General features: G+C 57.9%; 46 protein-coding genes and 1 tRNA gene. 36 read left to right on the top strand and 11 right to left on the bottom strand.

Annotated elements, in window-relative coordinates; genetic code table 11:
• From AAA138_RS08565 to AAA138_RS08535, 7 genes are all read left to right on the top strand, one after another.
• Positions 1-761: UDP-N-acetylglucosamine 2-epimerase (locus AAA138_RS08565; protein WP_349090462.1), on the top strand; the 761-nt coding region annotated here is incomplete at its 5' end.
• Positions 762-764: 3 nt separating this feature from the next.
• Entirely contained in the window at positions 765-1916 is a 1152-nt protein-coding gene (locus AAA138_RS08560) for a glycosyltransferase family 4 protein (RefSeq protein ID WP_349090461.1), read from the top strand.
• A gap of 2 nt (positions 1917-1918) precedes the next feature.
• Positions 1919-3172: a glycosyltransferase gene (locus tag AAA138_RS08555; protein WP_349090460.1), complete on the top strand. Its 1254-nt coding sequence runs from the start codon at positions 1919-1921 to the stop codon at positions 3170-3172.
• Complete coding sequence (locus AAA138_RS08550; protein ID WP_349090459.1) at positions 3169-3699, top strand: DapH/DapD/GlmU-related protein; 531 nt, start codon at positions 3169-3171, stop codon at positions 3697-3699. Before AAA138_RS08555 ends, AAA138_RS08550 begins: the two co-directional genes overlap by 4 nt.
• The gene (locus tag AAA138_RS08545; RefSeq protein ID WP_349090457.1) at positions 3687-4874 is read left to right on the top strand and encodes an acyltransferase family protein; all 1188 of its coding nucleotides are present in this window, start codon (positions 3687-3689) and stop codon (positions 4872-4874) included. The genes AAA138_RS08550 and AAA138_RS08545 overlap by 13 nt, the downstream gene beginning before the upstream one ends.
• A gap of 31 nt (positions 4875-4905) precedes the next feature.
• Positions 4906-5064, top strand: a complete 159-nt coding sequence (locus AAA138_RS08540) for a hypothetical protein (protein ID WP_349090465.1) — start codon at positions 4906-4908, stop codon at positions 5062-5064.
• Positions 5043-5960 (top strand): acyltransferase family protein, encoded by a 918-nt coding sequence (locus AAA138_RS08535; RefSeq protein WP_349090456.1) that lies wholly within the window; start codon positions 5043-5045, stop codon positions 5958-5960. Before AAA138_RS08540 ends, AAA138_RS08535 begins: the two co-directional genes overlap by 22 nt.
• A 459-nt stretch (positions 5961-6419) precedes the next feature.
• On the opposite strand, the gene AAA138_RS08530 is transcribed toward AAA138_RS08535, so the two are convergent.
• The gene (locus AAA138_RS08530) at positions 6420-6599 is read right to left on the bottom strand and encodes a hypothetical protein (protein ID WP_349090454.1); all 180 of its coding nucleotides are present in this window, start codon (positions 6597-6599) and stop codon (positions 6420-6422) included.
• Between the two features lie 160 nt (positions 6600-6759).
• Here AAA138_RS08530 and AAA138_RS08525 point away from each other — a divergent pair, with 160 nt between their 5' ends.
• Complete coding sequence (locus tag AAA138_RS08525; RefSeq protein ID WP_349090453.1) at positions 6760-8262, top strand: reverse transcriptase domain-containing protein; 1503 nt, start codon at positions 6760-6762, stop codon at positions 8260-8262.
• 846 nt (positions 8263-9108) lie between these two features.
• Here AAA138_RS08525 and AAA138_RS08520 read toward each other — a convergent pair.
• The gene (locus AAA138_RS08520) at positions 9109-10437 is read right to left on the bottom strand and encodes a hypothetical protein (protein ID WP_349090452.1); all 1329 of its coding nucleotides are present in this window, start codon (positions 10435-10437) and stop codon (positions 9109-9111) included.
• A 658-nt stretch (positions 10438-11095) separates the two neighbouring features.
• On the opposite strand from AAA138_RS08520, the gene AAA138_RS08515 reads away from it, so the two are divergent.
• The 8 genes from AAA138_RS08515 (at position 11096) to AAA138_RS08480 (ending at position 18696) form a co-directional block, all read left to right on the top strand.
• Positions 11096-12253 (top strand): ATP-binding protein, encoded by a 1158-nt coding sequence (locus AAA138_RS08515; protein WP_349090450.1) that lies wholly within the window; start codon positions 11096-11098, stop codon positions 12251-12253.
• A gap of 1 nt (position 12254) precedes the next feature.
• Positions 12255-12920, top strand: a complete 666-nt coding sequence (locus AAA138_RS08510; protein ID WP_349090449.1) for an RloB family protein — start codon at positions 12255-12257, stop codon at positions 12918-12920.
• Between the two features lie 87 nt (positions 12921-13007).
• Positions 13008-13169: a hypothetical protein gene (locus tag AAA138_RS08505; protein ID WP_349090448.1), complete on the top strand. Its 162-nt coding sequence runs from the start codon at positions 13008-13010 to the stop codon at positions 13167-13169.
• Positions 13170-13725: 556 nt separating this feature from the next.
• Positions 13726-14124 carry an Abi family protein gene (locus AAA138_RS08500; protein ID WP_349090447.1) on the top strand — a complete coding sequence of 133 codons (399 nt, stop codon included), beginning with the start codon at positions 13726-13728 and terminating at the stop codon, positions 14122-14124.
• On the top strand, positions 14060-14659 hold the full coding sequence (locus AAA138_RS08495; protein ID WP_349090446.1) for an Abi family protein: 600 nt from the start codon (positions 14060-14062) through the stop codon (positions 14657-14659). Before AAA138_RS08500 ends, AAA138_RS08495 begins: the two co-directional genes overlap by 65 nt.
• Before the next feature lie 503 nt (positions 14660-15162).
• Entirely contained in the window at positions 15163-16527 is a 1365-nt protein-coding gene (locus AAA138_RS08490) for an AbiH family protein (protein WP_349090445.1), read from the top strand.
• A gap of 636 nt (positions 16528-17163) precedes the next feature.
• On the top strand, positions 17164-18264 hold the full coding sequence (locus AAA138_RS08485) for an AAA family ATPase (protein WP_349090444.1): 1101 nt from the start codon (positions 17164-17166) through the stop codon (positions 18262-18264).
• Between the two features lie 45 nt (positions 18265-18309).
• Positions 18310-18696 carry a hypothetical protein gene (locus AAA138_RS08480; protein ID WP_349090443.1) on the top strand — a complete coding sequence of 129 codons (387 nt, stop codon included), beginning with the start codon at positions 18310-18312 and terminating at the stop codon, positions 18694-18696.
• Positions 18697-19013: 317 nt separating this feature from the next.
• Here AAA138_RS08480 and glf read toward each other — a convergent pair whose 3' ends face one another.
• From glf to aroF, 9 genes are all read right to left on the bottom strand, one after another.
• Positions 19014-20138 carry a UDP-galactopyranose mutase gene (gene glf, locus AAA138_RS08475; RefSeq protein ID WP_349090442.1) on the bottom strand — a complete coding sequence of 375 codons (1125 nt, stop codon included), beginning with the start codon at positions 20136-20138 and terminating at the stop codon, positions 19014-19016.
• A gap of 78 nt (positions 20139-20216) precedes the next feature.
• Positions 20217-20654 carry a type II 3-dehydroquinate dehydratase gene (gene aroQ, locus AAA138_RS08470; RefSeq protein ID WP_349090441.1) on the bottom strand — a complete coding sequence of 146 codons (438 nt, stop codon included), beginning with the start codon at positions 20652-20654 and terminating at the stop codon, positions 20217-20219.
• Between the two features lie 85 nt (positions 20655-20739).
• On the bottom strand, positions 20740-21990 hold the full coding sequence (locus tag AAA138_RS08465) for a shikimate kinase (RefSeq protein ID WP_349090440.1): 1251 nt from the start codon (positions 21988-21990) through the stop codon (positions 20740-20742).
• Positions 21991-23136 carry a prephenate dehydratase gene (gene pheA, locus AAA138_RS08460; protein WP_349090439.1) on the bottom strand — a complete coding sequence of 382 codons (1146 nt, stop codon included), beginning with the start codon at positions 23134-23136 and terminating at the stop codon, positions 21991-21993.
• A gap of 169 nt (positions 23137-23305) precedes the next feature.
• On the bottom strand, positions 23306-24403 hold the full coding sequence (gene aroC / locus AAA138_RS08455) for a chorismate synthase (RefSeq protein WP_349090438.1): 1098 nt from the start codon (positions 24401-24403) through the stop codon (positions 23306-23308).
• A 1-nt stretch (position 24404) separates the two neighbouring features.
• On the bottom strand, positions 24405-25724 hold the full coding sequence (gene aroA, locus AAA138_RS08450) for a 3-phosphoshikimate 1-carboxyvinyltransferase (RefSeq protein ID WP_349090437.1): 1320 nt from the start codon (positions 25722-25724) through the stop codon (positions 24405-24407).
• Complete coding sequence (gene aroB, locus AAA138_RS08445; protein ID WP_349090436.1) at positions 25718-26824, bottom strand: 3-dehydroquinate synthase; 1107 nt, start codon at positions 26822-26824, stop codon at positions 25718-25720. The genes aroA and aroB overlap by 7 nt, the downstream gene beginning before the upstream one ends.
• Positions 26825-26860: 36 nt before the next feature.
• On the bottom strand, positions 26861-27775 hold the full coding sequence (locus AAA138_RS08440) for a prephenate dehydrogenase/arogenate dehydrogenase family protein (protein ID WP_349090435.1): 915 nt from the start codon (positions 27773-27775) through the stop codon (positions 26861-26863).
• A gap of 3 nt (positions 27776-27778) precedes the next feature.
• Complete coding sequence (gene aroF, locus AAA138_RS08435) at positions 27779-28804, bottom strand: 3-deoxy-7-phosphoheptulonate synthase (RefSeq protein WP_152078478.1); 1026 nt, start codon at positions 28802-28804, stop codon at positions 27779-27781.
• Between the two features lie 203 nt (positions 28805-29007).
• Between aroF and AAA138_RS08430 the strand changes: the two genes are divergently transcribed.
• From AAA138_RS08430 to AAA138_RS08335, 20 genes are all read left to right on the top strand, one after another.
• A tRNA-Arg gene (locus AAA138_RS08430) sits at positions 29008-29084 on the top strand.
• A 75-nt stretch (positions 29085-29159) separates the two neighbouring features.
• Complete coding sequence (locus AAA138_RS08425; RefSeq protein ID WP_349090434.1) at positions 29160-31898, top strand: HAD-IC family P-type ATPase; 2739 nt, start codon at positions 29160-29162, stop codon at positions 31896-31898.
• Between the two features lie 186 nt (positions 31899-32084).
• Positions 32085-33239, top strand: a complete 1155-nt coding sequence (locus AAA138_RS08420; protein ID WP_349090433.1) for a zinc ribbon domain-containing protein — start codon at positions 32085-32087, stop codon at positions 33237-33239.
• Positions 33240-33344: 105 nt separating this feature from the next.
• The gene (locus AAA138_RS08415; RefSeq protein WP_055249980.1) at positions 33345-33887 is read left to right on the top strand and encodes a peptidylprolyl isomerase; all 543 of its coding nucleotides are present in this window, start codon (positions 33345-33347) and stop codon (positions 33885-33887) included.
• A gap of 11 nt (positions 33888-33898) precedes the next feature.
• Positions 33899-35194: a tetratricopeptide repeat protein gene (locus AAA138_RS08410; protein ID WP_349090432.1), complete on the top strand. Its 1296-nt coding sequence runs from the start codon at positions 33899-33901 to the stop codon at positions 35192-35194.
• Positions 35195-35321: 127 nt separating this feature from the next.
• A complete protein-coding gene (locus AAA138_RS08405; RefSeq protein ID WP_006236061.1) occupies positions 35322-36353 on the top strand; it encodes a rod shape-determining protein in 1032 nt (343 codons plus the stop codon).
• Between the two features lie 78 nt (positions 36354-36431).
• Positions 36432-37373 carry a rod shape-determining protein MreC gene (gene mreC, locus AAA138_RS08400; RefSeq protein WP_349090430.1) on the top strand — a complete coding sequence of 314 codons (942 nt, stop codon included), beginning with the start codon at positions 36432-36434 and terminating at the stop codon, positions 37371-37373.
• Positions 37374-37384: 11 nt separating this feature from the next.
• A complete protein-coding gene (locus AAA138_RS08395; RefSeq protein ID WP_349090429.1) occupies positions 37385-37951 on the top strand; it encodes a rod shape-determining protein MreD in 567 nt (188 codons plus the stop codon).
• Positions 37952-37964: 13 nt separating this feature from the next.
• On the top strand, positions 37965-40034 hold the full coding sequence (mrdA, locus tag AAA138_RS08390; RefSeq protein ID WP_349090428.1) for a penicillin-binding protein 2: 2070 nt from the start codon (positions 37965-37967) through the stop codon (positions 40032-40034).
• Positions 40035-40043: 9 nt separating this feature from the next.
• Entirely contained in the window at positions 40044-41270 is a 1227-nt protein-coding gene (locus tag AAA138_RS08385) for an FtsW/RodA/SpoVE family cell cycle protein (RefSeq protein ID WP_349090427.1), read from the top strand.
• An 18-nt stretch (positions 41271-41288) separates the two neighbouring features.
• A complete protein-coding gene (locus tag AAA138_RS08380) occupies positions 41289-42218 on the top strand; it encodes a hypothetical protein (RefSeq protein WP_349090426.1) in 930 nt (309 codons plus the stop codon).
• Between the two features lie 9 nt (positions 42219-42227).
• Positions 42228-44105, top strand: a complete 1878-nt coding sequence (locus AAA138_RS08375) for a TIGR03960 family B12-binding radical SAM protein (protein WP_349090425.1) — start codon at positions 42228-42230, stop codon at positions 44103-44105.
• On the top strand, positions 44102-44914 hold the full coding sequence (locus tag AAA138_RS08370; protein WP_349090424.1) for a TIGR03936 family radical SAM-associated protein: 813 nt from the start codon (positions 44102-44104) through the stop codon (positions 44912-44914). The genes AAA138_RS08375 and AAA138_RS08370 overlap by 4 nt, the downstream gene beginning before the upstream one ends.
• Positions 44915-44981: 67 nt before the next feature.
• Positions 44982-45356, top strand: coding sequence for a 50S ribosomal protein L21 (gene rplU / locus AAA138_RS08365; RefSeq protein WP_035138585.1), 375 nt, complete (start codon positions 44982-44984; stop codon positions 45354-45356).
• Positions 45357-45389: 33 nt separating this feature from the next.
• The gene (gene rpmA, locus AAA138_RS08360; protein WP_089573443.1) at positions 45390-45647 is read left to right on the top strand and encodes a 50S ribosomal protein L27; all 258 of its coding nucleotides are present in this window, start codon (positions 45390-45392) and stop codon (positions 45645-45647) included.
• 84 nt (positions 45648-45731) lie between these two features.
• Complete coding sequence (gene obgE / locus AAA138_RS08355; RefSeq protein WP_349090422.1) at positions 45732-47198, top strand: GTPase ObgE; 1467 nt, start codon at positions 45732-45734, stop codon at positions 47196-47198.
• 3 nt (positions 47199-47201) lie between these two features.
• Positions 47202-47879 (top strand): nicotinate-nucleotide adenylyltransferase, encoded by a 678-nt coding sequence (gene nadD / locus AAA138_RS08350; RefSeq protein WP_349090420.1) that lies wholly within the window; start codon positions 47202-47204, stop codon positions 47877-47879.
• Positions 47880-47966: 87 nt separating this feature from the next.
• Complete coding sequence (gene yqeK, locus AAA138_RS08345; protein ID WP_349090464.1) at positions 47967-48500, top strand: bis(5'-nucleosyl)-tetraphosphatase (symmetrical) YqeK; 534 nt, start codon at positions 47967-47969, stop codon at positions 48498-48500.
• A 28-nt stretch (positions 48501-48528) separates the two neighbouring features.
• Positions 48529-48984 carry a ribosome silencing factor gene (gene rsfS, locus AAA138_RS08340; RefSeq protein ID WP_035138582.1) on the top strand — a complete coding sequence of 152 codons (456 nt, stop codon included), beginning with the start codon at positions 48529-48531 and terminating at the stop codon, positions 48982-48984.
• Positions 48985-49121: 137 nt separating this feature from the next.
• Positions 49122-49862, top strand: a complete 741-nt coding sequence (locus AAA138_RS08335) for a transposase (protein ID WP_349090419.1) — start codon at positions 49122-49124, stop codon at positions 49860-49862.
• Positions 49863-50049: the final 187 nt, after the last annotated feature.

Here is a 50049-nt window from a genome sequence, read left to right as displayed (position 1 = left end):
AGACCAACCGCCGCATCGTCGACGTGATCTCCGACGTCAACCTGGCCTACTCCGAGCACGCCCGCCGCTACCTCAAGGACACCGGCTGCGCCCCGGAGCGCACCTACGTCACGGGCTCTCCCATGGCGGAGGTCCTGCGCGCCAGCCTCGAGAAGATCGAGGCCTCAAAAGTGCTCTCCGAGCTCGGCCTGGAGCCCAAGCGCTACATGCTGCTCTCCGCCCACCGCGAGGAGAACATCGACACCGAGGCCAACTTCACGAGCCTGTTCACCGCCATCAACGCGCTCGCGGAGAAGTACGACATGCCGATCCTGTACTCCTGCCACCCGCGCTCCCGCAAGCGCCTGGAGGCCACCGGCTTTAAGCTCGACCCGCGCGTGCGCATGCACGAGCCCATGGGCTTCCACGACTACAACTGCCTGCAGATGAACGCCTTCGCGGTGGTGTCCGACTCCGGCACGCTGCCCGAGGAGTCCAGCTTCTTCGCGAGCGTCGGCCGCCCGTTCCCGGCGGTGTGCATCCGCACCTCCACCGAGCGCCCCGAGGCCCTGGACAAGGCCTGCTTCACGCTGGCCGGTATCAGCGAGCGCGGCCTGCTGCAGGCCGTCCACACCGCCGTCGAGCTCGACGCGGAGGGGTCGCTGCCCGAGGCCCCCGTGCCCGACTACGCCGACGAGACCGTGTCCACCAAGGTGGTCAAGATCATCCAGAGCTACACAGGCGTCGTGGACAAGATGGTGTGGAGGAAGGCTGGGAGGTAAGGCGTGTCAAAGAGGGTCCTATTCATATCGTCTTTCCAATTCCCCGAGGGCGATGCCGGAGCCACCCGGCTCCTTATGCTGGCTCGCGCTCTTCGGATGCAGGGATGCGACGTTGAACTCTGCGGCATGGGTGACGAGTCAGTGTTCGACGGCTTTAAATGCTACACGCTCAACCCTTATCCCGATAATAAGTTTCTTAACTGGGCAATGTGGAGGCTGATGGGCCAAAGGGCTGCTTCTTTCGTGCGCGCACACGTCGATGAGTACGACGCTATCGTCTTCTCTTTTCTTCCTGCAAGGTCGCTAGAGGCGATGAAGGCGGCGTGCCGAAGCCGCGGAACTGTCTTTGCCGGGGATTTCACCGAATGGTTTGAGCCCGAGCAGTTCCCGAAGGGCGAGCGGGACGGTGGGTATCGTGATCACATCAGGCTTCTCAAGCAGGCCGTTGACCCTGCTGTCAAGGTCATAGCCATCAGCAGCTATCTCCAGCGCCATTTCGAGGCGATGGGCTGTAACGTCCTGCGCGTCCCCGCCGTCCTCGATATCGAGGAACTTGCGCCGCGCGATATTTCAGTCCGGCCGAAGGGCGAGGTGCGTTTGATGTACGCGGGATCGCCTGCAAAGAAGGACGCGCTCCACATCGTGCTCGCGGCGATAAGCGAGTTGTCCGCGGAGGAGAGGGGGCGTCTGCGACTTGACCTGTATGGTGTGACCGATGGTCAGGCGCGCGGGCTTATGCGTGACGGTGAGCCTTTGCCGGAGTGCGTTCGTGCTCACGGCCGCGTTCCGCGCTCCGAGGTCATCGAGGCGCTGCATTGCAGCGACTTTACCATCTTGATGCGCGACCCCTCGAAGACCTTCGCCCAGGCGGGCATGCCAACCAAGGTGACAGAGAGTCTCGGCAGCGGCGTCCCCGTGATTTCGAACCTAACGTCCGACCTTGGCGAGTTCCTTTCGGAGAGCTCGAACGCCGTCGTGGTCGATGGCTACTCCGCGAGTGCGTGCGCCAACGCCCTGAGGCGCGCCATCGTACTTTCACCTGCCGAGCTTGCACGCATGCGCGGGGAATCGGTTTCGACTGCAAGGCAATTGCTTGACTACCGCGCCTATTCCAACCAATTGGCCTGCTTTCTGTTTGGTGAGAAAGGATTTTAAGAATGCGCTTAGCCTGGGTATGCAACAAGGCCCCTTTGCCGGTTTCGCGAGCCGCCGGGATTGACGGCGGTGTATTCGGCGGATGGCTTGACTCGACCGCGTCGAGTCTCTTGGGCATGGATGGCACGGAACTGCTCGTCCTCTTCCCTGGCGGGGAGGAAGTGTCTGGACATGCGGGTGCCTTGTCCTTCTGCTCGTTTCCCGCGGATGTTCAGCCATCGTGGTTCGCTGATAGACTGAAGGCCTTCAAGCCTGATGCGGTGCATGTATGGGGGACCGAGGCCCCGCATTCTCTCAAGGCCGTCGAAGCTGCCTGCAAGCTAGGGATCGATGCCTCGACGGTGGTCTCGATTCAGGGCCTTGTGTCGATATACGGCCGATATCACTACTCCGAGGGCGTCCCCGAACCCGTGATGCGCCATCCGAGCTTTGGGGATTTCATTCGCCGCACGTCGCTGGAAAAGGCGCGCCTGGCCTTCATCCGTCACGGTGAAGCCGAAAGGGAATGCCTCAGGCTTGCCAAGCACGTTATCGGTCGCACCGAGTGGGACAAGGCTTGCGCTTACCAAGTGAACCCGAATGCCAAATATCATCACTGCAACGAATCGCTGCGCGACGAGTTCTACGCCGGCGACTGGAAATTGGATGCCGTTGAGAGACATAGCCTTTTCGTCAGCCAGTGCTCATATCCCGTAAAAGGCTTCCACTACGCGCTTCAGGCACTTTCCATGCTCAAGGCTGACTATCCAGACGTTGTCCTTTACACCACGGGGGAGACCGTCTTTCGCGACAGTCTCAAGCGCAACCTGGGGCGCAACTCCTATCAGCTGTACATCGCGCGCCTTATAGACGAGCTTGGGCTTCGAGATAACGTTAGGTTCCTCGGTCCGCTCGATGCGCATGCGATGCGTGATCGCTACCTACGCACGCATGTCTTTGTGTCGCCCTCGACTATTGAGAATTCGCCTAATTCTGTCGGGGAGGCGATGTTGCTCGGCTGCCCAGTCGTCTCGTCGAACGTTGGTGGGGTTTCCGATCTGCTCGATCATGGCAAGGAAGGCTTCCTCTACCAATCGAGTGCCCCTTATATGCTTGCCTGGTACGTCAAACGACTGTTTGACGATGATTCTTTGGCTATGGAATTCTCCCATGCTTCGCGTGAACGTTCATCCAAGACTCATGATAGGGACGCCAACCTCTCTACATTGCTTCGCATCTATGAATCGATTTCTTCAAGTGGAGGGTCTTTCTCGTGAATGAATACGTCAAAAGTGACGCTGTGAGGTATGGCGTCGTTCCAACCTTTCGAGGAGTCGCTTCCGAATATCTTAGAAACAAGACGTTTCGTTGGCAGGTTGCATTCAGGCTTGTGAACTCTACTGGTATCGAAAAGCTAATCGGTGCGTTTCTCTGGAAGATCAATCGCAACCGTCAGAACATTCAGATTCATCGTAGAGCCACCGTGGGTTACGGCTTATATATTGGACACAACGGTCCCGTTGTCGTAAACCCCACTGCTATCCTGGGCAACAATGTTAATTTATCCCAGTTCACGACTATCGGAGCTATTGATGGTGATGCTGCGGTTATCGGGGATAACGTCTATATCGGTCCCGCCTGCAGCCTAGTCGAGAATGTTCATATCGGAGACAACGTCACCATAGGTGCTGGGAGCGTTGTCACGAAAGATATTCCAGCTAATGCCACGGCGGTCGGTAACTACGCCAAGGTCGTCAACTTTAATAACCCTGGAAGGTATGTGAGGAATAGATGGGAAGTGTGATAGCAGCATCAGGAAAACGAAGATCTGCCACGAATCGTAACTCAAACATTGAGTTTCTACGCTTATTGGGCATGGCATGTATTCCCCTTAGCCACTTTCCCTGGGATTACGACTCTCTTTCCTCCGCTTGCACTCCGGGGGGGGGGATAGCGCTGTTCTTGGTGAATTTACTATCCAACTTCGGTGGGCTTGGTGACTGTCTGTTCTTTGGCATCAGCGCATGGTTCTTATCTGAGGAGATCCAGGGACTTGGGAAGAACGTCAAACGCGTCTGCACGCTCGAGGCGCAGCTTTTGTTCTATGGGACAATCCTATTTGCGACAACGTTGGCGACTCAATGCGCAGTAGGAGGTTCTTTCTCGCTGGGCGGTTTGTGCCACGCTTTGTTTGGTGCTTTCTTTCCCTTGATGTCTTCGCATTGGTGGTACACAACGAGCTATGCGATTTTCCTGCTGCTCTGCCCCTTTTTAAACGAGGGGCTTCGTTCGTTGGACAAACGGGCACATTCGCTTCTTTGCTTTGTCCTGTTGCTTCTCTATTCTCTGTTCCCATTTTCTTTTCTAAATGGGTTAATTCGATTCGATATGTCCTATTCAGTTTGGCTATTTGTTTACCAATACGTATTAATAACCTGTCTTCGATGGCATTATTCAGAGTTTCTACTGAATGGGCGCCTGGGAAAACGATTGTTGGCATTGGGACTTGCGTTGGGAATCGGGACACAGGTTCTGTTTGGGTTTCCGTTGCTGATTATGGGCAAATCTATGCTTAGTCATCAGCTTTGGCTTAATACACCGGCGTGCCTTCCCCCGATGTTTCTCGCGCTTGGTGCGCTGACAATCGCATCAACGAAAAATCCCCGGACTAATCTGATTATCAATAAGGCGGCTACCGGCACGCTGGCCGTTTACCTTATTCTTACTGACACGGTAGCATCTCGTCTGATCGGCGGCGCCGTGGGCTCTTTGGGCCTGAATGGCATGGCGTATATGATGTTCTCGCTGGCTGTGGCGATGGGAGTATTCGTTTTTTGTATTCTCTTTGATCTTCTACGCCAAAGGCTTATGAGGCCCTTTTGTTCGATGATAAACAGAGCTGCGGAGTGGGTTATCGTGCTTCTGCACGAGATAGCAATGGCTACTTATGGGAAATGCTTGCGGTTGGGAAGGGACTAGCAAATAGTCAATTTCAGTATTTGGGAGAAACATGAATAAACAACGTCAGTCAAATTTCGAGCTGCTGCGTATTGTTTCGATGATTTTAATAGTTTTGCATCATTTGGGTTACTATGCGCCGGCTACCGCTGACGATCCCATTAAGACGGGTGTTTTATTGCTTCTTGCATGGGGGGGGAGCTCGGTGTAAATCTGTTCATTCTGATATCTGGTTATATGACAGCTTGCTCGACCTTCAAATCCAGATCGCTGTTGCGCGTGGTATTTGAAACAGTGTTTTATTCAGTAAGCATTCTTTTGCTTTATCTGATCTTTAATCCAGCTGTTGTTGACAGCGGCTCTAACGTTGTCAAGTCTTTCATTCCTTGTATTAGCTCAATGTATTGGTTTGTAACTTCATATATCGGCATGGTTATTGTTAGTCCGGTCTTGAGGCTACTATTGAATAAGCTCAGTCAAAAGCAGCTTTATAGATTTTTAATTTTCATGTTTGTCCCTTTGTCGGTTATTCCGACGTTTACCCATATGGATTTTATTGTTAATGGGTTTGTATGGTTCGTTTATCTATATCTAATTGCTGGATATATTCGTCTTTGGGGGATTTCGTGGTCTAGGCGCCTGGATTATAGACTGATTGGCATTTGCTTTGCCGTCATCTATATATCCAGCTTTGTAATATCTTGCGCTTGTGGAGTTCGCAAGATGCCCCTTACTGCAATGAACTCGATTTTCATGCTGTGCATATCCGTTTGCGTGTTTAGAGCTGCATCGGAACTAAAAATTGGTTCAATCCTTTCTATCAATATGCTGGCATCTGGTTCTTTCGCTGTTTATTTAATACATGAAAACTGGCTGGTGAGAAAGACGTTGTGGCCGTCTCTTGCCTCGATCTATAGTTCTCCCTCTATCGTGTTGCTATTCGAGGGCATTATTTTCACCTGTGCGTTATATGTTGCTTGTGTTCTATTGGATCTAATGAGACAGAGGTTTTTTGAACAGCCTTTGTTTAAATTTATCGACTCTTGTTTCGTCGGACGTATGCTTGATTCATTTGATGAATGGGTTAATTCAATCGAAGGTGAATAGTCCGGTAAGGCAGAAATTACTTATCGGATTGAAGGAAGTGCGAATTATCTTTCGGGGCATCGCTGCCGGTCGGTGCCCCGGTGCCGTGAAGATTATTTCGCAAATTGTTTTATTCGGCCAGCAGTGGGTGGGCCCCGTCCTCCTGCAGAACTCCGCGAGGTTGCATGCCTGCGGGTCGAACCCGTCGCCCTCCTCCGCGGCCATCTCCCGGAGCGCCGCGTCTATAATCTCCTGTAGGTCATCGTGTCTCTCGTTCACCTCTATGGTCCTCCTAACGCCGGCGTGTTGGCGCCACCAGCGTAGTGGCGGCGGGGAGGCGCGGTGGCCATTATTCGGTAATCGGGATTGGTCAAAATCGTTTGACTATCAGTGGCTAAAATCGCCCGGCGCTAACAGTGCCTATTCCAATCCGCATGTTGTTAGGGATGCGCAGGTCCTTGTTCTGCAATTGAGTGCTTGCTAAAACTGGCCTTTTTGCTGTTTAGCATTGACTGAAAAGGGAATAAAGTTTCCTGCCCATCGCGAATTGGCGATGGGGTGCGCTACTGCCGTCAATATAGCAAACGACGAAATTCCGACGTTCGCAACATTGACGCCAGCGTTGCCTGCGGCTAGCCGGATAAGGGCTTCGATGGTCATAAGTACCAATTCCTCGCTTTCGTCTAGTATGCCATAGGCAAGCATTGTTTTAGGTGGCCGCGAAAGCGTTGGTTGCACTTGCTGCGCCTTTGATTAGCCTGTCCGGGGAGGGTTAGCCGCCGCTTGTTGATCCGGACAGGTTGATTTATTTGGGGGTATTTTGGCCGAGTTCGATATTGCTCGTATTCCTCGATATAGTTCCAAAAGCTCATATGCCCATTTTGATTATAGGGTTTCTTTTGCCGAAGCTCAGACCAAGATCCTAGATCCAGGGTACGTTTCCGACCACGCGTTCTACCCTTTAATTTCCAACGAGATCATTACTGTTCGGTATCGTGGAGGTAAGCGAAGCTACAAGGTTCGCAATATCGCTTATGCCTCGCATTTTGATCATCGCGTCTTCCAGTACTACTCTTATCTTTGGTCGGACTTATATAACAAGAAGGCTATTGCCGAAGAGTTTAATGAGGTTGCCGTAGCATACCGCTCTTCGCTTTCATCAGACAGCGCCGTAACTGCTGCCAGCAATATTTCCTCAGCTAAAAAGGCCTTCGATTATATACGCGAGCAAGATTCGGCTTTTGTGGTTACGGGTGATTTCGAGAGCTTCTTCGACAATTTAAATCATGCTCATTTAATGACGTCGTTGCGTTCGTTGTTTCCCAGTGGACGCTTGCCGGACGATCATTATCAAGTCATTAAAAATATCCTCCGCTATTCGTGCTGGCCTATTGCTGATTTGGCTGCTCGACATGAATTGCCATGGCCAGCAATCGATCCTACTCGGGATAAAATGATCAGCGATGCAGCTATCGAGCTTCGGTTCAAGTCTATTCGCGAACTTAATAAGCTGGATGTTATCTTGCCAAAGTCTGAGTTTCTTGTAAACAAAAGTAAGGTTATCACCAGACCGTGGAAGCGAACGGGTATTGGGCTGGGAATTCCTCAGGGTCTTGCCGCAAGTGGAGTGCTCGCTAACATCTATATGGCCGATATCGACATGAAAGTCAAGCTTGCCGTTGAACGGGTTGGCGGCTTGTATCTTCGCTACTGCGATGACTTTATTATTGCCGTTCCAAAGTCTGGCTTTGATGCACTTGTAGAGGCCATCAATCTAATGGCCGATGTTGATTCCGTTAAACTGCAGCCTGAGAAAACCAAGGCGTTCCGGCTTGATGGCGACGGAGTTGCTCAGCTTGATTTTGAAAGCGTTCGTGCGGGTAAGGTCCTTTCGTACTCCGGTGCACATCCGGTGCAGAAAATCAGTTTCCTGGGATTTGACTTTGACGGGCGCGTTGTAAGACTTCGACAGTCTACGGTTGGAAGGTACTACAAGCGTCTCAATAAGGCTGCCGCAGCGATTGCGCGTTCTAATCAGGGGGAGGGGAGACATGCGTCCAAGAAGCGGGTCTCTGCTCTGTATCAACATTATTCGCCACTTGGTATTAAGGGAAGAAGGTTGTGCCCATCGGGTGATGCGGACCCTTCTGCATTTTTTCGCTATGGGAACTTTCTATCCTACGTGGCGAGAGCCCAGAAGGCGTTTCCAAATGATCCGATTCCCCCCGATGAGGCTAAGATTTACAGGAAGATTAAACGCTTGAGTGCTCGGGCATTTTGCTGCTATAGCGCCGATCGATTTCGACTACAAATAGACAATTAATTAAACCAATTAGTAGTTGCCCTTAATCGTTGCCCCTGCGGGGCTTCGCCTTACAACTTTTCAATGTCAATTGCTTGATATTCTGTTCACTAATAAAGAATGACCGGTGGGGGGCGTTATGCACGATAAACCATGGCTTACTCCTGAACAACAGATTGAGCATTTGGAGCGTAAGGGCGTAGCGTTCAACTTGATGAGCAAACAAGAAGCTCTGAGTTATTTAAAACATAACAATAATTATTTCAGGCTCCGGTCGTATAACGTTTAGTATGACGTAAGAAATGCTGTGACAGGACTTAAGCTCCAAGATGTGAATGTTAAGGCTGAGCTATCAAACGATCGGCTACAGCATATTGCGACTACGTTGTACCTTCACAGCACTATGGCTTCAATCGGGGTAAGGAGTAATAAAGGAAAACAGCTGCGCAGGCTAGCTGAAAGAATGTATCGCAACGAGAGCTACTATCTTCGTAATGACCAAATAAGAACTGGTTTCGCATTTATTAGCGGCCTGATTAATGGCTGGTTTGTGAATTAGAAAATAGTCTCTTTTGGGAACAAGACTATAGCTATAATACTCACTCACAATACAAAGAAGGTTGATACCTTCTTATCGGGGATGCATCCACTGGGTGTGTCCCCGTTTTCTTTTGATTGAGTAAGACGAACTGTCTGTTTGAGGCGGGGAACTCCTCATGAGTCCAGCGTTTATCGTTGTGCCCCGATTATTCAATATCAATGTTGGTATGCGTTTTTGGGCGTGATCGCTATTACGTGCGGGCGCTAGGGCCGGCGTGGTCCTCTGCAAAATTCGATGACTATATTTCAGTCAGTTCTCTTATTAGGTTACAGACGGTTGTTTCTATTGAGCTTCCAGAGGAAATACATGGGGTTCTCTTTTGCCTTGGCTTCTCGCAAGAAATCTGCGGATTGAGATGCAACGGCCCCTATGCCGTCAGCCCCGAGGATGGTCATGACATCACAAGGTGATGCGACTCCGTATTGCCCCAATGTAAAGCTTGCAATTCCGATAGCGGCTTCAATGCCTGCGGAGGTGACTAATCGGGATCGTTCGTTTTTCATCACCAAAGATATCTTGTGAAGCTCGGGCTCTATTAGGTCGTTCTTTAGGTCAGTTAATGTTGAACTGTCGATGGGCCTTTCGCTCAGGCCTTTGGACAAGGTATCCCTAAACACAAGAAACGACTCTTCGTTTCTAATGCGGCAATCAAGGATGCTACGCAATGTCGCATTTTCAGCAATGGGGAGGGGACAAGATAACCGGCGAATGGGTAGGGTCTGATCCTTTCGAGGATAAAGGGTGGAAGTTGCGGACTCGAGGAACTCAATCTGAGCGGGACGAGTGGTTAAATACGAGCTATTCGAAAAATATGGATTGACGAGGGCTTGGAAGCAATCGTTCAACAATGGCAGTAAGAGAGCCACAACGCCACCGTTTTCCAGCATGTCTCTATCCAATCGCGTTTCGCCTTGGCTTGCATAGAGCGATTCGTATTCAGACGGGATTTCCAGGAAATCGACATCTATCTCCTCATGGGACCCATATGCATCCATTCCCTCAATCGCTACATACAGAACCCCATCCGGCGCTCGTTTTAAAGTGCACGTGGTAGAGGAGCAAAATTGTCGTACGAGATCATCCCAATAACTCGATATCAATCCTTTTGCTTTTGACTCTCTTTCGATTTGTCGCGCCAGGCATTTTTCGCAAAGAGGAATATAATTGCTCGAAAATCCGAGTATTCCAGCTTTGACTATGTCTTCGACTCGCATAGTCAAATAGATCCCGAATGCAAGTTCATCGACTGAGACATAATCATCGTGCCCCATTTCGAATGCCGAATCTATAGGACAATGAATCAGGGTTTTATCTGCATACAATGCTGAGAACTTTGCTAAGTGGTAAACGTTTTGCTCTCGACAGGCATAGTCAGTGCAGGGGAATTTTCCCCCTTCAAGGGTGGAGTCAACAGAAAAATTGAATAGGGATTGATTTTCGAATTTTTCGATTGGGATAAGGGGTGCAAGGCTCCTAGTGAAGGCGTCGAACCTCCTTTGCCCCAGTTCTTCTAGGTACGCATTTATTTCGGCAAGAGAGCTGTTCTTGAATGCGGCTAGATAAGAATAAAGGTCATCGTATGCATGAGTCGTCATTTCGCTCACCTACACTAAATCAAAGATGAAAAGAAATTTGTCGAGCTTTTGGTTGTAGGAAATGTCCGTCTTTCCATCCTTGATTCTATCAGCAACGGGGAGGCAAGGAGGCAGGAGCTCGGCAGCCTATACTCGACCGTTCAGAAGCGCGTGTACGAGATCCTGTCGTGACGCGCGAGCAGATACGAGAAGGGCTGACGTGGGGTGTGGCCACGCTGCTGGCCGCGCTCCTATGCCTTTCGATTTCGCCACTCGTGCTACTGTTTGCGTTTGTATGGCGTTTGGGCAAAAAATTAGGGCCGAACCGCCAAACGGCTCCGCCCTTATAAAACCCGGAGGTTTTGACATCTGATGCCATTTTGGGCGAGCGGACGCCCAGGTGTCAACGATTTTCTAGACAAAGTCGAAATGCGACACGAGCGCGTTGTTGCGCGCGTAGAGGTGTCGCGCAAACTTCGGGAGCTGCATAGTCTGCAAGTTGCGTACGGGTATGCGGCTCAAGCTTGCGAGCGACTCTTGATTTGATATGTCTTAGAGCATATGATCATAAGAAAACTCTGATATTCAATTCAAAAACAACGATAGGATGTTGAGGACAATGCTTTGCCAGTTCACCTTTAGGAACTACAGGTCCTACCGCGACGAGGCGGAGCTGTCCATGCAGGCGACGCCGATGAGGGAGTTCGAGCGTTCCCTCATCGAGTGTACCGACGGGCAGAGCTTCCTGCCGGTGGCCGCGGTGTACGGCCCCAACGCCGGCGGCAAGTCCAACCTTCTCGAGGCCCTCGACTACGTGCGATCGGCGGTGGCCAGGCCGGTCTGGCTGTTGTCCGCCCGCGCCGACGCGCCCGAGGGGGAGCGCCCCACGATGGCTCGCTGTTCGGCGTTCGCGTTCGACGACGTGTCGGTCGCCGAGCCCACCGAGTTCGAGCTCTACTACCGCGCAGGCGAGCACGAGTACCGCTACATCCTGTCCGTGCACGCCGACGAGATCGTGTCCGAGGGGCTGTGGCGGCGCAAGCTGGGCGCATCGCGCACGGCGATGCTGTTTGAGCGCGAGGGCGCAGAGGTTGACCTCGGCCCTACGCTGCGCAAGCTCGCGACGGCCGCGACGTTCAACCCGAACCTGCCGTACCTGTCGTTCCTCTGCATCAACTTCGACGCGCCGGTGGTCAAGGAAGCAGCCAGCTGGTTTCTCGGTGGGGTGTTCCTGAACTACAACAGCTCTTATCTGGAGCGGGCGCTCGAGCAGATGCTCGACGAGGCAGACTCGCCCGAGGTCACGCGCTTCCTGCGCGCCGTGGACGTGCGCATCGGCGGCTTTAGGGTGGAGAAGGCCCCCGAGGGGCGCGGCCAGCGCGTCTTCGTGAGGCACGACGTGGATGGCAGGGGCTATGAGCTGCGGCTGCCCGAGGAGTCGGCCGGCACGCAGAAGCTCATGGGGCTGGCGGCGTTTTTGCTGGCAGCGCTCGAGCGCGGCAGCACCGTGATCGTCGACGAGCTGGATGCCAAGCTGCACCCGAAGCTTTTGCGCTACGTGATCCTGCTGTTTAAGGACCCCGAGGTCAACAAGCACGGCGCGCAGCTCATCTTCTCGTCGCAGGACGTGTCCACCATGCGAAACGACGTGTTTCGCCGCGACGAGATATGGTTCGCAGCGCGCGGCGAGGGGGAGGCCAGCCAGCTGTGGTCGCTCGCCGACATCCACGAGGCCAACGGTAACCTGGTCAGCAAGAACGCAGCCTTCGACAAGCAGTACCTGTCGGGCCGTTACGGCGCCGACCCGTACCTCACCCGCATCGAGGAGTGGGACTAGCATGGTGGCGAAGAAGGCGAGGGACTGGCGCAGCGGCAGGCGCGAGGGCCGCTCTCGCATGGTCCAGATGACGCACCACCTCGTGGTGAGCGAAGGCAAGGAGACCGAGCCCCGCTACTTCGAGGGCGTGCGCGCGGCGCTGGATGCGGCGAACGGCCGCAAGGTCTCCATCGTCGTCAAGGGAACCGGCAAGCACACGCTCGACCTGCTCGGCTTCGCCGTCGAGCACTGCCGCTACGCGCCAGAGACGTTCGACCACGTGTGGCTCGTGTTCGACAAGGACGACTTCCCAGCGGCAGACTTCGACGCGATGGAGCGCAAGTGCGCCGAGCTCTCCGACGGGTCGAGGACGTTCCATGCGCTGTGGTCGAACCCCTGCTTCGAACTGTGGCCGCTCCTGCACCTGCGCTACACGTCGGCTCCGATGTCGGCGGCGGAGTGCCAGAGGGCGCTGTCGCAGGCGATGTCGAAGGGGTTCGGCGTCGACTACCGAAAGAACATCGACGGGCTCTTCGACCTCATCGAAGAGAATCGCGAGGAGGCGTTAGCGAGGGCCGCGCGCCTGGACGGCCACCACGACAGCCTCGGCAACATGAGGCCCTCGGACCGGAACCCGGCGACCAGGGTCGGGGACATATTCGAGGAGCTGGGGCCCTACCTGGGGTGAAATAAGTTTCGAGAGCGAAAGGAGCACTCGCATGAACAGTCGCCATCGTGACCTGCGAAGCGCTCCTTGAACTTATCGATTCCCCTCATGATCGCCTCCAAGCACTCGGGTCATAACGTTCTCGATTTCGCCCGCGACGCGCGGGCCGTCTCTCTCGTCGACGGCTGCGGGATTCCTCAGGAGAACGCGGCGGTCGCGGCGCTTCTCTTCATGAAGCGATTGACCGTGGCGGTGGGCGTACTAAACTAACGCTACATAACAAAGCCTTTGGGCTTATCGGGGCGGGATTGCGCAAGCGGTTCTGCCCCGTTTTCTTTTGACATCTGGCTGCCGAAGGATGTAATTTCGGAAGTGCGGGGAAAAATCGCAAACCTTCGAGCACAACGCGATTTTTAGGAACAAAACCGCAGGTCGCGGAAGCGTAAAACGGGGGTCTGGTCAGCATTTCTTCGATTTTCCCCGCACTTCCGAATTTGACCGCTTGCCACACCCCGATTACGTCTCAAAGTGCCGCAAAAAGCCGTGTTCCTGCTTGATTTTGCTCAGGAATTATGCCTGAGGGGTAGCGGTTCGCTATTCTGGGCCGTGCGCCGGCGCGTGCAGGGCTCTTTGGCTCGGGCGAGAGTCTAAAGGATGAAGTTGGCATTCAAGGTTCTAAAGGCCGATTTGGGAGATTCGTGGTTATTGGATTGACGGCCCCCGAGTTCTCCCTTAAAGTAACTGTTGTGATGAGGCCTTGCGACGGTACGTCCGGCTTGGTCCGTGGGAACCGCCGAAAGGCGGTTTTCGCGTTTAAGGGGCCCATATGGATAAGCCATTTAAATCTATTGCCGAGCAGATTGCTATTCTTGAAAGCCGTGGGCTTGAATGCGATAACGATACTCGTTTAGTTCTGGAGCGTGAGGGATACTACCCGGTTGTTAACGGCTACAAGGATTTGTTTCTCGACGAACGGGGAGACCCCGGCCAAGAGCTTTTCGTTACAGGGGCCAAGTTTTCTGATATCTATCGTTTATTCGAATTCGATCGAACGTTGCGCCTGCTGATGTTTGAGTATTTTAACAAGGCGGAGGCAGTTCTTAAGACCGTCTGCTCTTATCGGTTTGCTATGGCTCATAAAGATACCCCAGAAGCATACCTTGACAGAGAATCCTATCGTGCTGATGCCGGCTATCGAAAAAAAGATCGACACGCTTATCGGTGATTTCGAGAAGGTACTATGTAGGTCTAAAAAATGGAAAAGTGATTATAAAAGGGACTACATTCGTCATTACGAAAATAATCACGACAATACGCCTGTATGGATTCTTATGAATTATTTGATGCTTGGTCAGGCATTCAAGTTTTACGAGTTCCAGCCAGAAAGTATGAGAAATTCCATTGCCAAGTCGTTTTCTGATCTCTATTCCGAGACGCATGAAGTCGATAAGCACATCAGCCCTCGTAGGCTAAGACTTGCATACGATCACATTAAAGATTTTCGAAATATCTGCGCGCATGACGAGCGTCTGTTCTGCGCTAGGGTATCTCCATCTTGCGATGTCAATTTGGTGGGTGTCTTAGGCGATCTTGAGCTAGTGCTAACTGAGGACGATTACAAGATGCTACGTCGTGAAATACTGCTTGAAACTTTTAAGTTAAGTGACTCACTCAGCGGAGATGCCAGTGCAAGGGTTCTTTTTGCTATGGGTGTCAATGATTTACCGAGCGTGTTTCCTAAGGAAATATTAGGGTTGTAATCGATGTGTGCGATTTGATGCTTGCGTTGGTGGAAACCTTACACCATCTCCTTGTGATGGTGTAAGGTGTTGTGCTGCAATACAAAAGCTTTTCGGGAGCTTTAAGGGTGACGCTTTCAATGGAGAGTGTTGCCCTTTTTATGAGTTTAATGATGCATATTTAGACGTTTTGATAATGAGGTTGCGCGAGATGCCCTGATATACCTCGTCAGTCAGGCGTGAAGTTGGGGCGTCATATGTTTGCTGCCAATAATTGAATTGACCCCTTGGTACCCGGGCGATAGAGTAAATAAGCGGTATTGACGCAGTCAACCTACGGGCCTGCGTCCTGCGGAGGGGCGGCTGTTCCTTTGGATGGCCGTCTCTCTTCATTATGCTCATGATAAGTAACTCTATTAGGCCAAGGTCGGCAGACGTAAATACGTTAATGACATCCCAATGGTTTGGATATCATTAGCGTTATCTGACAGAGAATGAGTTTTAACGGTGTATTAGGGACTAGTGTGAGTGCAGAAGATATCAGGCTTACCGATGAGGATGATGGGAAGAAATGCCACAATCATCACCTTATAGTGATTGGCAACGGCTTCGATCTTTCCTGCGGTTTGGCGTCTTCGTTTAAAGATTTCTTTGAGCCTCGGATGAGAGTCGTCGACTCACTTGTTTCGGAAGAGGGCTCTTGTGATTATGAAGCCATCAAAGCGAGAGACCTGACTGCTTGGGATCTAATTCTTAGAAGCCGAAAGGACATGGAGGCAAGAGCCTTCAATGTGAATTGGTGCGACGTCGAGACGGCTATTGCCAATGTGTTTGGCATCAACCTGCCCGAGGACGGCATCGACGATGAGGGCGTTATGATATCCGACTATGCCGTCTCGTTCGGTTCTTTGCAGGACTACCTATATCTGGCAGATGAAGTGAACACTCTCAATGCAAGTGACTATATCGAGAATCGGGTCGATGAAATCGAACGGCTTAGAGACGGCATCGATGATGGCGATCAAGGGGTTCTATTGGAGCTGGGCATTGAAGATTCAGGGGACTCGGATGCCTCAGAGGTATATTCCGCTTTATTCAGAGAGGGCTCTCATCTTTTGGGACATAGGCCCAATCCTTGGACCGAACGTGTGGAGCGCTATCTCGCTTGTGAGTACCCTCAGGTTCTTAAGGATCCTGAGGGGCAGTTGTCTTCCATCCTCATGACGGAACTTGAGCGTATGGAACATTGCTTTAATTGTTATCTCAAAGATGAGGTTGCCTGCAAAGATGGCTATTCGGATTGTTCGGATAACTTAATGCAAAAGCTGATTAAGCATACCTTGGTGGTCGATGGTATGCCCGATGATGCAGTGACTGTTCTCAACTTTAACTACACGTCTCCATATCGGTGGCTTAAACAGCAGTTTGGGGATGCCGCTCTTGTCAATATCCACGGCACGCTTGACGATGAAAGTATTTTCGGAATCGACGGTTCCGGCAATTTGGATGATCGGGATATCCTCCCGTTTACCAAGACATATCGTGTGTTGAAGTCTGCTCGAGGGGTTCCAAGCGGCTCGATTGCTTATCCTTCGCAAAGGGGAGGGGATGGTCTTGAGACATCTTCGATAGTCTTTTTTGGCCATTCGCTTTCGCGGGCCGATTATTCTTACTTTGAGTCCATTTTTAGCACGGTGGATTTGTATAGCGGGCATACCATCCTGGTCTTCCTATACTCAAACTACGCCAAGGGTGTTCGCGAGTCAGAGGTGGCCAAAGTGCTTGCCCTCCTTGATTACTATGGCAGTTCGCTCGGTATTGCTGGACATAGCAACAATCTCGCGCACAAGCTCATGCTGGAGGGCAGGCTCGTCGTTCGGGAGATTTAGGTCGATTTGCCTATGTCGGAAATGGGTCGGCTCTGAAAGTAGCCGCTGCGGTATGATGTCCTAGATGAAAAACGAATGCCTGTTATAGGCCATCGTTTTGCAAGGGGGTTCCTTCCAAACGGAGGGCATCCCCTAGTTTAATTTAGATGGAAATTGGGATGAACGACTGCGTTGTCAATCGTCGCCTTGTTGGGCCGCTTGAAGTTACGGTAAGATGTTTTCAGTGATACAGTCGCCGTGGACTCTAAGTGAGGCGGAGACAAAGAAGGGTCGTTGTTCGGTTTCCGGCAACGGCCCTTTGACGTTTCCGCGACAACTGGATGTTGTCGCGGATGCCTTCATTGCTGCGTGGGCTTTCGATCTGGGTCAGTAATTCCAGAAGTATGCGGTAAATTTCGGAATTCCTGAGCACGCTGCCCTTTCGCGCAGAGAAACCGCAGGTAGACATGTTGCGGCATCCCGGTGTGCTCGGCAAGTTTTGAATTTGCCTCATACTTCCGATTATTGGTGGCTTCAGAGCGGATTTTTAATGGCTCATACAGGTTTTGGTTGCATAACTTTTCCGCAATGGCGTATTTAATGCGAGCCTCCAGTCTCTTGCCGTAATATAATTACGGCAAGAGACTGGAGGCTCAAATGCTTAAGCGATTTACTGTTGATGGATACAGGAATTTTCCGGTTCCGGTTACGTTTGATTTCTCTGCTTCGCGTGATTATCAATTTGCGGAAAACAATGTACGCCTCGGAATCGTGACGAATGCGCTTCTTATCGGAAGAAATGCATCTGGTAAATCGAACTTCGGAGCATCATTGTTCGATATAACTCTTGGGTTTTCGAAGCAATTGGATTTTTCTAATCAGGAAGACCGTTTGTATTTAAATGCGGACTGCGGTCGAGGTACCGCTCGCTTTACCTATGATTTTGAATTCGACGGTCGTGAGATTCGCTACCGCTATGAGAAGATTGCTCCACGGGCATGGCTTCATGAGAGTCTCGCAATCGATGGTGAGTGCATCTTTGATTTTAATAATTACAAGGGAGTATTCGAAGAAAAACACCTTGATCGAATCGGGGCCGATGGGGTCAACTTTGAGTTCTCCGACTCCTCCTTGAGTCTTCTGGCATACATTACGAGTAGCCTTCCGACTGACGTTTTAGGCGTTTTGGCCGAATTGCGACATTTTGTCTCGCGTATGAGGCTGATTCGAATGGACGACGTTCGCGTAAAAGGCATCGAGACAAGAAGAGTTATAGACCGAATCATTCGTGAAGACAAAGTCGCTCATTTCCAGTCGTTTATTCGCGACTTTGGAATTGATGAGAACCTTGTTGTTGTTAAAGAGCCCGACGGTACGTCCGTTCTCTACTTTGATCACCCCATGCGATACATTCCGTTTGTAGAGGCCTGCTCAAGTGGCACAAGGACCCTGGTCAAGCTTTTTTCGGAGCTAGAGCTGAAGGAATCGGCTAGCTTTCTGTTTATTGACGAGTTTGACGCTTTTTGCCACTTTGAGATGGCTGAGAGTCTTCTAAAGTTTTTCGCATCTAAGACGTCCTGTCAGATTTTGTGCTCGACGCACAATACTTCGCTTGTAAAAAACGGTGTCATGAGGCCTGATTGTGTCTATCAAATCTCTGTAAAAGACGGTATTCGAACGTTGGCTGATTCTACGGAACGCGAGCTGAGGCTTGGAAATAACATAGAGAAGCTTCTTCGTGCTGGAGAGTTTGACTAGTCATGCGAAGCATACCGCGATTTCGATCCGCTCAAATACCTATCATTGGAAGATGCCGTTGTTCCTCCTGAGGTCATTTCTGGTCATCCGTCTTACAAGGAATGGGTCGCCCGAAGAGGAGATTCGCTTGCGGATATTGGACGGCTAGATGGTTATACCTTCGCAGGCGTAATAGCCGTTCACGCTGTGAGGGCTCTAGGGATAACTAACGAAAAAAAGACTGACTTTGATTTGGAGCGCGCCGATGATTTGGCTGAGATGGCCGCCGGGGTTAATCATTCTGTGCTCCTAAAAAAAGAGATTAATCGTCTTAATAATGATATGCTTTGTGCCTGCTGCACCTGCCTTTTCTTTATTGCAAATTGGCCCAAGAGGCTGAATGATATTTGGGGCAAAGCAACTATGCGGGGCTTGGGTATCCGTTTGTTCTAAAAGTTTTCCTTCGACTCTTTCCCGAAGTATGCGGCAAATTCCGGAACCCACGAGCACACCGCCCTTTTTGCGCAGAGAAACCGCAGGTATAGGCGTTGCGGTATCCCGGTGTGCTTGGCATGTTTAGAATTTGCCGCATACTTCCGGTTTTTGCCCCTGCGGCAGGCCGTGTCAACTTATATCCTCGATTAGATAATGGACAGAACAGCCAATTCCGTCTTCATACTAAAACGCCGGCAGGGGCGAAATTGCTCCTGCCGGCGTTGGCGTGCCTGCTTGTGCTGTTTTCGGTTCGCGAAGAGGCCCGTTTTGGACCCTTACGCCTCCGTCGGCTCCACGCCCAGCTCGTTGCGGACGAGTTCGAAGGCCGCGGCGATGGCCTTGTCCATGTCGTAGTACTTGTAGCCGCCCAGGCGACCGGCGAAGATCACGTCGCCCTCCTGCGCCGCCAGCTCCTCGTACTGCTTGTAGAGGGCCTCGTTCTTGGCGTCGTTGATGGGGTAGTAGGGCTCGTCGCCGGGCTTCCAGTCGGCCGGGTACTCGCGCGTGATGACGGTCATGTCCTGCGTGCCGAACTCAAAGTGCTTGTGCTCGATGATGCGCGTGTAGGGGACCTCGCGCTCGGTGTAGTTGACCACGGCCACGCCTTGGTGGTCCTGCTCGTCGAGCGTCTCGGTCTCAAAGCGCAGGCTGCGGTACTCCAGCGTGCCCAGCTTAAAGTCGTAGAACGCGTCGATGGGGCCGCAGTAGATCGTCTTGGCGGCGATATCGGGCTCGGCGGCGATCAGTTCCTTGTACTCCACGCCGCAACGCACCTCCACGCCCTCGAGCATGTTGGCGACCATCTTGGTGTAGCCGCCCATGGGGATGCCCTGGTAGCGGTCGTTGAAGTAGTTGTTGTCGTAGGTAAAGCGGCAGGGGAGGCGCTTGATGATGCTCGCGGGCAGGTCCTTGCAGTCGCGGCCCCACTGCTTCTCGGTGTAGCCCTTCACGAGCGTCTCGAAGATGTCGCGGCCCACGAGGGACAGCGCCTGCTCCTCAAGGTTGGTCGGCTCGCCGATGTTCTCGGCGGCCACCTGCTCGGCAATCTTTGCCTTGGCGTCGGCCGGCGTGACGACGCCCGGCCACATCTTGGCGAAGGTGTTCATGTTGAAGGGCATGTTGTACATGTTGCCGTGGAAGTTGGCGACCGGCGAGTTGACGTAGTTGTTGAACTCGGCAAAGCGGTTGACGTAATCCCAGACGTCTTTCATGGAGGTATGGAAGATGTGGGCGCCGTAGCGGTGGACCTGGATGCCCTCGACGTCCTCGGTGTAGATGTTGCCGGCGATGTGGTCGCGGCGGTCGATGACCAGGACCGACTTGCCGGCGCGCTTGGCGGCGTTGGCAAAGACGGCGCCCGAAAGGCCGGCACCGACGACGAGGTAATCGTACTGGGACATGGATATGCTCCTTTGTATGTCAATCGAACAGGTACTTAAGTTTTGGGACAAACAAACCTGATTATTTTGTTCCATGGATTAGTGTAGCAGATGTTCTTTCAGCAGCTTCAACGCATGGGCGTAGCCCTGGAGGCCTTCGCCGGTGATAGTGGCAAAGCAGGCCAGGCGGGCGTAGCTTACCTGGCGGAAGTCCTCGCGCGTCTCGACGGCACTGATGTGGACCTCGACGGCGGGGATGGCGACGGCCTTGAGGGCGTCCAGGATCGCCACGCTCGTGTGCGTGTAAGCCGCCGGGTTGATGACGATGCCGTCGACCTTGCCGTATGCCTCCTGGATCTTGTCGACGATGCTGCCCTCGTGGTTGGACTGGAAGACCTCGACCTCGTCGAAGCCCTGTGCGGAGCCGGCCTCCTTGCAGATCTGGACCAAGCGGTCGTAGTTGTCGCTGCCGTAGATGCCCGGCTCGCGAATGCCGAGCATGTTGAGGTTAGGGCCGTTGATAACGAGAGCTTTCATGGTTGCTTCCTTTGTGGTCGGACTGGGTTGAATGGAAAACCACCACGAAGGGGCCAATGAACTGCGCCCTTTGTGGTGGTTTTTGTTAGAGAGCGGGTGGGAGGGTGTCGAGGAGGGCGCGGGCGGTGTTGGCTGCGCAGTCGCGCGAGTCGATGATGTAGTCGGCCCAGGCGCGGTAGCGCGGCATGCGCTGCTCGGCCAGCTTGTCGATACCGTCGCGGGCGGTGATGGGGCGACCCTTGTGGGCGAGCTCGTCGAGCTTACGGTTGAGCATCACAATCTGGCTGTTCTGGTGCAGCAGCGGGTAGTTCTCGTCTCGCGTGACGACGCCGCCGCCGGTGGAAAGCACCAGGCCGCTGCGCTTGGAAATGTCGGCCAGGGCCGCCGTCTCCTGTTCGCGGAAGGCCGGCTCGCCGCGCTCGACGATAAAGTCGGCGCAAGGCATGCCCAGATGCTTCTCGAGGGCGCGGTCCAGGTCGATGTGCTCGCGGCCGGTGAGCAGGGCGATCTGCTCACCTACGCGGGTTTTCCCCGAGCCTGGCATGCCGATCAGGGCAATGTTCTGCTCGCGGCGAGACAGGCGCTCCGTCACGTCCAGGATGCGCTCGCGCGGGGTAACCTGGCCGGTATAGCGCTCAACGGCTTGCGCCGCCTGAGCCACAAGCATGAGCAAACCGCCGATGCAGTCGATGCCGCGACGCTCGGCCTCGAGCATGAGCCCCGTGCGGGCGGGGTTGTAGACGATGTCGATGACGCCCTCGAGCGCGTCGAGACCCTCGAGCGTGCAAGGCGCGTCGGGGCAGTGGGGGAACATACCGGCAGGTGTGCAGTTCACGAGCAACGCGGCGTCGGACTGCTGTGCGATGTTGTCGTAGTTGACCTCGCTTGTGCGGCCGACGGGCACCACGATCGCTCCCAGGTCGCCCAGCACCATACTTGCCGTGGTACCGGCGCCGCCGGTGGCTCCGAGCACGAGGACCTTCTTGCCGGCAATCTCCACACCCAGCTCCTCGACTAGGCACTGGAAACCGAAGTAGTCGGTGTTGTCGCCGCACAAGCGGCCATCGGGCAGACGTGTGATCGTGTTGACGTTGCCCATGCGTTCGGCGAGCGGGCTCAGCTCGTCCAGGTAGTCCATAACGGCGCGCTTGTAGGGGATGGTCACGTTGGTACCCTCCCACTCGTCGCCCGTTATAAAGGCTGCGAGGTCTTCGGGCTCGCGCTCAAAACGCACGTACTCAAGCCCCGCGAGCTCCTTGTAGATGGTCGGGGTGTAGCTGTGGCCCAGCACGCGGCCCAGCACCCCGTAGGGGCGGGTAGTGGCGAGGTCAGTCATCTAGAGCACCTCCGTGTAGCTGCCAAAGTAGGTGAAGCTCTCGCATACGTCGTCAATCGAGTCGAGCAGATCGTCGAGCGCCTTGCTGCCAAAGGGGCAGTCCAGATCGAAGTAGAACATAAACTCAAAGTCGCGACCGGGGATGGGGCGGCTTTCGAGTTTGATGAGGTTGATGTTGAGTGCGTAGAAGCGCTCGAGTACGCGATAGAGCGCGCCCGGTTCGTTGGCCGTGGTGATCATGAGCGAGGTACGGTTGGCGCCGGGGAAGACGCGCGGCTCGCTGCTGATGACGACAAAGCGCGTGTAGTTGTTGTCCGAGTCCTGGATGTTGGGCTCCAGCACCTCCAGACCGTAGAGCGCCGCGCAACTGCGCGAGGCGATGGCGGCGACGTCGGTGCGCTCGGAGTTGGCGACCATCTCGGCCGACATGGCCGTGTTGGGATACCTGGTGGCGTGCAGATCGTGCGCCTCGATAAAGCCGGCGCATTGCGCGATGGCCTGACCGTGGCTATAGACCTCACGAATATCCTGCAGCTTGGTGCCGGGCTTGACGAGCAGGTTGTGGTCAATCTTGAGGCGCAGCGAGCGCACAATATGGAAGTTGAACTGCGCGAGCAGGTCGTAGACCGCGTTGACCGAGCCCGCGGTGGAGTTTTCGATGGGCAGTACGCCAAACTCGCAGAAGCCGTCGCGTACAGCGCGCATGACACCTTCGAAGGTCTCGAAGAACGCGATATCGGGCACGGCAAAGAGCTTGCACGCGGCGATCTGGCTGTAGGCGCCCTCTACGCCCTGGCAGGCGACGCTGGCAGTCTGGGGGAAGGGCGTGTCGAAGGCCTCGGCAGTGGCGTGGGCCTTTTGCGAAACCGTGATGCCCTTGAGCTCATTGATGTAGCGCTGCTGCTCGGCCTTGCTCATGCTCATGAGGAGGCGGAACAGCGTGATGGTCTGCGCCTCGTAGCGCTCGGGCGCGCGGCCGGCAAGGTTGTTGAGCTTGGAGCGCTCGCGGGCAGGGTCGAAGACGGCCTTGTCCATCTCGATTTTTGATTTGGCGACCTCGGTGGCAATGTCCATGCGTTCGACAAAACTGTTGAGGAGCGTAGTGTCGATGCCATCGATGGCCTGGCGAATATCGGCAAGGTCCATGGAGGCCCCTTTCGTGAATCGTTGGCCGGGGTAGTTAATTTGGGACGGGGCTTTTTTAGCTACCCTTTGACTGTCGACGAATCGATGGGTGCCGGGGCAAATATCGACTGGCATGTGGGGGTAGCTAAAAAAGCCCCGTCCCAAATTAACTACCCTTGGGGTTGGTGGACTAGCGTTGGGCGGCGTCTTCTAGGAGGGCGTCCCAGATGGCCAGCGCCGCGGCTGCTTCGGCTACGGGGACGGCGCGCGGGACGATGCAGGGATCGTGGCGGCCGTGGACCGAGAGCTCGGCATTTTCCATAGCGTCCATGTCCACCGTCTGCTGCTCGCGGCCAATGGAGGGCGTGGGCTTTACGGCCATGCGCCACATGACGGGTACGCCGGTTGAAATGCCGCCCAGGATGCCGCCGGCGTTGTTGGACTCGACCTCGATCTGGCCGGTCTCGGCGTCGATGCGATACGGATCGTTGTTCTCGCTACCACGCATGGCGGCGACGGCAAAGCCCATGCCAAACTCCACGCCCTTCACGGCGGGAATCCCAAACGCGATCTGCGCGATGCGGTTCTCGATGCCGTCGAACATGGGGTCGCCGATGCCCGCGGGCAGGCCGTAGATACCGCACTCCACGATGCCGCCGATGCTGTCGAGCTCGTCGCGCGCGGCCAGGATCTCCTCGCGCATGCGACCGGCAGCTGCGGCGTCAATGCACGGCAGGTCGTTCGAAAGGATCGCCTTGCGGTCGGCCTCGCGATAGACCATGTCGTCCATGGGCAGATCGGAGATGCCACCGATCTGCGCGACGTGCGCCATGACCTTGATGCCGCGGGCCTCGAGCGCCTGCAGCGCGATGCCGCCCGCGATGCACAGGGGCGCTGTCAGGCGGCCGGAGAAGTGTCCGCCGCCGGCGACGTCGTGCATGTTGTGGTACTTCACGCGTGCCGGGAAATCCGCATGGCCCGGGCGGGGCTTGCGGCGTAGCTCGGAGTAGTCCTTGGGGCGCGTGTTGGTGTTCTCGATGATCGCGGCGATAGGCGCGCCCGTGGTGTGTCCATCAACTATGCCGGCGATAATGTGGGCGGCGTCGGCCTCGCGGCGCTTGGTCGCGGTCTCGTCACGGCCGGGGGCGCGACGGTCCAAAAAGGCCTGCAGCTGATCCAGGTCAACGGCGATACCTGCCGGAATGCCATCGAGCGAGCAGCCGATAGCGGGGGAGTGCGACTGGCCGAAGATGCTTAAGTGCAAGACGTTGCCAAAGGTCGAGGACATGCTATTCCTCCTCGAGCGTGACCTTGCCGCCCAACAGGCGGTAGTGGTCGAAGAAATCGGGATAGGACTTGTTGACGGCCTCGGCACCGTGGATCACGACCTCGCCGGTGGCGCGACTCGCGGCGATGGCGGCCATCATGGCGATGCGGTGGTCGTTGTGTGAATCGACCTCGCCGCCGTTAAGGGCATCGACGCCCTTGATGATGAGGTCGTCACCGGCGATGCGCACCTGCGCGCCCAACGCGGTGAGCTCGCGGGTGGTGGTGACCAGACGGTCAGATTCCTTGATGCGCAGGCGCGCGCAGTCACGGATGAACGTGCGGCCCTGAGCCAGCGATGCCACGGCCGAGATGACGGGCACCAGGTCCGGAATGTCGTGGGCGCTCATCTCAAAGCCGGCGAGCTTGTCGGACTGTACGGTGGCGGCGTTCGTGGAGCGCACGATGCGGGCGCCAAAGCGCGAAAGCGCGGCGAGCACGTTGCGGTCGCCCTGTGCGGAGCTCAGCGACACGCCCTCGACGGTGATCGGGTCGGTGCCGATGGCGCCGGCGCACAGCCAAAAGGCGGCGTTGGACCAGTCGCCCTCGACGGCTACGCTGCCGGGCGTGCGGTACGAGCCGCTGTTCACGCGGAAGTTCGTGACCTCGGGCTGGCCGTCCTTGGCCGGAATGCGCTCGACGTTGACCTCGACACCAAAGGCCTTCATGGCCTGGATGGTCAGGTTGATATAGGGGCGGCTCTCGATAAGGCCGGTCACCTGCACGCAGGAGGGCTGGGCCAGCAGCGGGGCTGCCAGCAGCAGGCCGGAGATATACTGCGAGCTCACGTTGCCCGGAAGCACAAAGGTGCCCGGGCGCATGCGGCCGCTCGTCTTGAGCGGAAAACCGCCCAGGCCCTGCAGGTCGCAACCGGCGGCGATGATCTCGTCCGAAAGCGGGGAGAGCGGGCGGGCGCCCAGGCGGCCCTGGCCCACGAAGGTGGCCTCCGCGCCCAGCGCGCAGGCGACAGGCAGCATGAAGCGCAGCGTGGAGCCGCTCTCGCCGCAGTCGAGCGTGCCGCCGGCAAGGGCCTTAAGCAGGCCAAATTCAATGCTCTTCATAGTGGGGTGGACCTGGAAGCCGTCCTCGACGGTCTCGATGCGAGCACCGAGTGCCGTGAGGCAGCGCACCGTGGCCTCGATATCGGCGCAGGTGGTGTTGCAGGTAACGTGCGTCTCGCCGTTGGCAAGCGCGGCGCAGATGATGAGGCGATGCGCCATCGATTTGGACGCGATGGCGGGAACGGTGCCCTTGAGCGGGGACGGGGTGATGCGGGCTAACATGCGGATGCGTCTCCCTTCTGGCCGAGGCCCTCGGCAATCAAATCGTGGAAGGTGGAAAGCGGCGTGCGGTCGATGCTGCAACGGCCAATGTCGTGCGGAATTACCAGGTCGATGGTGTCGCCCGCGCGCTTTTTATCGTGGAGTGCCTCGGCAAAGACGGCATCGGCCGAAAGCTCGCAGCGGGTCTTGAGGCCGTGGCGCGCACAGAGCTCCTCGATGCGGCCAGGCAGCTCTGCGTCGCAAATGCCGTGCAGGGCTGCGGCGCGCGTGATGATACCCATGCCAATCGACACACAGTTGCCGTGGCCGAGCTTAAAGTGCTCGCAGGCCTCAACGGCGTGCCCGGCGCTGTGGCCAAAGTTGAGGAGCTTGCGCTGATTGGTTTCGCGCTCGTCGGCAACGACCACGGCGCGCTTAATGTCGATATTGCGGGCGATGATGAGCGCCACACGGGCCACGTCGCGGTTCAGCAGCCCTAGCGTGAGCGGGGTCTTCTCAAGCTCGGCGAAGAGCTCGGGGTCGGCGATCACGGCGTGCTTGACGACCTCGCCGCAGCCGTCGGCGAACTGCTCGGGCGTGAGGGTCGCCAGGCACCCCACGTCGGCGATGACCACGCTCGGCTGCCAAAAGGCGCCGGCCAGGTTCTTGCCGGCTGCCAGGTCGATGGCCGTCTTGCCGCCGACCGACGAATCCACCATGGCGAGTAGGCTCGTCGGGATCTGCACAAACTTGCAGCCGCGCATGTAGGTGGCGGCCACAAAGCCCGCCATGTCGCCCACGACGCCGCCGCCGAGCGCCACGATCACGTCGGAGCGCGAAAGCTCGTGCTCGGCCACAAACTCCAAAATGGCAACGTAGGTCTCGGCACGCTTATGGGCCTCGCCGGCCTCGAAGGTGCAGATGCTTACCTCGTAGCCTGCGGATTCGAGGCTCTGCTTTACGGGCATCTGGTAGAGCGGTCCCACGTTGGTGTCCGTCACGATGACGGCGCGCGAGCCGCCGGCGGTGGCTCGAACGAGCGGGCCGGCCTCTTCCAGCAAAAACGTGCCCACATGCACCTGGTAGGGGCGTGCGGTGTCGATATCGATGGTAATCGCCATAAGCTTCGGTCCTTTCGACCTGGCGTGATAGGTGGTCTAGTGGGAGGCCTCGTCGTCGAGCGCGCGCTTGATGCGGTCGCCCTCGGCAAGGAGGTTCTCCAGATAGCGCTGGTCGCGATCCTTAAGGGCGCGGCTGTAGGCGCCGAGCGATTCGATCAGATGGTCGATCTCGAATGCGAGCGCATCGGCGTCGTCGATCATGAGCTCGGACCACATCTGCGGATTGAGGTGCGCCACGCGGGTGAGGTCGCGGTAGCTGCCGGCCGAAAAGCCGTGGTGGACCTGAGCGGTCGGGCTCTTAACATAGGCATTGGAGACGACGTGCGCGAGCTGGCTCGTAAAGGCGATGACGCGGTCGTGCTCGGCGGCGCTCGTTACGCTGAACTTGCCAAAGCCCAAGGGGCGCACCATCTCGCGCACCTGGCCCAAGAGCTCCAGCTTAAGTGCGTCGTCCACTGCGGGCGGTACAAGCACGAGCGGTGCGCCCTGGAACAGGTCGGCGCGGGAGTGCGCGTAGCCCGAGAACTGCGTGCCCGCCATGGGGTGCGCTCCCACAAAGTAAAAACCGTGCTCGCGGGCAAGCTCAAAGGCGCGCTCGCACACGATGCCCTTGACGCCCACGGTGTCGATCACCACGGGGCCCATGATGGCCTCGGTGTCGGTGGCGTCGGCGAGTGCCTGGGCGTGCGCCTCGAGCCACTCGATGCAGGCCTCGGGGTAGCATGCCAGGACGATGATGTCGCACTCGCCGAGCGTCTCGTCGTTGAGCTCGCCGGTAACGGTTCCCATGCTGGCGGCTGTCATGACATCGTCATCGGGGTCCCAGGCCAGCACGCGGACGCCCGCCTGCGCATAGCCGCGGGCAAAGCTGCCGCCGATGAGACCCAGGCCCACGATGCCGGCGCACTTGGGGCCACCCTGGTTAACGCGTGCGTTTCTCACCGTACCCATGGGCTACTCCTGAACGGTCTCTTGGCAGACGACCTCGCGGATGGCGCGGATGCGGCGCATGGTGTCGTCGAACTGGTCGGGGGTGAGGGCCTGGGCACCGTCGGACCAAGCGTGGCTCGGGTCGTCGTGGACCTCGATCTCCAGACCGTTTGCGCCGCAGGCAGTCGCGGCGAGCGCCATGGGCTCAACATAGCGGGTGTAGCCGGTGGCATGGCTGGGGTCGGCGACGACGGGCAGGTGCGACAGGTGGTGCAGCACCGGCACGGCGTTGAGGTCGAAGGTGTTGCGGGTGCGGGTCTCGAAGGTGCGGATGCCGCGCTCGCACAGGATGACGTTGTCGTTGCCCTCGCTCATGATGTACTCGGCTGCCATAAGCAGCTCGTCGACGGTGCCGGACATGCCGCGCTTGAGCAGGATCGGGGTCTGCGTCTTGCCGACCTCCTTGAGCAGGGGGAAGTTCTGGGCGTTGCGAGCGCCAATCTGCATGACGTCGATCTTCTTGTCGAGGAAGACCTGCACGTCGCGCGGGTCCATGATCTCGGTGACGATCGGCATGTCGAGCTCGGCGGATGCCTCGCACAGCAGGTCCAGGCCGGCGGGACCCATGCCCTGGTAGGCGTACGGGGAGGTGCGGGGCTTGTAGGCGCCGCCGCGCAGCATCGTGGCGCCGGCGGCCTTCACGCGGCGGGCGATGCGGATGAGGTTCTCGCCCTCGACGGAGCACGGGCCGGCGATGACCTGGAACTGGTCGCCGCCGATCTTGACGCCGTGGCCGCAGTCGATGACGGAGTCCTCGGGGTGGAACTTGCGGTTGGCGCGCTTGAACGGCTCGGAGACGCGCTGCACGCGCTCGACGACGTCCATGGACTCGAGCAGGAACGGGTCGATCTTAGTCGTGTCGCCCACCAGGCCGATGATGGTCTCGTTCTCGCCGCGCGAGACGTCGGTCTTGAGTCCCTTTTTCTCAATCCAACTAACAATGTGGCTTACGGCCTCGTCGCTGGCGCTCTGCTTTAAAATCGCAATCATGGTGTGCCTCTCACCTCGATGGATAGCCCTTGCAAAAACGGCCCGCATCGCGAGCCGTATTATATGGTGCATGAGAGTTTATACTATCTGACTCGCTTTTGCCGCCTAAAGCGCGCCGTCGCGGCGCGTCTCCCACGTAATTGCAAAGCTTTTTCTATTATTTTGTTAGCCCGTGGCGCACTTGGGTATAATGCCTACCGTTCGCCCTATTAGCTCAGGGGATTAGAGCGTCTGCCTCCGGAGCAGAAGGCCGTTGGTTCGAATCCAACATGGGGCACCATCGAACGTAAGACCGTCCGAACCTCGCATGGTCCGGGCGGTTTTCTTATACCGACGCGACATGATGGGACGTGGTATGGCAACAACGGATATCGAGCGCGGACTCTCGACCGCCGAGGTCGAGGAGCGCATCGCCGCCGGTAAGATCAACCGCAACATGGAGCTCAAGACCAAGTCGGTCCGCGAGCTCATCATCGAGAACCTCTGCACGCTGTTCAACTTGATCAACGTGGTCTTGGCGATTTTGGTGTTGCTGACCGGTTCGTTTAAGAATCTGACGTTCCTGTTCGTGGTGTTCTTGAACACGGCAATTGGCGTCATTCAGTCCATGCGTTCCAAGCGGATGGTCGACAAGCTTACGCTGCTCACCTCTAAGAAGGCCATCGCGGTGCGCGACGGCGCCGAGGTGGAGCTCGACCTGGACCAGATCGTGCTCGACGATATCATTCGCCTGGGGCGCGGTGACCAGATTCCCGCCGACGCCGTGGTAGTGTCGGGCGAGGCGCTCGTCAACGAGAGCCTACTGACGGGCGAGAGTGATCTTATCAAAAAGCAGCCCGGCTCCGAGCTCATGAGCGGCAGCTTTATCGACTCAGGCCTGCTGCGCGCCCGCGTGATCCATGTCGGCGCCGATAACTACGTGGCAAAGATCAACAACGAGGCCAAGTACGTCAAAAAGGTCAATTCCGAGATCATGAACGCGTTGAATGCCATCGTGCGGTTCGCGAGCATTATCATGATTCCGCTTGGTCTGGCGCTCTTTGCCTCGAGTGTGAGCGAGCTGTGGGATGCCGCGGGAACCCCGGGCGATAGCGCACTTTCTTGGTGTTTCTCCGAGCTGCTGGCCGGCCGTGTGCCTTCTTCGGCGCTGCTGTCCACGGTTGGTGCCCTGCTGGGCATGATTCCGCAGGGCCTGGTGCTGCTGACCTCGTCGGTGCTCGCGATCGCCACGGTGCGCCTGGCGCGTCGCAAGGTGCTGGCACAGCAGCTCTACTGCATCGAGACGCTCGCGCGCGTCGACGTTTTGTGCCTGGACAAGACGGGCACCATCACCTCGGGCCGTATGGAGGTCGAGGGCACCTACCCGCTGCCTGTTGAGGGTGTTGGCTTTGGCGCGGACTCGGACGAGGCGGCTGTCCCCGTCGAGACCACGGTGCTCGACTTTGCGCTTGCCAACGTAGCACGTGCGACCTCGGCAGATGCCAACGAGACCTGCCAGGCGCTGCTCAACTACTACGCCGATCGTCCGGTCGAGGTGTCCGAGCCGCTGTCGGTCATTCCGTTCTCGTCGTCAAAAAAGTGGAGCGGCGCGTCGTTTGCGCAGGGCTCCTATGTGATGGGCGCCGCGCAGTTTGTGCTCTCTGATCGCGCATTTGCTCAGGTCGAGAATCGCGTGGCCGAGCTCGCCGACACCTGCCGCGTGCTCGTGGTGGCGCGCGTGGACGGCTTTACGCCCGATGGCGATATGGTGGGCGAGGCCGAGCCCGTGGGCTTTGTGACCATCCGTGACGAGATCCGCACCTCGGCGGCCGAGACCATCGGCTACTTTAACGAGCAGGGCGTGACCCTCAACGTGATCAGCGGCGACGACCCTCGTACGGTGTCCTCGATCGCGCGCGTGGTGGGCGTGCCCGGGGCGGATGCCTACGTGGACGCCACGACGCTCGATACGCCGTCCAAGATTGATGCGGCGGTGGACCGTTACCACGTCTTTGGACGTGTGACGCCGCAGCAGAAGCGCGAGCTCGTACAGGCGCTCAAACGCCGCGGGCACACCGTGGCCATGACGGGCGACGGCGTCAACGACGTGCTGGCGCTCAAGGAGGCCGACTGCTCCGTGGCGATGGCCGCCGGCTCCGATGCCGCGCGCAATGTGGCCGAGATCGTGCTCGTCGATAACGATTTCGCCTCGATGCCCGCTGTGGTGGCCGAGGGCCGTCGTTCTATCAATAACCTGCAGCGCTCTGCCGCGCTCTTTCTGACTAAGACGCTGTTCTCGATGGGCCTGGCCGCGCTGTGCATCGCGCTGCCGCCGTACCCCTTCGAGCCCATTCAGATGACGCTCATCAACTTCTTCTGCATCGGCGCGCCGGGCTTTGTGCTGGGCCTGGAGCCCAACAACGCCCGCGTGAAGGGGTCGTTCTTGACCAACGTGCTTAAGCGTGCGCTGCCGGCGTCGATTGCGGTCATTTTGGCCGCGGCACTCGATATCTTTGTGGCACGCGTATTTGGCTTTAGCCAGCTTACGCTTTCGACCATGTGCCTGCTCACGTCGTGCGCGGCGAGTGTCAGCCTGATCTGGCGTATCTCGCAGCCTCTCACGCCCTTGCGCGTGGTGCTTTTCGTGTTTGTCGTCGCCGGTATTTTGACGGGCGTTATCGGGTTCCCGGGGCTGCTGTCCATCGCCAATCTGTCGATGGGTCAGATGGTCATCTTGGCGGTTATCGTTGTCTTTACCTGCGCAGTGTTCTTTAAGCTTGCCACGATGATGGACTCGCTTAAGCCCCGTCGCCGTCATGCGGCTACCGGCTTTGGCCGTGGCGTGCGCGTTCGCCTGGGTCGCGGCGGCGGCAAGGTGAGTTCGACGGGATCGACTGCCGGGCGTTTTGCCAAGCGCGTTGCCGCCGATATGGCGCAGCGCCGTGAGGCCCGCACTGTCCGCGAGGCCGAGGCTCGTGCACTCGAGGGCGTGGCCCAGGCCCAGCCCAAGAAAAAGAAGGGCGCCGGTGCCAAGCGCTCCCGCGTGACCAAATCGGCCCAGGGCATCAAGGTATCGATGCCCAGCAAGAAGAATAAGCCCGTAAAGAAAGACTAGCCCCAACGCCTCCCTAAGTTGCGGTGAAATAGGGACTGTTTAAGCGTTCTAACCTCCTATTCAGTCCCTATTTCACCGCAACTTAGGGGTGAGCGGGGATGTTGAATTGGTGCCTTGCGCTTGTGGGGCCGTGTCGATGTTATGCTCTAACCTCAATTGTTTGAATTGCTTCGGAAAGAGGATGCCGTGATCTGCCCGCATTGCCTAAAGACCATCGAGGACGGCGCCTCGTTCTGCCCCTATTGCAACGCATATGTTGGTCCGGGCGATGGCCCCGAGCATACCGAGTTCGTGTTCTGCGACGGCTGCGGCGCCCGTCTGTCCCCGCATGACCGTACCTGTCCCAAGTGCGGACGCCCCGCGCCAGGCATCCTTTCCGAGGACGCGGCCGCATCCGACCTGGCCGCAGGGCGCACGGCCGGCTTTCCGCGCCTGACGCAGGAGCAGATCGATACCGAGGTGCCCCACGCACCGGCATCTGCCGCGGCGGTGCTCTCCGACGCAGCCGACCCCAACGAGACCTGCGTGCTGCCTGCCTTCGATAAGGACTTTGGCATCCCCAAGGTTGATATCCCCACGCCGGTGTCCCTGCGCGATGATGCCCAGCCCAAAAAGCAAAAGCCCAAGCGCAAGGTTCACCCCGACGAGGATGCCTATCACAAGCACAAGCGCCATATCCCCAAACCGCTCATTGTCATCGCGGTGCTCGCCGCTGTGTGCGGTGGTGTCTATTGGTTTGTGACTGCCGATCCCATGGGCGTCATGCCCGGCTTCTACGACCAGTTTGGCCAGGCCGCCAAGACCACCTTCCCGTCGCGCCAAAAGGGCGAGGCAACCGAGAAAGAGCCCAAGCAAGAGGATGCGTCCGAGGTCGTTCAGGAGGAGACCGTCTTAACCGACGACCAGCTCTACACCAGGCTCGACGGCCTGTACCAGACCATCGTGTCGTACAGCGACGATGATCAGATCGGCGAGGTCATCGATTCGTTTAATAACGGCTATCTGCGTACGCCGCTTTCCACCCGCCAGGAGCTGTCGCAGAGCGCCTATGCCCTGCGCGACCAGATTAAAAGGACCCAAGATGAGCTCAACAACCTCAAGGTTCAGGACGACACGGTCTATGCGGAGGACATCGATCATCTAAAGCAGCTTGCCCAGTGGATGTACGAGCGTGTCGACGTGATCTGCCAGAGCTGGGATATCTCGCTGTCCATTCCCGACGGCGAGTCGCTGAGCGCCCGTCAGAGCGAGATCCTGGCGCCCATCGCACAAGGCGGCAACAGCGCGCTTAACCAGTACGACGCCAACGTGAGCGCCTGGAGGCCGCAGCAGCGTTCGTAATTTGTTGCCCTCCGGCGGCATAACCTGCGTGCGCAATTGATGGAAGCCCGTGCTTATTGCTACAATTCGTACAAATATGCTTTAAACGCACGAGGAAGGAACCACATGTTTGGTTTTAAGAAAGAGCTCTATACGCCCGAGTACCAGCTCGTCGGTGACGAGTGCGCGGTGATCGAGACGTCGAAGGGCACCATCAAGGTCAAGTTTGACGGTGAGGGCGCCCCCATCCATGTGGCGAACTTCTGCGAGCTTTCCACGATGGGCTTCTATGACGGCCTTAAGTTCCATCGCTATGTGCCCGGCTTTGTGATCCAGGGCGGCGACCCCAATACCCGCGATATGTCCGGCGCCGACGTCGCTGCCGGCCTTGAGGGTCCCGACGGCATGCCCGGTACCGGCGGCCCCGGCTACTGCATCAAGGGCGAGTTTGCCACCAATCCGCGCAACAGCCATGTTGACGGCGCGCTTGCCATGGCCCGCTCTATGGATCCCGATTCCGCGGGCTCGCAGTTCTACTTCTGCCTGGGCGCCCAGCACAACCTCGACTCCGGCTATACCGTCTTTGGTACCACGGTCGAGGGCCTCGACGTCATCTCGCAGCTGCGCGCCGGCGACGAGATCGTTCATGTCGAGATCGTTCACGAGTAAAGGGGACTTCCTTGAATAGCCAGCTGATCCAACAGGGCCGCGCCGCTTATCGCGCGGGTGATTTTTCCGCTGCCGCCCAGATGCTTGGCGCGGCAAAGACTCCCAACGAGATCATGGGTGAGGCCGACCACCTGCGCGGCAACGCCCTGATGCATCTGGGCATGTACGCCGAGGCCGCCGAGGCCTACGCCGCCGCCCTCAACGACGGCGCCTATGGCAAGCGCGGCGCCCTGCTCACCAACCGCGGCAAGGCACTCGCCGCGGTGGGCGACTACGCCACGGCTGCCCAGGCGTTCTCTGCAGCTACCCAGGACGCTTCCTACGCCACGCCTTTTAAGGCCTACCTGGGTCTGGGCAACGCGCTGTTCCAGTCGGGCGACTATGCCAACGCCGGTACTGCCTTCCGTCAGGCTGCCATCGACGGCGCCAACCCGGCTCCTGCCGCCGCCCTCGGCGATCTGGGCCGCTGCTTCATCAAGCTCGGTCGCCCTGCGGACGCCGTTGAGACCTACCGCACGGCTATCGACTTTGCCGGCCCGCGCGACGATACGCGCGCCCTCAACGCCGGCATGGGCCAAGCGCTTTCCGCCGCCGGCCGTCCCTCCGATGCACTCGATGCCTTTAACGCCGCTACCGCCGACGGCATCTACCAGCTCACGCCCGAGCAGGCTGACGAGCTTGCCCGCGTGCACGACTCGCTCGCCGCGCTTTCGGCCCAGACGGCCATGTCCACGGCCCCGGCTCCCGCGATGGACGCTCCCGCTGTCGACCCGCTCGATCCCACGGGCGCGACCGGTCAGTTTATGCCCGACCCCTCTGACACTGGCTTCTTTACGCTGTCTGAGTCCGAGATGGTCCAGCAGGACCGCAAGCAGGCCAAGGTTCGTCGTCGCCACCGCCACACGGGTCTCAAGATCTTCCTGGTAATGCTTCTGCTCATCGTGATCGCTGCCGGCGGTCTTGGCTATGCTTATACGCGCGGCATGGGCTGCCCCTCGCAGGAGTCCGTCATCACCGACCTGTTCCAGGCTGCCGGTGACGGCGATACCGCCAAGGCCGAGTCCTGCCTGGCCTCGAGCCTGTCCGAGGACGCCAAGGCGATGATCATCTCCTCGATCCCGCAGGGCGCCACCGTCTCCATCGAGGGCATGGATCAGTCCATGACCGAGACCACCGCCAAGGTGAAGGCTTCGCTGTCCAAGGGCGGCGAACAGGAGTACACCGTTAAATTCGTGCGCTCCGACAACCATATCGGTTGGGCCGTTTCCTCCTTCGATATCGATTTCTCGGCCGCTGACAACCAGTAGTGACCTTATGAGATTTGGCTCTGCCCGGCGCTTCACCGCAAGTGAGGTGCCGGGCTTGCGCTAGTATGATGGGCTAGTAGTTTTCCAGCAATCATCCAACACATCAGGAGTTGCGTTGTTTTCTTTGATGGATATGTTCTTCGGTAGCTATGCGGGCGATCTCGCCATCGACCTCGGCACCGCCAATACGCTCGTCTCCGTGCGCGGCAAGGGCATCGTCATCCGCGAGCCCTCCGTTGTCGCCATCGACAAGAACGACGAGCGCATCCTGGCAGTCGGCATCGAGGCCAAGCGCATGCTAGGCCGTACGCCCGGCAACATCGTGGCCGTTCGTCCCCTTAAGGACGGCGTCATCGCCGACTTCGATGTCACCGAGGCCATGCTTCGCTACTTTATCGACAAGGCTTCCGAGAAGCGCTATCCGTGGACTCCGCGTCCGCGCGTCGTCGTCTGCGTTCCCTCCGGCGTCACGTCGGTCGAGAAGCGCGCCGTCTTTGAGGCCACGATCCAGGCAGGCGCTCGCCAGGCCTATCTGATCGAAGAGCCCATGGCGGCCGCCATCGGCGCCGACCTGCCCGTCGAGGAGCCTACGGGCTCCATGGTCATCGATATCGGCGGTGGCACCACCGAGGTCGCCGTTATCGCTATGGGCGGTATTGTCGTGTCGCAGTCTATCCGCATTGCCGGCGACGAGTTCGACCAGGCTATCCTCACCCATGTTCGCGATGCTTACAACCTGGCTATCGGCGAGCGCACGGCCGAGGACATCAAGATTAAGGTCGGCTCCGCCGTGCCGCTCAAAGATGAGCTCGACGTCGAGGTCAACGGCCGCGACGTTATCACGGGCCTGCCCAAGACCGTGCGTATCGAGAGCGAGGAGATTCGTCGCGCGCTCAACAAGCCGCTCGACGAGATGGCCAAGGCCGTTAAGGACGCTCTGGACGCCACGCCGCCCGATCTTGCCTCGGACCTTATGTACTACGGCATTCTGCTGACCGGTGGCGGTGCGCTGCTACGCGGCCTTGACGTGCGCCTGCGCGACGAGACCGGCGTTTCGGTCAACGTCAGCCCCACGGCGCTCGATAACGTCGTAAACGGCTGCGCCCGCGTGCTCGAGGCCAACGCTTTTGACGGTGGCTTCGTCCAAACCAATGCTTAATTTCCAAAAGGTGGATTCCATTTGGCACGATCTTCGGGTTTCTCTCCAAATCTGAATACCAAGCGACAATCAACGGGTATGCGCCCGTTGATTGTTTTCAGCCTGATTTCGGTGTTGCTGCTCACGTTTTATATCCGTGAGGGCGAGGCCGGGCCGATTCATGCTGTGCGCTCGGGTGTAACGACGATTACCTCGCCGGTGCGCTTTTTGGGCTCGGCTGTGGCGGCTCCCTTCAACGCGATCGGCAACGTGTTCTCCAACCTCACGGCTTCGCAGGAGTCGCTCGCTGACCTCAAGAAGCAAAACGAGGTGCTGACCTCTAAGGTCGCAGAGCTTTCCGAGGCTCAAAAGACTGCCGAGCGCCTGGAGGGCCTGGTCGGGCTGCAATCGACCTACAACCTTAAGTCGACCGCCGCTCGTATTGTCGGCGCGTCGGGCGATGCCTGGACCTCGACCGTTACCATCGACAAGGGATCTGCCGACGGCCTGACCATCAACATGCCCGTGACGAGTTCTGCCGGTGTTATCGGCCAGATTATTGAGGTATCGGCCAAGACCTCTACCGTGCGCCTGATTGGTGACGAGAACTCGGGCGTGTCGGCTATGGTGCAGGACACGCGCGCCCAGGGTATGCTGCAGGGCCAGCCCGATGGCACCCTGCGCCTTGAGTACGTGAGTGTTGACTCCGACGTCAAAGTCGGCGACATCATCGTGACCTCTGGCATTGGCGGCGTGTTCCCCAAGGGCCTGCCGCTCGGCACTGTTTCCTCGGTGGAGAAGTCGGCCAACGATGTGTACTACACCATTGTGGTGCGTGCCCAGACCACGGCAGAGAATAACGAGGAGGTGCTCGTCATCACCTCGTTGACCGACGAACAGTCGGCCTCGGATGAGGACGTGAGCACCGCTAATAGTACGCCGCAGGGAACGTCGCGCGATGCTGCGACCAAGACGAAGGACGAGAGCTCGGATGACAGTTCCGACACGTCCGAGACGACCGATTCCGGCTCGAGCGAATAGGGGGCATGTCCATGGATCTACACGAGCAGGGGGCGAGCTCCCGCACGTTTGTAATCGCCGCCATTGTGTGCGTGCTGCTGCAGGCAGGCCTGGCGCCGCAGATCTCCATTGCGGGCGGTCGCGTCAACTTTATGATTATCCTGGTGTGCCTGAGCGTGTTCTCGGGCGATCCCACACGGGCTGTCGTCTGCGGTTTTTGCAGTGGCCTGTTCTATGATCTTTCCGCTGCCGTTCCGGTGGGCGTTATGTCGCTGCTGCTGACGGTGGGCAGTTTTGCCCTGGTGCACAGCGCGGCCGGTCAGACGAGCGGGTCCCCGAGCGCGCGCGGTATTACCGTGGGCGCCTTCGCGCTTGCCATCAATGTGGTCTACAGCATCATCTTGCTGTTTATGGGTCTGGAGACGAGCTTTGTGGTGGCTGTTTTTGGACACGCCCTGCCGTCTTCGATCCTGACGGGTCTGGTTGCCATTCCGTTTTTGATGTCCGGTGTCGTGCCGCAGTCCGGTTACGGATTCTCCGCACGCGGTGGTCATCAGACGGGTATGCGCTTTAAGCCCAAGACCCGCAAACTCAAATAGGGGAGGCTCAAAGATGTCTTCCCAGATGACGGTTATCATCGCCGGTATCGTGCTGGTCGTGGCCATTGTGGTCGCGCTGGTCATCATGCGCCGCGGCGATTCCCGTTTTACCTACGACACGCAGCATGGAACGGCCCCGCGCGCCACTGAGGGCGAGGGCAATACCGCCGCGACCGCCTTCAAGGGTCGCTTCTCCATCCTCACCGCCGGCGTGGGCGCGATGTTTGCCGCGCTCGCCGTCAAGCTGTGGGGCATGCAGATGGTCTCGTCGGACTACTACGACAAGCAGGCCAAGAGCAACCAGACCCGTACCGTCACCACGCCGGCTGTGCGCGGGCGAATCCTTGATCGCAATGGCGTGGCACTTGTGCAAAACCGTCCCTCACTTGCCGTTGTTGCCTATCGCGACCTGGCCGATGACACCGTGCTGGTGCATCACCTCGCGAATGTGCTCGGCATGCCCTACGTCGCGGTTCTGCGCAACATTCAGGACAATTCCGAGGGCGCTCAGAGCCTGCATACCATCGCGACGGACGTGCGCCGCTCCACGGTTGCCTATATCAAGGAACATGCCGGCGAGTTCCCGGGCGTGAAGATTGCCGAGCGCACCGAGCGCCAGTACCCGTACGGCGAGACGGCTTGTCACATTTTGGGCTATACCGGCACCATTACCTCCGAGCAGCTCGAGGCGCAGAACAAGAAAGCTTCGGGCGATAACGATAGCGCCGCCGGTCAGATTACATACCAGTCGGGTGATATCGTGGGCCAGGCGGGCGTCGAGAGCTACTACGAGAACTTGCTGCAGGGTATTCGCGGCGAGCAGACGGTGAAGGTCGATGCTTCGGGCAATGTGACCGGTCAGGCCGGCGCCGTGCCCGCCAAGGCCGGCTCCGACATCAAGCTCACGCTTGACCTCAAGATTCAGCAAGCCTGCGAGACGGCGCTTGCAAGTGCCATTGAGCTCGCTAAGACCACAGGCCACAGCGACGCCGGCAATGGTGCCGTGGTGTGCCTCGACCCCAATAACGGCGAGATTCTGGGCATGGCCAGCGAGCCCAAGTTCGATCCTTCGGTGTTTATCGGCGGCGTCTCCAACGATGTTTGGACCGAGCTCAACGATGACGAGGGTTCGCATCCGCTGCTCAACCGTGCCATTAGCGGCCAGTACATGTCGGCTTCGACCATTAAGCCGCTCTCGGCGCTGGCTGGTCTTGAGTTTGGAACCTACACTTCAACGCAGACAACCAACTGCACCGGCTATTGGACGGGTCTGGGCAAGTCGTGGGGCAAGCGTTGCTGGCTTCAATCCGGACATGGTGTCATGACGCTGCAGTCCGGTATCGCCAATTCCTGCGACCCCGTGTTCTACGACATGGGCAAGGCGTTCTTTTATGACGAGCAACATCCCGAGGGCCTGCAGGAGGTCTTTCGTCGCTGGGGCCTGGGCAAGACCTGCGGCATCGACCTGCCGAGTGAGGGCACGGGCCGTATTCCCGATGCCGAGTGGAAAGAGTCTTACTTTACCGACGCATCTGCCGAGGACCGCAAGTGGAATGCCGGCGATATGACCAACATTGCCATCGGCCAGGGCGACATCCTGGTGACGCCCCTGCAGATGGCGTGCGCCTATATGGGTCTTGCCAACGGCGGCAAGCAGTATGTGCCGCATGTGTTTTTGTCAGCCGTGTCGCGCGATGGCGACGGCGACGCCTACAAGTACAACGGCAAAGGCAAAAAGAAACGCCTTCAGGCCAAGATCAACAGCGATTCGGATTTGGCTCTTGTTCGCAATGGCATGCACGACGTGATTTACTCCGCGTCGACTTCGACCGCCGCGCACTTTAACTCCCTGACCCCCACGGTCTACGGCAAGTCCGGCACGGGCGAGAAGAGCGGCGAGGACGATTACGCGTGGTTTTGCGCCTACGCGCCGGCCGATGACCCCAAGTACGTGATTGTCACCGTCTTGGAACAGGGTGGTGGCGGCTCCGATACCGCGCTGCACGTCGTGCGCGATGTCCTCGGTGCGATTTATGACGAGCCCGACACTTCGACGGCTACGGGCGATTCCTCGGTTCGATAGGAGGTTGCGATGGACTTTTCGCCGGCGGACCTGTTCCGCTCAACCAAAACCGGCTCTCGCAGCAGCCTGGACCGCGTTAACAAGCAGCTCTCGGCCTCGCGCGGCACGTTCCGCCAAAAGGTGCACATCGGTGTGCTGCTGGCTGCCGTTGCGCTCGTTGCCTATGGTGCCATCATCATTTGGTCGGCCTCGCAGTTTAAGGCCGATGCCTCGTTCTCGCGACACCTGCTGGGCATTGGCATTGGCGCGGTTCTGGCGGTACTCGTCTGGCGCACCGACCTGCGCGGCATTTCCAACTTTTCGACGGCCCTGCTCGTCATCGATCTCATCGTGATCTTCTCGCCTAAGATTCCGGGCCTGTCCTATACGGGCGGTCTGGGCATGACGGGCTGGATCAAGATCCCCGGTGTCGGCCTGACCTTCCAGCCCGTTGAGCTCGCCAAGCTCATCACCATCTTCTTTATGGCCACGCTTGGCTCGCAGTACAACGGGCGTATCGATACCGTTCGCGACTACATTAAGCTCTGCGGTATGCTGTCCATTCCGTTCTTGGCCGTCGTCGCCATGGGCGACCTGGGCTCGGGCCTGGTCGTGCTGGTCTCGGGTGCCATCGTCATCTGCATGAGCGGTGCACGCCGCGAATGGGTGCTGTCGACCTTGGCCCTGCTGGTTGGTTTGATTGCGCTCATCTTGGCGCTCGACTCGGTCTTTGATTCGCTCCTTGGACACGACGTGCTGATCAAGCAGTATCAGATGAACCGTCTGACAGTCTTCATCGACCCCGACAAAGCCGATTCGGATGATGCCTACAACCTGCAGCAGTCGCTCATTGCCGTCGGCTCGGGTGGCTTCTTTGGTAAGGGCCTGGGCCACGCGACTCAGTCGGCCGGTGGCTTTCTACCCGAGTTCCACACCGATTTCGTCTTCGCCTTCCTGTCCGAGACGTTCGGCTTCTGCGGCTCCTTTTTGCTCCTGTGCCTCTACGTGCTGCTGATCTTCTCGACGATCCGCGTTGCCTTTAAGTGCGAGTCATTGTTCTTGCGCCTATCGTGCGTGGGTATCGTCGGCATGTGGGCGTTCCAGACCTTCGAGAATATCGGCATGTGCATTGGCATGATGCCGATTACCGGTATTCCGCTGCCGTTTATTAGTTTTGGTTCGTCGTCGATGATGATTCAGTTGCTGACGGTGGGTATCGTACAATCCATATGGCGGCATCGTTCGGGCGCCGCGTAACCGCTGGAGGGGTTTGCCATGAAGATTCCCGTAGATAAGTTGACCAGCGCTTTTAAGATGGGCGCGTCTGTTAAGAAGGATTCCGATACACCGGTGCGTGTCTCGGTTTACCTTGATTCGACCGCGTCTCCCTTTTTGGTCGAGACGGTGCGCGATGCCTTTGTGCCGCAGACGACTTCGGGCATTGTGCGTGTTGATCGCCTGGGGGAGGACCGTATCGTTCCCAAGGCCGATACCGACGTGGTGTTGGTCCTCTCGTGCGGATCCGACCGCCTGGAGAGTGCTGTGCAGGAGCTCGTGATTGCCGGCGCGCCCGTGTGCGTGCTTGCCGAGTCCGCCGTCGAGGTGCCGTTCGTTGAGGAATCTACGCCCATGCTCGGCGTGGTGGCGGCGACCGATAAGACCTATTTGCTCGAGACGCTTGCCCGCTGGATCCTCGATCGTACGGACAAGGAGACGGCTTTTGCCGCCAACTTTGCTTTTATGCGCATCGCGGCGGCAAATCGCATCATTACCTCGTGCGCGCTCACCAACATGGCGACGGGCGCCTTGGTGTTTTTGCCGGGTGCCGACTATCCCGTGATGGTGCTGGCGCAGGTGGGCATGCTCTTTGAGCTGGCGGCCATCTTTGGACGCGGCATTAAGCCCGAGCGCGGCTATGAGGTCGCGGGCGTGCTTGCCGGTGGCCTGGTGATCCGCGCCGTCACCCGCGCCCTGGTAAAGCAGACGCCGCATATTGGGTTTGCCGTCAAGGCGCTGACCGCCGCCGCGGGCACCTATGGCATGGGCCGTGCGCTCGTTTCGCTGTATGAGCGCGACATCGACTACAGCCGTGCCAACGAGGTGGCTGCCGCCACGTTCTCGCGCGTCCGCGACCTGGTGACCATGGTCGCCGGTGCCACCCGTCCCATGAGTCCTTTCGAGGATGCATCCGATCTCGCTGCTTAGGGGTTTCTTTTGCGCGTTCCATACCAAGACTGTTTTCATCTGATCGACCCGTTGCTTGCAAAGGTCGAGAAGCCGAGCCGCTATATCGACCATGAGTGGGGCACGCTCTCCAAGGCCGATGCCGATTACCGCTGCTGCATGATCTATCCCGATGTCTACGAGGTGGGCCTGCCCAACCAGGGCATCGCCATTCTCTACAACATCCTTAATCAGGCCGAGGGCATTTCCTGCGAGCGCGGCTATGTGCCGTGGCCCGATATGGGCGATGCCATGCGCGAGGCTGGTATCCCGCTGCTGTCGCTCGAGGGCGCAGCGCCCGTGGCCTCGTTTGATATCGTCGGTATGCACGTGCCGCACGAGATGGCCGTGACAAACTTTCTCGAGGCGCTCGATCTCGCTGGCATTCCGCTGCTTGCGGCCGACCGCACCGAGGACGATCCCATTATCATTGCTGGTGGCCCCTCGGTCTATAACCCCGAGCCGTATGCGGCCTTCTTTGATGCCATTCTGATCGGCGAGGGCGAGGAGTCGCTGCTCGAGATCTGCCAGCTGCATCGCCGCTTGCGCGACGAGGGTGTCTCGCGCGCCCAGATTGTCGAGCAGCTCGCGACGGTCGCCGGTACCTATGTGCCGTCCCTGTATGAGGTGCGCTATGACGAGCCATGCTCGCCGCATGGCTACACCGTGCCGCGCGAGGGCAAGGACGTCCCGCCGGTAGTCTACAAGCGCGTCGTCGAGGACTTTGGCGCAACCAATCCGCTTTCTCAGTCGTGCGTGCCGTATGCGCAGCTCGTCCACGATCGCCTGTCTATCGAGATCCTGCGTGGCTGCGCCCGCGGCTGCCGTTTTTGCCAGGCCGGCATGACATATCGTCCGGTACGCGAGCGCTCGGCCGACCAAATCGTGTCATCGGTGATCCAGGGCTTGGAAAAGACTGGCTATGACGAGGTGTCGCTTACCTCGCTTTCGACGACCGACCACTCCTGCATCCGCGATGTGCTCGGTAGGCTCAACCGTCGCCTGGAGGACACGGGCATTCGCGTGTCCATTCCGTCGCAGCGCTTGGACTCGTTTGGCGTTGATATGGCCGAGTCGGTCGCCGGCGAAAAGAAGGGCGGCCTGACGTTCGCGCCCGAGGCGGGCAGTCAGCGTATGCGCGACATCATCAACAAGAACGTGACCGAGGAGGACTTGGATCGCGCGGCCAAGGCGGCCTTCGAGGCCGGCTGGAACCGCATGAAGCTTTACTTCATGATGGGCCTTCCCGGCGAGCGCGACGAGGACATCGTGGCTATCGCCAACCTGGCCGATCACGTGCTGGAGCTCGGCCGCTCCGTGGTGCCCAAGGCGCGCCGCGGCTCCATCTCGGTGTCTATCTCTGTTTCGGTCTTTATCCCCAAGGCGGCAACACCTTTCCAGTGGTGCCCGCAGCTCGATTACGACGACGTCAAGCGCCGCCAAAAGCTGCTCATCACGAGCGTGCGCAACCGCGCCGTACGCGTGCATTACCACGATGCCGAGACCTCGCTTATCGAGGCCGCGCTCTCTCGTGCCGGTCGCGATATGACGCCGGTCATCATCGACGCCTGGCGTGCGGGCTCGCGCTTCGACGCCTGGGTGGAGCACTTCTCGCTCGACAACTGGAAGGAGGCCGCTGCCAAAAACGGCATCGACCTCAACGAGCTGGTGCACCTGCCCTACGAGCTGGACTGGCGCCTGCCCTGGGAGCACGTGAGCCCCGGCTGCTCGCGCGGCTTCCTCGAGCGCGAATACCGCCGTTCGCTCGAGGGCGTCACGACGCCCGATTGCACCCGCACGTCGTGCACCGGCTGCGGAATCTGTCCCACGCTCCACGCCAAGAACGTATTGATGGGTGATCGCGCATGAGTGAGCGCTTGACCGACAATCCCACGCTCTTTAGGCTGCGCGTTCGCTACGGCAAGCGTGATCGCCTTAAGTATTTGGGCCATCTGGAACTAATCCATACCATTGAGCGCATCGTGCGCCGTGCGGGCCTGCCCTATGCCGTGACGCAGGGTTTCTCGCCGCATATGCGCGTGGGCTTTTCGTCGGCGCTGCCCGTGGGCACGTCGTCGACCTGCGAGTGGTATGACCTGTTTATGACCGAGTTCGTCGCGCTTGACGAGGCCTTTGAGCGCCTGGCCGCGGCGTCCCCGGCAGATTTGGCACCCATCGAGGCCGCCTACATCGACGTGCGCACGCCGGCGCTGACGGCTCAACTTACGCGTCTGTCGTACCGCATCGACTTGCACCTGGACCCCGAGGCCCCCGTGAGCGCCGACGAGGTGCGTGCTGCGATCGACACGCTGCGCGCGGGTCATGGCATTGACTATGCGCGCGGCAAAAAGAGCAAGCGTCTTGATCTGGACCATACGCTCGTTGGCTATGAGCTCGCGGCGGGGGAGCGTGAGGACCATCTGGTGCTCATGCTCGACACCCATGCCGACAACGAGGGCTCCATGCGTCCGGAGATTTTGCTTTCTGCTGCTGATGTTTTGTTGCAGGGCTTGACCCCGGGCGTCGATGCACCTATTGTTTCCACCGGTATGCAAGACCTCGTGACCATCTGCTCCTACGATGTCGAGCGTCAGAATCAAGCATGCGAGGACGACGAGGGCCGACTCGTCAGCCCCATACCTGTGCGAACTTGTGGATTTGCTCCACATACTCGTTGACGGGGGTATTATCGCCTGCTACTATATTCGGCTGTTGCACTAACTGATGCATGAAGGGCAAGTAAACATGTACGCAATCGTTAACACGGGCGGCAAGCAGTACAAGGTCGCCACCGACGATGTCATCACCGTCGAGAAGATCGAGGGCAATGAGGGCGACAAGGTCACCCTGCCGGTCATCTTCCTCAACGATGGTAAGAAGATCGTCACCGATCCCGACAAGCTGGCCAAGGCCAAGGTTACCGCTCAGATCGTTGAGCAGTTCAAGGGCGAGAAGCAGCTGGTCTTCAAGTTCCACAAGCGTAAGCGCTATCGTCGTCTGAAGGGTCACCGTCAGCAGCTCACCAAGCTGAAGATCGTGAAGGTCCAGGCTACGTCCCGCGCCAAGAAGGCTGTCAAGGCAGAGGCCGAGGCTGTTGCCGAGGCTCCCGTCGCCGAGTAGATTACACTCGTAACGAAAGAGTAGGTATACACAATGGCACACAAAAAAGGACTCGGTTCCTCCCGTAATGGCCGTGACTCCCGCGGTCAGCGCCTTGGCACGAAGCGCTTCGCCGGCCAGACGGTAACCACGGGCACGATTCTCGTCCGTCAGCACGGCACGCACATCCACCCGGGTGAGAACGTTGGCCGTGGCAAGGACGACACGCTGTTCGCGCTGGTCGATGGTACCGTTGAGTTCCACAAGGGTATCAAGCACAGGGTCAGCGTACGCCCGCTCGCGAACGCGTAATTCACCCTTCATAGAGCACATATGTGGGAGGCACTTGAGTTTTAGGATTCAAGGGTCTCCCTCTTTTTGTAGGAGGCGATTCTGTTGTCACAGTTCACCGATATCAGCCGCATTAACGTGTGCGGCGGCGACGGCGGTGCCGGATGCATGTCGTTTAGGCGCGAGGCCTTTGTCCCCAAGGGCGGCCCCGATGGCGGCGACGGCGGTCGCGGCGGCAATGTCGTCATCCAGGCCGATGCTCAGCTGTCTTCGCTGATCGATTACCGCTTTAAGCATCACTTTCGTGCCGAGCGCGGAACGCACGGTCAGGGCGCCCGCCGCAACGGCAAGAGTGGCGAGGACCTGATTCTTAAGGTTCCCATGGGCACCGTGGTGCGCGAGCTCGATCCCGAGACGCAGACCCCGATGTTCGAGATTGCCGACTTGGTGCATGATGGCGAGCGCGTTGTCGTGGCCCCTGGTGGCGCCGGTGGTCTGGGCAATACGCACTTTGTGACATCGGTGCGCCGTGCGCCCGCGTTCGCCCAGTTGGGCGAGCCGGCCGAGGAGCACTGGATTGAGCTCGAGATGAAGCTCATGGCCGATGCCGCGCTCGTGGGCTTCCCCTCGGTGGGCAAATCCTCGCTTATCGCGCGCATGAGTGCCGCCCGACCCAAGATCGCCGACTATCCGTTTACCACGCTCGTGCCCAACCTGGGTATGGTGCGTGCCGGCGAGTACTCCTATGTCGTTGCCGATGTCCCCGGCCTTATCGAGGGTGCGAGCGAGGGCAAGGGCCTGGGCCATCAGTTCCTGCGCCACATCGAGCGTACGGCACTCATCATGCATGTCGTCGATATGACGGGCGGTTTTGAGGATCGCGATCCGGTCGAGGATTATCGCATCATCAACCGCGAGCTCGAGCAATATGGCGCCGAGCTTTCGGAGCGCCCTCAGATCGTCGTCGCTAACAAGTGCGATGCGCCGGGCACGGCTGACAAGATCGCTGACCTCAAACGCGCTGCGCTCGACGACGGACATATGTTCTTTGCCGTGTCTGCTGTGACGGGCGCCGGCCTCAACACGCTGATGCTTGCCGTGGGCGAGCAGGTGGCCAAGCTGCGCGCCGAGTTGGCTGTCTCCGATGAGCCGGTCGATCTGCGCGACGATGAGTGGGAGCGCCGCCGCCTGCAGCGCGAGAAGCGGTTCCGTATTGTTCAGGAAGAGCCCCATGCCTTCCGCGTGGTCGGTCGCGCCATCGAGCGTATGGTCATCCAGACCGACTGGGAAAACGAGGAAGCCGTCATCTACCTGCAGCATAAGTTTGCGCGCATGGGTGTTGACGACGCGCTCGAGAAGGCCGGCTGCCGTGCGGGCGACGAGGTCCGCATTTGCCAGCGCGCCTTTGACTTTGAGGGCGCCGAGGACTTCTCGGAGTACGAGGAGGAGCTTGAGGACGAAGGCGTTGAGGTTATTGACGTAGCGGCCGAGGGTTCGGACGTGGCTGATGTCACCGAGGGTTCCGAAGGCACTACCGAAGTCGACGTTGTTGAGACCCCGGAGGGCGAGTAAGCCATGTCGCTGCGCGGTGGAATCGGTCTGCCCGAGCTTCCTCTAGAAGACGGGCAGGAGTTTAGGCTCGGCATTATGGGTGGTACCTTTGACCCGATTCATTACGGGCACTTGGTTACCGCCGAGCAGGCGCGCGAGTCGCTCGACTTGGACGCCGTGCTCTTTATGCCGGCCGGCTCTCCCGCCTTTAAGCTCGACAAACCGGTGACGCCTGCCGAGGACCGTTATGCCATGACGGTCCTCGCCACCGCTGCGAATCCGGCTTTTTTGGCGAGCCGTTTCGAGATCGACCGTCCTGGCGTGACCTATACGGCCGATACGCTTCATGCCCTTCGCGACTTTTACCCGCCTCAGGTAAAGCTCTACTTTATTACGGGCGCCGACGCGATTATCGATATTGTTACCTGGCATGATGCCGACCGAATCGCCGAGCTTGCCACGTTCATTGCGGCGACGCGACCGGGCTTTGATATCGATACTGCTCGCGCGCGAATCAAAGAGTCGGGCCTGCCGTTTGACGTGCGCTATATCCAGATTCCGGCGCTGGCGATTAGCTCGACCAACATTCGTAAGCGAGTTGCCCGTGGCATGAGCGTGCGCTATCTTACGAGCGAGTCCGTGCTCGGCTATATTCGCAAGCGCGGGCTGTATACCGATCTGGGTCAAGAAGATTTTGAGTGATGGGGGTCTACGTTGTCGGTAGAGGATCAGTTTGAGGGCGATGAGCGCGCGCTGCTCAAGCGCATTCAAGAGCTGCTCGATGTGCGTATGAAGGATAAGCGCAAGCGCTACGTGCATTCGCTAGGGGTTGCCGAGACCGCGCTGCACCTAGCCGAGGTATACGGTGTCGACCGCTTTAATGCCGCTGCCGCCGGCCTGATCCATGACTGGGATAAGGTGCTCTCCGACGACGAGCTGGTCACGCGCGCTCTGCATTACGGCATTAAGATTGCCGGCTCTCCGTCTGCCGCGACGCCGCTTTTGCATGGACCGGTTGCCGCCTATGAGCTTCCGCAGCTTTTTCCCGAGCTGTCGCCGGCGGTCTTTCAGGCTGTCGACCGTCACACCGTGGGCGCCTGCGACATGACGCCGCTCGATATGGTGGTCTTTGTTGCCGATGCCATCGAACCCAACCGCCATGGTGATTATGCCCACGCGCTGCGCAAGATGGTGGGGGAGTCGACGCTTGACGAGTTGTTCTTCTCCTGTTTTGCACAGGGTCTGGTCTATGTGATCCAGTCCGGGCGCTATCTTTATCCCACGGCTATTACGATTTACAACCATTACGCCCAGCTGCGCTAGCTCGGGTGCGTCTAGAAAGAGGTATTCCATGGCCGACGAGACCATGACCGACGAGCAGATTCTTGAAGGTGTGGAGCACAAGAGCTTCGTTGCCACGTCCGACCGCACTGCCGCCTCGCTGTCCGCGAGCGGTGTCGCCGCCGAGGATGTCGCCCGCGCCGCCGCGCAGGCCGCCTACGACAAGAAGGGCGAGGACGTGCAGGTGCTAGATCTGACCGAGCTCTCCGACGTGTGCGACTACTTTGTGCTCGCCACCGGTACCAATAACCGTCAGGTCGATTCGATTGTCGACGAGATCGAGGAGAAGGTCGCCGAGGCTTGTGGTGAGCACCCGTTCTCCATCGAGGGCCGCGAGCAGAAGACCTGGATGCTCATGGACTACGGCTCGGTCGTCGTTCACGTCTTCACCCCCGAGGCACGCGACTTCTATCGTCTCGAGAAGCTCTGGGGCGACGCTCCCCAGCTTCCCCTCAACCTCCTCTAAATGATTTTTCTGGGACGGGGATAAATAAATCATTCCTACCGTTCACCGAACCGCTCATCTTTGTTGGGCGGTTCGGTTTTTTCTTTTCCCTTCTTTTGTATGCTGTAGCTATCGCAAACTCGGAAGGGAGGGCTTCGATGACTCGCGTTGCCCGTGTGTTATCCGAACTCGGTCATTATCATGTTATGGTCAAAGGTTGTGCTGACCAGCTGATCTTTGAGGACGATGACGACCGCTACTATTTCCTCAATCTGATGAGTCAGCGATTTACATCCGACCATATTCGGTTGCTTGCTTGGTGTTTGATGGACAATCATGTGCATCTGCTATTTGATGACCCCGAAAATCAAATGAGTGCTGCGATGCACGCCATAGATACAGCGTATGCGATGCGATTTAATTTGAAGACAGGCAGGCGTGGGCCAGTTTTTCAAGAACGCTTTAAGAGTGTTGTTATTTCCGATGATGGGCAGTTGCTCCGTTGCGTTCGTTACATTCACGACAACCCAGCGAAGGCAGGCATATCTTCTGCACCCATGTATCGGTGGAGTAGCTTCCACGAGTATTTCGGTACGCCTGAAATCTGCGATTGCAGTGATATTGTCGAACTTTTTGGTGGTTCTGAGGCGTTTTACCTTACAAGTACAGACGGTAAGCCCAATCCGTATTATTTGCCTGAAGGCAAACACGTTTCCGATATGGATGCTTTGGAAGTCGCACAGGCTCTATTGGCTCCACTTGAGCCCTACCAGCTCAAGACGTTGCCGAAGCAAGAACGGAATCGTCTGTTAGCAATGCTGAAACATCGAGGCTTTACGATTGCCCAGATTTCGCGCATTACGGGAATCGGGACAAATATTATTCAGAGGGCGAAATGAGGCCTGAAATGATTATTTCATCCCCGTCCCAAAATAATCAAAAGCACCGATAGCGCCAGAATGATTTTTTAAGGCTCTGTTAGACCAGGATTGACATACATGTGTCCCCACGGTGCCATATCGTTGACCCCGTAGACCGCGATGATGGGGGCAGCATGAACGCCGAAGACCTGGTCCTCAACTTCAA

Source organism: Collinsella sp. CLA-JM-H32B (genome assembly GCF_040098065.1).
GTDB lineage: Bacteria > Actinomycetota > Coriobacteriia > Coriobacteriales > Coriobacteriaceae > Collinsella.
This window is presented reverse-complemented; position numbering and strand designations above follow the sequence as displayed.

Coding starts and splice junctions, on each gene's coding strand:
- AAA138_RS08510 (WP_349090449.1), top strand. CDS start 12,255: ATGGTGGCGAAGAAGGCGAGGGACTGGCGCAGCGGCAGGCGCGAGGGC.
- yqeK (WP_349090464.1), top strand. CDS start 47,967: ATGAAGGATAAGCGCAAGCGCTACGTGCATTCGCTAGGGGTTGCCGAG.
- AAA138_RS08520 (WP_349090452.1), bottom strand. CDS start 10,437: ATGACGACTCATGCATACGATGACCTTTATTCTTATCTAGCCGCATTC.
- AAA138_RS08540 (WP_349090465.1), top strand. CDS start 4,906: ATGAATAAACAACGTCAGTCAAATTTCGAGCTGCTGCGTATTGTTTCG.
- AAA138_RS08485 (WP_349090444.1), top strand. CDS start 17,164: ATGCTTAAGCGATTTACTGTTGATGGATACAGGAATTTTCCGGTTCCG.
- AAA138_RS08535 (WP_349090456.1), top strand. CDS start 5,043: ATGGGGGGGGAGCTCGGTGTAAATCTGTTCATTCTGATATCTGGTTAT.
- AAA138_RS08385 (WP_349090427.1), top strand. CDS start 40,044: ATGGACTTTTCGCCGGCGGACCTGTTCCGCTCAACCAAAACCGGCTCT.
- AAA138_RS08500 (WP_349090447.1), top strand. CDS start 13,726: ATGGATAAGCCATTTAAATCTATTGCCGAGCAGATTGCTATTCTTGAA.
- aroB (WP_349090436.1), bottom strand. CDS start 26,824: ATGGCGATTACCATCGATATCGACACCGCACGCCCCTACCAGGTGCAT.
- rsfS (WP_035138582.1), top strand. CDS start 48,529: ATGGCCGACGAGACCATGACCGACGAGCAGATTCTTGAAGGTGTGGAG.
- AAA138_RS08555 (WP_349090460.1), top strand. CDS start 1,919: ATGCGCTTAGCCTGGGTATGCAACAAGGCCCCTTTGCCGGTTTCGCGA.
- AAA138_RS08380 (WP_349090426.1), top strand. CDS start 41,289: ATGAAGATTCCCGTAGATAAGTTGACCAGCGCTTTTAAGATGGGCGCG.
- rplU (WP_035138585.1), top strand. CDS start 44,982: ATGTACGCAATCGTTAACACGGGCGGCAAGCAGTACAAGGTCGCCACC.
- AAA138_RS08335 (WP_349090419.1), top strand. CDS start 49,122: ATGACTCGCGTTGCCCGTGTGTTATCCGAACTCGGTCATTATCATGTT.
- mrdA (WP_349090428.1), top strand. CDS start 37,965: ATGTCTTCCCAGATGACGGTTATCATCGCCGGTATCGTGCTGGTCGTG.
- aroC (WP_349090438.1), bottom strand. CDS start 24,403: ATGTCCTCGACCTTTGGCAACGTCTTGCACTTAAGCATCTTCGGCCAG.
- rpmA (WP_089573443.1), top strand. CDS start 45,390: ATGGCACACAAAAAAGGACTCGGTTCCTCCCGTAATGGCCGTGACTCC.
- AAA138_RS08545 (WP_349090457.1), top strand. CDS start 3,687: ATGGGAAGTGTGATAGCAGCATCAGGAAAACGAAGATCTGCCACGAAT.
- AAA138_RS08425 (WP_349090434.1), top strand. CDS start 29,160: ATGGCAACAACGGATATCGAGCGCGGACTCTCGACCGCCGAGGTCGAG.
- nadD (WP_349090420.1), top strand. CDS start 47,202: ATGTCGCTGCGCGGTGGAATCGGTCTGCCCGAGCTTCCTCTAGAAGAC.
- AAA138_RS08395 (WP_349090429.1), top strand. CDS start 37,385: ATGGATCTACACGAGCAGGGGGCGAGCTCCCGCACGTTTGTAATCGCC.
- AAA138_RS08370 (WP_349090424.1), top strand. CDS start 44,102: ATGAGTGAGCGCTTGACCGACAATCCCACGCTCTTTAGGCTGCGCGTT.
- AAA138_RS08465 (WP_349090440.1), bottom strand. CDS start 21,990: ATGACTGACCTCGCCACTACCCGCCCCTACGGGGTGCTGGGCCGCGTG.
- aroQ (WP_349090441.1), bottom strand. CDS start 20,654: ATGAAAGCTCTCGTTATCAACGGCCCTAACCTCAACATGCTCGGCATT.
- pheA (WP_349090439.1), bottom strand. CDS start 23,136: ATGGACCTTGCCGATATTCGCCAGGCCATCGATGGCATCGACACTACG.
- AAA138_RS08515 (WP_349090450.1), top strand. CDS start 11,096: ATGCAGGCGACGCCGATGAGGGAGTTCGAGCGTTCCCTCATCGAGTGT.
- aroA (WP_349090437.1), bottom strand. CDS start 25,724: ATGTTAGCCCGCATCACCCCGTCCCCGCTCAAGGGCACCGTTCCCGCC.
- AAA138_RS08415 (WP_055249980.1), top strand. CDS start 33,345: ATGTTTGGTTTTAAGAAAGAGCTCTATACGCCCGAGTACCAGCTCGTC.
- AAA138_RS08530 (WP_349090454.1), bottom strand. CDS start 6,599: ATGACCATCGAAGCCCTTATCCGGCTAGCCGCAGGCAACGCTGGCGTC.
- glf (WP_349090442.1), bottom strand. CDS start 20,138: ATGTCCCAGTACGATTACCTCGTCGTCGGTGCCGGCCTTTCGGGCGCC.
- aroF (WP_152078478.1), bottom strand. CDS start 28,804: ATGATTGCGATTTTAAAGCAGAGCGCCAGCGACGAGGCCGTAAGCCAC.
- AAA138_RS08505 (WP_349090448.1), top strand. CDS start 13,008: ATGATCGCCTCCAAGCACTCGGGTCATAACGTTCTCGATTTCGCCCGC.
- mreC (WP_349090430.1), top strand. CDS start 36,432: ATGCGCCCGTTGATTGTTTTCAGCCTGATTTCGGTGTTGCTGCTCACG.
- AAA138_RS08405 (WP_006236061.1), top strand. CDS start 35,322: ATGGATATGTTCTTCGGTAGCTATGCGGGCGATCTCGCCATCGACCTC.
- AAA138_RS08440 (WP_349090435.1), bottom strand. CDS start 27,775: ATGGGTACGGTGAGAAACGCACGCGTTAACCAGGGTGGCCCCAAGTGC.